The organism is Lentzea sp. NPDC004789, from assembly GCF_053601075.1.
Genome location: NZ_JBSGBE010000036.1, coordinates 1 through 56,151, shown reverse-complemented (window position 1 = coordinate 56,151; position 56,151 = coordinate 1). Strand labels below are relative to the sequence as shown.

At 66.8% G+C, this 56,151-nt stretch carries 52 protein-coding genes and 2 pseudogenes (1 of these 54 only partly in view); 22 read left to right on the top strand and 32 right to left on the bottom strand.

What is annotated here, in order from left to right; genetic code table 11:
- From ACWEIJ_RS44185 to ACWEIJ_RS44165, 5 genes are all read left to right on the top strand, one after another.
- Nucleotides 1–142, top strand: partial view of a hypothetical protein gene (locus tag ACWEIJ_RS44185; RefSeq protein WP_449843279.1) — the 3' portion only. Its footprint begins 68 nt before the window's first position; the window shows 142 of its 210 coding nt (coding positions 69–210); its start codon lies off the left edge, out of view; it ends in the stop codon at nt 140–142.
- A complete protein-coding gene (locus ACWEIJ_RS44180) occupies nt 82–318 on the top strand; it encodes a hypothetical protein (protein WP_449843278.1) in 237 nt (78 codons plus the stop codon). The genes ACWEIJ_RS44185 and ACWEIJ_RS44180 overlap by 61 nt, the downstream gene beginning before the upstream one ends.
- Nucleotides 319–641: 323 nt before the next feature.
- Nucleotides 642–977, top strand: a complete 336-nt coding sequence (locus tag ACWEIJ_RS44175) for a hypothetical protein (RefSeq protein ID WP_449843277.1) — start codon at nt 642–644, stop codon at nt 975–977.
- Nucleotides 974–1,414 carry a MerR family transcriptional regulator gene (locus tag ACWEIJ_RS44170; protein WP_449843276.1) on the top strand — a complete coding sequence of 147 codons (441 nt, stop codon included), beginning with the start codon at nt 974–976 and terminating at the stop codon, nt 1,412–1,414. Before ACWEIJ_RS44175 ends, ACWEIJ_RS44170 begins: the two co-directional genes overlap by 4 nt.
- Before the next feature lie 68 nt (nt 1,415–1,482).
- The gene (locus ACWEIJ_RS44165; RefSeq protein ID WP_449843275.1) at nt 1,483–1,770 is read left to right on the top strand and encodes a YnfA family protein; all 288 of its coding nucleotides are present in this window, start codon (nt 1,483–1,485) and stop codon (nt 1,768–1,770) included.
- Nucleotides 1,771–1,772: 2 nt separating this feature from the next.
- Here the strand turns inward: ACWEIJ_RS44165 and ACWEIJ_RS44160 are convergent, their stop codons facing one another.
- The 6 genes from ACWEIJ_RS44160 to ACWEIJ_RS44135 all read right to left on the bottom strand — a co-directional run bounded on the left by ACWEIJ_RS44160 (nt 1,773) and on the right by ACWEIJ_RS44135 (nt 7,992).
- Nucleotides 1,773–2,828, bottom strand: a complete 1,056-nt coding sequence (locus ACWEIJ_RS44160) for a HoxN/HupN/NixA family nickel/cobalt transporter (RefSeq protein ID WP_449843290.1) — start codon at nt 2,826–2,828, stop codon at nt 1,773–1,775.
- Nucleotides 2,829–3,026: 198 nt separating this feature from the next.
- Nucleotides 3,027–3,668, bottom strand: coding sequence for an ABC transporter ATP-binding protein (locus tag ACWEIJ_RS44155; RefSeq protein ID WP_449843274.1), 642 nt, complete (start codon nt 3,666–3,668; stop codon nt 3,027–3,029).
- Nucleotides 3,650–4,573 (bottom strand): ABC transporter ATP-binding protein, encoded by a 924-nt coding sequence (locus ACWEIJ_RS44150; protein WP_449843273.1) that lies wholly within the window; start codon nt 4,571–4,573, stop codon nt 3,650–3,652. The genes ACWEIJ_RS44155 and ACWEIJ_RS44150 overlap by 19 nt, the downstream gene beginning before the upstream one ends.
- Nucleotides 4,567–5,451, bottom strand: a complete 885-nt coding sequence (locus ACWEIJ_RS44145) for an ABC transporter permease (RefSeq protein WP_449843272.1) — start codon at nt 5,449–5,451, stop codon at nt 4,567–4,569. Before ACWEIJ_RS44145 ends, ACWEIJ_RS44150 begins: the two co-directional genes overlap by 7 nt.
- Nucleotides 5,444–6,436 carry an ABC transporter permease gene (locus ACWEIJ_RS44140; protein ID WP_449843271.1) on the bottom strand — a complete coding sequence of 331 codons (993 nt, stop codon included), beginning with the start codon at nt 6,434–6,436 and terminating at the stop codon, nt 5,444–5,446. The genes ACWEIJ_RS44145 and ACWEIJ_RS44140 overlap by 8 nt, the downstream gene beginning before the upstream one ends.
- The gene (locus ACWEIJ_RS44135) at nt 6,418–7,992 is read right to left on the bottom strand and encodes an ABC transporter substrate-binding protein (protein ID WP_449843270.1); all 1,575 of its coding nucleotides are present in this window, start codon (nt 7,990–7,992) and stop codon (nt 6,418–6,420) included. The genes ACWEIJ_RS44140 and ACWEIJ_RS44135 overlap by 19 nt, the downstream gene beginning before the upstream one ends.
- A gap of 149 nt (nt 7,993–8,141) precedes the next feature.
- Here ACWEIJ_RS44135 and ACWEIJ_RS44130 point away from each other — a divergent pair, with 149 nt between their 5' ends.
- A complete protein-coding gene (locus ACWEIJ_RS44130) occupies nt 8,142–8,342 on the top strand; it encodes a zinc transporter Slc39a7 (RefSeq protein WP_449843269.1) in 201 nt (66 codons plus the stop codon).
- A gap of 172 nt (nt 8,343–8,514) precedes the next feature.
- Here the strand turns inward: ACWEIJ_RS44130 and amcB are convergent, their stop codons facing one another.
- Both amcB and ACWEIJ_RS44120 read right to left on the bottom strand, forming a co-directional pair.
- Entirely contained in the window at nt 8,515–9,597 is a 1,083-nt protein-coding gene (gene amcB / locus ACWEIJ_RS44125) for a cyclophane-forming radical SAM peptide maturase AmcB (protein ID WP_449843268.1), read from the bottom strand.
- A gap of 136 nt (nt 9,598–9,733) precedes the next feature.
- A complete protein-coding gene (locus ACWEIJ_RS44120; protein ID WP_449843267.1) occupies nt 9,734–10,363 on the bottom strand; it encodes a superoxide dismutase in 630 nt (209 codons plus the stop codon).
- A gap of 82 nt (nt 10,364–10,445) precedes the next feature.
- On the opposite strand from ACWEIJ_RS44120, the gene ACWEIJ_RS44115 reads away from it, so the two are divergent.
- Complete coding sequence (locus tag ACWEIJ_RS44115) at nt 10,446–10,634, top strand: hypothetical protein (protein WP_449843266.1); 189 nt, start codon at nt 10,446–10,448, stop codon at nt 10,632–10,634.
- Between the two features lie 63 nt (nt 10,635–10,697).
- Here ACWEIJ_RS44115 and ACWEIJ_RS44110 read toward each other — a convergent pair whose 3' ends face one another.
- Both ACWEIJ_RS44110 and ACWEIJ_RS44105 read right to left on the bottom strand, forming a co-directional pair.
- On the bottom strand, nt 10,698–12,125 hold the full coding sequence (locus ACWEIJ_RS44110) for a sigma-70 family RNA polymerase sigma factor (RefSeq protein WP_449843265.1): 1,428 nt from the start codon (nt 12,123–12,125) through the stop codon (nt 10,698–10,700).
- Between the two features lie 418 nt (nt 12,126–12,543).
- Nucleotides 12,544–12,942, bottom strand: a complete 399-nt coding sequence (locus tag ACWEIJ_RS44105; RefSeq protein WP_449843264.1) for a BlaI/MecI/CopY family transcriptional regulator — start codon at nt 12,940–12,942, stop codon at nt 12,544–12,546.
- A gap of 72 nt (nt 12,943–13,014) precedes the next feature.
- On the opposite strand from ACWEIJ_RS44105, the gene ACWEIJ_RS44100 reads away from it, so the two are divergent.
- Nucleotides 13,015–13,950 (top strand): M48 family metalloprotease, encoded by a 936-nt coding sequence (locus tag ACWEIJ_RS44100; RefSeq protein ID WP_449843263.1) that lies wholly within the window; start codon nt 13,015–13,017, stop codon nt 13,948–13,950.
- Between the two features lie 3 nt (nt 13,951–13,953).
- Here ACWEIJ_RS44100 and ACWEIJ_RS44095 read toward each other — a convergent pair.
- Both ACWEIJ_RS44095 and ACWEIJ_RS44090 read right to left on the bottom strand, forming a co-directional pair.
- A pseudogene (locus ACWEIJ_RS44095) lies at nt 13,954–14,130 on the bottom strand (sensor histidine kinase); the annotation flags it as partial.
- Nucleotides 14,118–14,606, bottom strand: a pseudogene (locus ACWEIJ_RS44090) (response regulator transcription factor); the annotation flags it as partial. The pseudogenes ACWEIJ_RS44090 and ACWEIJ_RS44095, both read right to left, overlap by 13 nt.
- Before the next feature lie 99 nt (nt 14,607–14,705).
- Between ACWEIJ_RS44090 and ACWEIJ_RS44085 the strand changes: the two are divergent.
- Entirely contained in the window at nt 14,706–15,317 is a 612-nt protein-coding gene (locus tag ACWEIJ_RS44085; protein WP_449843262.1) for a DedA family protein, read from the top strand.
- On the opposite strand, the gene ACWEIJ_RS44080 is transcribed toward ACWEIJ_RS44085, so the two are convergent.
- A complete protein-coding gene (locus ACWEIJ_RS44080) occupies nt 15,298–15,972 on the bottom strand; it encodes a response regulator transcription factor (protein WP_449843261.1) in 675 nt (224 codons plus the stop codon). The two genes, ACWEIJ_RS44085 and ACWEIJ_RS44080, sit on opposite strands and share 20 nt — an antisense overlap.
- A gap of 87 nt (nt 15,973–16,059) precedes the next feature.
- On the opposite strand from ACWEIJ_RS44080, the gene ACWEIJ_RS44075 reads away from it, so the two are divergent.
- The gene (locus ACWEIJ_RS44075) at nt 16,060–16,632 is read left to right on the top strand and encodes a phosphatase PAP2 family protein (RefSeq protein ID WP_449843260.1); all 573 of its coding nucleotides are present in this window, start codon (nt 16,060–16,062) and stop codon (nt 16,630–16,632) included.
- On the opposite strand, the gene ACWEIJ_RS44070 is transcribed toward ACWEIJ_RS44075, so the two are convergent.
- From ACWEIJ_RS44070 to efeU, 3 genes are read right to left on the bottom strand one after another with little or no spacing between them, the layout of a single operon-like run.
- On the bottom strand, nt 16,601–17,827 hold the full coding sequence (locus tag ACWEIJ_RS44070) for a histidine kinase dimerization/phospho-acceptor domain-containing protein (RefSeq protein ID WP_449843259.1): 1,227 nt from the start codon (nt 17,825–17,827) through the stop codon (nt 16,601–16,603). The genes ACWEIJ_RS44075 and ACWEIJ_RS44070 overlap by 32 nt on opposite strands.
- A gap of 31 nt (nt 17,828–17,858) precedes the next feature.
- Nucleotides 17,859–18,980, bottom strand: a complete 1,122-nt coding sequence (gene efeO / locus ACWEIJ_RS44065) for an iron uptake system protein EfeO (RefSeq protein ID WP_449843258.1) — start codon at nt 18,978–18,980, stop codon at nt 17,859–17,861.
- Nucleotides 18,981–18,994: 14 nt separating this feature from the next.
- A complete protein-coding gene (gene efeU / locus ACWEIJ_RS44060) occupies nt 18,995–19,816 on the bottom strand; it encodes an iron uptake transporter permease EfeU (RefSeq protein ID WP_449843257.1) in 822 nt (273 codons plus the stop codon).
- Between the two features lie 148 nt (nt 19,817–19,964).
- Here efeU and ACWEIJ_RS44055 point away from each other — a divergent pair, with 148 nt between their 5' ends.
- Nucleotides 19,965–20,513 carry a DUF998 domain-containing protein gene (locus ACWEIJ_RS44055; RefSeq protein ID WP_449843256.1) on the top strand — a complete coding sequence of 183 codons (549 nt, stop codon included), beginning with the start codon at nt 19,965–19,967 and terminating at the stop codon, nt 20,511–20,513.
- Nucleotides 20,514–20,807: 294 nt separating this feature from the next.
- Complete coding sequence (locus ACWEIJ_RS44050) at nt 20,808–20,969, top strand: hypothetical protein (protein WP_449843255.1); 162 nt, start codon at nt 20,808–20,810, stop codon at nt 20,967–20,969.
- A 31-nt stretch (nt 20,970–21,000) separates the two neighbouring features.
- Here ACWEIJ_RS44050 and ACWEIJ_RS44045 read toward each other — a convergent pair whose 3' ends face one another.
- From ACWEIJ_RS44045 to ACWEIJ_RS44010, 8 genes are read right to left on the bottom strand one after another with little or no spacing between them, the layout of a single operon-like run.
- Nucleotides 21,001–21,576 (bottom strand): TetR/AcrR family transcriptional regulator, encoded by a 576-nt coding sequence (locus tag ACWEIJ_RS44045; protein ID WP_449843254.1) that lies wholly within the window; start codon nt 21,574–21,576, stop codon nt 21,001–21,003.
- Between the two features lie 31 nt (nt 21,577–21,607).
- Nucleotides 21,608–23,476, bottom strand: coding sequence for a CBM96 family carbohydrate-binding protein (locus ACWEIJ_RS44040; RefSeq protein WP_449843253.1), 1,869 nt, complete (start codon nt 23,474–23,476; stop codon nt 21,608–21,610).
- Between the two features lie 5 nt (nt 23,477–23,481).
- The gene (locus ACWEIJ_RS44035; RefSeq protein WP_449843252.1) at nt 23,482–23,934 is read right to left on the bottom strand and encodes a hypothetical protein; all 453 of its coding nucleotides are present in this window, start codon (nt 23,932–23,934) and stop codon (nt 23,482–23,484) included.
- The gene (locus ACWEIJ_RS44030) at nt 23,931–25,985 is read right to left on the bottom strand and encodes an endo-1,3-alpha-glucanase family glycosylhydrolase (protein WP_449843251.1); all 2,055 of its coding nucleotides are present in this window, start codon (nt 25,983–25,985) and stop codon (nt 23,931–23,933) included. The genes ACWEIJ_RS44035 and ACWEIJ_RS44030 overlap by 4 nt, the downstream gene beginning before the upstream one ends.
- A complete protein-coding gene (locus tag ACWEIJ_RS44025) occupies nt 25,985–26,971 on the bottom strand; it encodes a hypothetical protein (protein WP_449843250.1) in 987 nt (328 codons plus the stop codon). The genes ACWEIJ_RS44030 and ACWEIJ_RS44025 overlap by 1 nt, the downstream gene beginning before the upstream one ends.
- Entirely contained in the window at nt 26,968–28,245 is a 1,278-nt protein-coding gene (locus ACWEIJ_RS44020; protein ID WP_449843249.1) for an alkaline phosphatase family protein, read from the bottom strand. Before ACWEIJ_RS44020 ends, ACWEIJ_RS44025 begins: the two co-directional genes overlap by 4 nt.
- Entirely contained in the window at nt 28,242–29,774 is a 1,533-nt protein-coding gene (locus ACWEIJ_RS44015; protein WP_449843248.1) for an ArnT family glycosyltransferase, read from the bottom strand. The genes ACWEIJ_RS44020 and ACWEIJ_RS44015 overlap by 4 nt, the downstream gene beginning before the upstream one ends.
- On the bottom strand, nt 29,771–32,068 hold the full coding sequence (locus ACWEIJ_RS44010) for a GtrA family protein (RefSeq protein WP_449843247.1): 2,298 nt from the start codon (nt 32,066–32,068) through the stop codon (nt 29,771–29,773). Before ACWEIJ_RS44010 ends, ACWEIJ_RS44015 begins: the two co-directional genes overlap by 4 nt.
- A gap of 149 nt (nt 32,069–32,217) precedes the next feature.
- Between ACWEIJ_RS44010 and ACWEIJ_RS44005 the strand changes: the two genes are divergently transcribed.
- Nucleotides 32,218–33,651, top strand: a complete 1,434-nt coding sequence (locus tag ACWEIJ_RS44005; RefSeq protein ID WP_449843246.1) for a sensor histidine kinase — start codon at nt 32,218–32,220, stop codon at nt 33,649–33,651.
- Complete coding sequence (locus tag ACWEIJ_RS44000; RefSeq protein WP_449843245.1) at nt 33,651–34,304, top strand: response regulator; 654 nt, start codon at nt 33,651–33,653, stop codon at nt 34,302–34,304. The genes ACWEIJ_RS44005 and ACWEIJ_RS44000 overlap by 1 nt, the downstream gene beginning before the upstream one ends.
- On the opposite strand, the gene ACWEIJ_RS43995 is transcribed toward ACWEIJ_RS44000, so the two are convergent.
- Nucleotides 34,279–34,986, bottom strand: coding sequence for a phosphatase PAP2 family protein (locus ACWEIJ_RS43995; RefSeq protein WP_449843244.1), 708 nt, complete (start codon nt 34,984–34,986; stop codon nt 34,279–34,281). The two genes, ACWEIJ_RS44000 and ACWEIJ_RS43995, sit on opposite strands and share 26 nt — an antisense overlap.
- A gap of 280 nt (nt 34,987–35,266) precedes the next feature.
- Between ACWEIJ_RS43995 and ACWEIJ_RS43990 the strand changes: the two genes are divergently transcribed.
- The 3 genes from ACWEIJ_RS43990 to ACWEIJ_RS43980 all read left to right on the top strand — a co-directional run bounded on the left by ACWEIJ_RS43990 (nt 35,267) and on the right by ACWEIJ_RS43980 (nt 37,937).
- The gene (locus ACWEIJ_RS43990; protein ID WP_449843243.1) at nt 35,267–35,554 is read left to right on the top strand and encodes a hypothetical protein; all 288 of its coding nucleotides are present in this window, start codon (nt 35,267–35,269) and stop codon (nt 35,552–35,554) included.
- Between the two features lie 483 nt (nt 35,555–36,037).
- Nucleotides 36,038–37,255, top strand: a complete 1,218-nt coding sequence (locus tag ACWEIJ_RS43985; protein WP_449843289.1) for an IS110 family transposase — start codon at nt 36,038–36,040, stop codon at nt 37,253–37,255.
- Between the two features lie 55 nt (nt 37,256–37,310).
- Nucleotides 37,311–37,937: a hypothetical protein gene (locus ACWEIJ_RS43980; protein WP_449843242.1), complete on the top strand. Its 627-nt coding sequence runs from the start codon at nt 37,311–37,313 to the stop codon at nt 37,935–37,937.
- Between the two features lie 1,188 nt (nt 37,938–39,125).
- On the opposite strand, the gene ACWEIJ_RS43975 is transcribed toward ACWEIJ_RS43980, so the two are convergent.
- Together ACWEIJ_RS43975 and ACWEIJ_RS43970 are read right to left on the bottom strand one after the other, a co-directional pair.
- Nucleotides 39,126–39,848 (bottom strand): hypothetical protein, encoded by a 723-nt coding sequence (locus tag ACWEIJ_RS43975; protein WP_449843241.1) that lies wholly within the window; start codon nt 39,846–39,848, stop codon nt 39,126–39,128.
- Between the two features lie 178 nt (nt 39,849–40,026).
- A complete protein-coding gene (locus tag ACWEIJ_RS43970; protein ID WP_449843240.1) occupies nt 40,027–41,352 on the bottom strand; it encodes an AlbA family DNA-binding domain-containing protein in 1,326 nt (441 codons plus the stop codon).
- A 183-nt stretch (nt 41,353–41,535) separates the two neighbouring features.
- Here ACWEIJ_RS43970 and ACWEIJ_RS43965 point away from each other — a divergent pair, with 183 nt between their 5' ends.
- From ACWEIJ_RS43965 to ACWEIJ_RS43955, 3 genes are all read left to right on the top strand, one after another.
- Complete coding sequence (locus ACWEIJ_RS43965; protein ID WP_449843239.1) at nt 41,536–47,721, top strand: hypothetical protein; 6,186 nt, start codon at nt 41,536–41,538, stop codon at nt 47,719–47,721.
- Nucleotides 47,722–47,925: 204 nt separating this feature from the next.
- Complete coding sequence (locus ACWEIJ_RS43960) at nt 47,926–48,288, top strand: hypothetical protein (protein WP_449843238.1); 363 nt, start codon at nt 47,926–47,928, stop codon at nt 48,286–48,288.
- A 99-nt stretch (nt 48,289–48,387) separates the two neighbouring features.
- A complete protein-coding gene (locus ACWEIJ_RS43955; RefSeq protein ID WP_449843237.1) occupies nt 48,388–49,680 on the top strand; it encodes a hypothetical protein in 1,293 nt (430 codons plus the stop codon).
- 486 nt (nt 49,681–50,166) lie between these two features.
- On the opposite strand, the gene ACWEIJ_RS43950 is transcribed toward ACWEIJ_RS43955, so the two are convergent.
- A complete protein-coding gene (locus tag ACWEIJ_RS43950; protein WP_449843236.1) occupies nt 50,167–50,628 on the bottom strand; it encodes a hypothetical protein in 462 nt (153 codons plus the stop codon).
- A 223-nt stretch (nt 50,629–50,851) separates the two neighbouring features.
- On the opposite strand from ACWEIJ_RS43950, the gene ACWEIJ_RS43945 reads away from it, so the two are divergent.
- Entirely contained in the window at nt 50,852–51,130 is a 279-nt protein-coding gene (locus ACWEIJ_RS43945; protein ID WP_449843235.1) for a hypothetical protein, read from the top strand.
- 40 nt (nt 51,131–51,170) lie between these two features.
- On the opposite strand, the gene ACWEIJ_RS43940 is transcribed toward ACWEIJ_RS43945, so the two are convergent.
- Nucleotides 51,171–52,949 (bottom strand): IS481 family transposase, encoded by a 1,779-nt coding sequence (locus tag ACWEIJ_RS43940; protein WP_449843234.1) that lies wholly within the window; start codon nt 52,947–52,949, stop codon nt 51,171–51,173.
- A gap of 105 nt (nt 52,950–53,054) precedes the next feature.
- On the opposite strand from ACWEIJ_RS43940, the gene ACWEIJ_RS43935 reads away from it, so the two are divergent.
- A complete protein-coding gene (locus ACWEIJ_RS43935) occupies nt 53,055–53,198 on the top strand; it encodes a hypothetical protein (protein ID WP_449843233.1) in 144 nt (47 codons plus the stop codon).
- 63 nt (nt 53,199–53,261) lie between these two features.
- Here the strand turns inward: ACWEIJ_RS43935 and ACWEIJ_RS43930 are convergent, their stop codons facing one another.
- The 3 genes from ACWEIJ_RS43930 to ACWEIJ_RS43920 form a co-directional block, all read right to left on the bottom strand.
- A complete protein-coding gene (locus tag ACWEIJ_RS43930; protein ID WP_449843232.1) occupies nt 53,262–54,383 on the bottom strand; it encodes an ATP-binding protein in 1,122 nt (373 codons plus the stop codon).
- Nucleotides 54,384–54,454: 71 nt separating this feature from the next.
- Nucleotides 54,455–55,414 carry a hypothetical protein gene (locus ACWEIJ_RS43925; RefSeq protein WP_449843231.1) on the bottom strand — a complete coding sequence of 320 codons (960 nt, stop codon included), beginning with the start codon at nt 55,412–55,414 and terminating at the stop codon, nt 54,455–54,457.
- A 73-nt stretch (nt 55,415–55,487) separates the two neighbouring features.
- Nucleotides 55,488–56,057: a hypothetical protein gene (locus ACWEIJ_RS43920; protein ID WP_449843230.1), complete on the bottom strand. Its 570-nt coding sequence runs from the start codon at nt 56,055–56,057 to the stop codon at nt 55,488–55,490.
- Between the last annotated feature and the right edge of the window lie 94 nt (nt 56,058–56,151).

Below are 56,151 nucleotides of genomic sequence, written 5' to 3'. Positions count from 1 at the left end.
CCTCTGCGTCCCGACCGCCCAGTGGGCTCACCCGATGTGCGGCCCGGCATCGGTGCGGGGACTCGTGGCCGCCAAGCCGGCGTGGCGGAACTTCTCCGGCCTGGACTGGGCGTCGTCGACTTCTCGATCTTCCCGCACCTGAACGCCTTCCCCACGAACACCCCGGCCGACGCAGAACGGTGGGCCGCCGAAATCGGCATCCCGGCCTACGCCATCGACGAACAGACAGCCAACAAGGTCGTCGACGGCTCCGTCGAGGTGATCTCCGAAGGGCGATGGACGAAGTTCGAGCCCTCGCCGCAAGATCCACGGCACTGAAGAGGAACGCAACAATGGGCATGAAGTATGCGAAGAAGCAGGTAGAGACGAATCTCTACCTGCTTCTTCGAAGTACGCCGCCAGGGACTCGAACCCCGGACCCGCTGATTAAGAGTCCTCGGGTGGACCTCGGCAGACGTGTCGCCTGATGTTGGCGAGTGTCGTTTCCGCACGTCGGGTGCCGGATCCCGAAGTGACGGCTGCCGGTCGGTGTCGGCAGGTGTCGTCACAGATCAGGCTCCTCGGGCTCTTCCCGGGCTCGCAGCCGGAACCGCTGCCCACGACTTGCATCCGGTACCCAGGTACAGGCTTACCGTCGAACCATGAGCACAGAAGCTGAGTCGTGGGCCCCGCAAGCCTGCACCTTGCCCACCGAGCAGCGTCCGCTGCGCGTCGCCGAGTTCGACGCGTTGTTCTCGGATGCGGTGACGAGCGTGCGGCGCGGCGACGCCATGTCCGTGTCGATGGACCTGCTGCCGTCCGCCGAGGTGGCGGCTCAGGCTGCGAGCCTCGCGCTGCGGGAGACCGGGTGCTGCTCGTTCTTCACCTTCAGTCTGGTCGCGACCGGCGGAAGCCTGTACCTGGAGATCCGCGTTCCCGAGGAGCATGTGGACGTGCTGGACGCACTCGCGGTGTGGGCGGAGGAGCTTTCGTCATGACCGGGTTGCGTGCGGGTGAGATCGCCACGGCAGCCGGGGTGAACCGGCAGACGTTGCGGTACTACGAACGGGTCGGGTTGCTCGCCGAGCCGGATCGGACGCTGGGAGGGCACCGGATGTACCCGGCGGAGACGGTGACGGTCATCCGCGTCATCAAGGCCGCGCAGCGGCTTGGTTTCACCCTCGAGGAGGTCGCGGACCTGCTCGACCTCGGTGGGCATCGGCACGGCAAGCCGGGGTTGCGGGTCCGCGCGACCGCCAAGCTGTCCGAGGTCGAGGCCAGGATCGCGGACCTGGAAGTCATCCGCGACACGTTGAAGGCCGCCGTGGCCGCGGGTTGTGACGACCTCGTCGCCTGCTCGCGCGTCCCGGCCTGCCCGCTGCCGTTCGCCGGTCTCGCCGAGGGGAAGGTGGCCGATGCGAACACCTGCTGCTGAGCAGACCCGGCGGTTCGCGTTGTTCGTCGGCGCCGCATGTCTGCTGTGCTGCCTGGTCCCGGTGCTGGGTGTCGCAGGGATGGCGGGCTTCTTCTCCGCGCTCGGTTTTCGGGATCTGCTGGTCGGTGTGGGAGCGGCGGTCGTGGTGGGTGTTGGCGCGTGGCTGGTTGTACGGCGTCGGCGATGGCACCACTGCGCCGTCGGCGGGTGTGGTTGTCAGACTTCCCGATCATGACGGTTCTGCGCTGGTGTGGGGCGTGGTGATGGACGGATTCCGCCCTGACCGCTGGGACTACGCCGGAGCGATCATCTGCCTGCTCGGCGTGGTTGTGATCATGTACGCGCCGCGCGGCTGAGGTCAGGTCTGCCGGTGGTGTTCGTCGGGGCCGGTGGCCAGCCGGGCGGACCACTTTTCTTCGATGCGGCCGAACTTCCAGACGGCGATGGCGATGAGCCAGGCGAAGACGAAGAGGGCGACGATGCCGTAGCCGGCGTAGTCCAGCGGGATGGCGGCGATCGCGGCGAGCGGGCCGGTGGTGATCTTGGCCTGGTCGGTGAGCACTCCGATGAGCTCGACGGTGCCGATGACAAGGGCCACGGCGACGGAGAGCGCGGTGATGGTGATGTTGTAGAAGATCTTGCGGACGGGTTTGGCGAAGGCCCAGCCATAGGCGACGTTCATGAACACGCCGTCGATGGTGTCGAGCAGGCACATGCCGGCGGCGAACAGCACTGGTAGCACGAGAATGGCGTAGAACGGCAGGTTGAACGCCGCGGCGCCGCCGGCGAGGACCAGCAGGCCGATCTCGGTCGCGGTGTCGAACCCGAGTCCGAACAGGACGCCGATGGGGTAGATGTGCCAGGGCTTGCGCACGGACTTCGTGAGGCCGCCGAGGATGCGGTTCATGAAGCCGCGTTTGTTGAGCTGGTCTTCGAGTTCCTGCTCGTCGAAGTCGCCGGCGCGCATGCGGCGGAAGATCCGGATGATGCTCAGCAGCACGGCGAGGTTGAGGATGCCGAGGATCCACAGGAACACGCCGGACACCGACGCGCCGATGATACCGGTCACCGAGTGCAGTTCGGAGCTGTCGTCCTCGACCTGTCCGGCCAGTGTCTTGACGCCGATGGAGAGCAGGAAGGCCAGTCCGAACACGATGGTGGAGTGGCCGAGGGAGAACCAGAAGCCGACCGAGAGCGGGCGGCGGCCGCCGTCGGCCATGAGTTTGCGGGTGGTGTTGTCGACGGCGGCGATGTGGTCGGCGTCGAACGCGTGCCGCATGCCGAGCGTGTAGGCGAGGACTCCCACGCCGATGCCGAACACGCCGGTGCCGCCGAGGTCGAAGTGTTGTGGCACGACCAGCGCGTAGAGCACGCCGAACCCCACGACGTGCAGCAGCACGATGAACCCGGCCATCCCGGCCAGTGACGCCCGTTCCTGGGTGTCCAGGGCGTTCCACAGCCGTGACCAGCGGGAATCGGATGGTGCTGTCATGGTGGCGTCACCTCAGGTGGATCGCGGCGGGGGCGGTGCGACGCTACCTGCGACTTTCCTGCTGCTACAAGCTTCTTGCAACAGCAAAGACTGTGCATATGGGACATCGTGGTGTGAAGGTCACGAAGTGAGCCGCACGGTGTCGTCGGCCCAGCGGTCGAGGAGCACCGAGTCGTGTGAGATGGCGAGCACCCCAGCGCCGGTTTCGGCCTGGTAGTCGCGGATGACGCCGACGAGCGCGGCGGCGGTGGAGGCGTCGAGCATGGTGGTCATCTCGTCGCAGATGAGGAACGACGGCCGCAGCGCGAGTGCGCGGGCGAGGCAGGCGCGTTGGAGTTGGCCGTCGCTGACCTCGTGGGCTCGTCTGCCGAGCAGGTCGGGGGTGAGCATGACGAGCTCGGCGAGTTCGTCGACGCGGTTGTGGTCGCGGGTGGTGCGCAGGGGTTCGGCGATGGCGGCGCGCAGGGTCATCCGCGGGTCGACGGACAGGCGGGGTTGCTGGAACAGCACGCCGATGCGGGTGCGCAGTTCTCGTGGTGCGCGGTGGCGGAAGCCGGTCACCGGGATGTCGTCGAGCCATACTGTGCCGCTGAAAGGCTTGAGCAGCATGGAGAGCACCCGCGCCAGGGTGGACTTGCCGCTGCCGCTCGGCCCGGCGAGTCCTACGGTCTGTCCGGAGCGGATGGTCAACGTGACGTCGGTGATCACCGGGTGGTGGTAGCCCGCGGTGATGTTCTCGGCGGTCAGCACGGGAAGTGGCACGCGGCGGCGTGCTCGTCGTCGGTGAGGAACGGGCGTTCGGCGCAGAGCGGGGCGGCTCGTTCGCATCGTGGTGCGAAGGAGCAGCCGGGTGGCAGGTCGGTGAGCAGCGGTGGCTGGCCGGGGATGGGAGTGAAGTCGCGGTCGGGCAAGGCGTTGCGCAGGCCGCGGGCGTAGGGGTGGTGGGGTGTGTCGAGGACCTTGCGGGTGGGGCCGAGCTCGACGATGCGGCCTGCGTACATGACGGCGACGCGGTCGGCGATGCGCTGGGCCGCGGCGAGGTCGTGGGTGATGAGCAGGACGGCGCGGTGGTCGTCGACCATGCGGCGGAACTCCTCGATCAGGCCGTCGACCAGGTGGCGGTCCAGGCCGGTGGTGGGTTCGTCGGCGATGAGCAGCCACGGGTCGCCGGCGAGCGCCAGCGCGTTGGCCACGCGTTGGGCCATGCCGCCGGAGAGCTCGTGCGGGTAGCGGTCGATGTCATCGGGGGTCAGCCCGGCGCGGGGCGCGAGCTGGTCGGCGGTCTGGGGGGAGCGGTGCACGCGCAGCGCTTCGTCGAGCTGGGCGCGGGCGGTGCGGACCGGCGTGAGGTGGCTGGCCGGGCTCTGCGGGATGAGGCCGATCCGGCGGCCGCGGATCGTGGTGGCGAGTTCGTGGTCGGACGCGGTGAGCAGGTCCACCGAGGAGGACTGGGAGCTGAGCGTCGCGCTGCCCGCGGTTTCCGCGTTGCCAGGCAGGAAACCGAGCAGGGCGCTGGCGAGGACGGTCTTGCCACAGCCGCTTTCACCGACCAGCGCGACGCACTCGCCTGGCCTGATCCGCAAGGACACGTCGTTGACCGCGGCGACCGTCGCGCCGGGCAAGGAGAACCGGACGGAGACGCGGTCGAGCACGAGTTCGTTCACCATGTGAGCTCCGTGCGCCGCTTGGGGTTGAGCCGGTCGCGCCACACGCCGCTGATCCCGGAGATGGCGAGGGTGGTGATGATCAGGAGCAGACCGGGTGCGAGGGACATCCACCAGCCGCCGATGAGCAGGGACCGCTGGGCATCGTTGATCATGTTGCCGATGCTGGCCGCGTGCGGGGGCAGGCCGAGTCCGAGAAACGACAACGCGGTCTCGTGCCAGACCGCGTGCGGCACCATCAACGTGGTCGCGAGCAGGACCTGCGGAGCGACGTTCGGCAGCAGGTGCCGCACCAGGATCCGGGTGCGGGACGAGCCGCCGACGATCGCCGCGTCGATGAACGGCCTGGTGCGCAACGACAACACCTCCGAGCGCACGATCCGGGCCGAGGACAGCCAATGCGTCAGTGCGATCGAGATGACCACCGCGCTCAGGCTCGGCCGCAGGATCGCGACGATCACGATGCCCAGCAACAGGTGCGGCACCGACGCGACCGCGTCCACCAGACGCATGAGCAGCCGGTCGACCCAGCCGCCGACGGTGCCCGCGAGCGCGCCGACCGCAGTGCCGAGCACGGACGAGATCACCGCGGCGAGCAGTCCGACGCCCATCGACACCCGCAACGCGTAGACACAGCGCAGCAACACATCCCGGCCGAGTTCATCGGTGCCGAACAGATGCTGTGCCGACGGCGGCCGGTTGGCGGAGGCCAGGTCGACGTACTGCTCGTTGAGATCCACCACCATCGGCACGATCAAGACAGCCAAGGTGAGCACACCGAGCACGACCGCGGACGGGACCAGCCGCCAGCGCGGCGATCGCGGCGGGCTGGCTGCGGTGATCCGCGACCGTTGCACGGGCCGCCAGGAGATCTCAGCCATCCAGCACCACCCTCGGGTCGGCCAGCGCGTACAGCACATCGGCGAGCAGGTTGCCCAGCAACACCACCGCGGTGGCGAGCACGGTCAGCGCGCCGAGCAGGGCGAAGTCGACGTTCAGCGCCGCCTCCACGGTGGCCCGCGCGATGCCTGGCCAGGAGAACACGGTCTCCACCAGCAGCGCGCCGGTGATCAGTTCGGGTAGCCGGGCGCCGAGCAGCGTGAGGAACGGCAGCAGCGACGTGCGCAGCGCGTGCCCGGACACCACCAGCCGATCCGGCAGGCCGCGTGACCGCGCGCCGATCACGTGGTCCTGCGTGAACGACTCGAGGAGGTTCTGCCGGACGAACAGCACGAACCATGGCGCCTGGGAGATCGCGAGCACCGTCACTGGCAGAACAAGGTGTTTGGTGACCTGCCCGAAGCTGAGCGACGCGTCGGCGTCGGTGAGCCCGCCTCCCGGCAACCACTGCAGCTGCAAGGCGAACACGTACAGCGCGGCCAGTCCGAGCCAGAACACCGGCGCGGCTTCGAGTGTGTAGGAGACAGCGGTGATCACCCGGTCGATCCAGCTGCCTTGGAACCAGGCTGCCGCGGTGCCGAGTACCAGTCCCAGCAGCAAAGCCAGCGCGAACCCGATGGCGACGAGCAGCACCGACCAGCCGAGCCGGTCGCCGACGACCTGCGACACGGGCTGCTGCAACGACAGCGAGTCGCCGAAGTCGCCGGTGGCCGCGTGCCTCAGCCAGGCCCAATACTGCTGGACGACCGGCTGGTCGACGCCCCAGTTCTCCCGGATCTGCGCGACGCGTTCCGGTGTGGCGCCGACGATTCGCACGCCGAAGTAGCGCTCGATGGGGTCGAACGGCGACGCCTTCGCCAGCACGAACAACGTGAAGCTGACCAGCAGCAGCACTGGGAGCGCGAAGCCGAGGCGACGCAGCACCAGCTTGCCGACACCGCGGTTCCTCACGACTTGGGTGTCCACTTTTCGAGGTTCCACCACACGGCGTGGATCAGGCCGTGGTCGTGCGGCTCGACCTGCTCCTGCTGTCCGTTCCACTTGTCCCGCAACACATAGGTGTGGTCGAGGAACACCAGAAACGCCCAGCCGGGGTCGGCGGTGTACGCCTTCTGGAAGTCGTTGTAGGCCTGCTTGCGGGCGGCGGGGTCGAGGCTGCGCCGCGCGGTGTCCAGTGCCGCATCTACTCCGTTGTTCTTGTACAGAGTCATGTTCACGTAGCCGCCCGCGCCGGCGTACTTCGAGTGCAGCAGCGTGTACGCGGCGGTGTCCGGGTCGTACGGGTCGCCGCCGCCCCAGATGCTCGCGGTCTCCTTCTGCCGCTGAAGCATGATCTCGAACGTCGTGGCCTCGACCGGCGCGTCCACGCCGAGCTTGGCGATGTCGCTCGCGGTCGCCAGCGCGAGCTCCTTGCGCAGCACATCAGGTGCGGGGTAGAGGATCGGCAGCCTCGCGGGCTGACCGTCCTTGGCGCGCTTGCCGTCCGCGCCCTTGCGCCAGCCGGCGTCGTCGAGCAGCTTCTCGGCCTGCGCGGTGTCGTACTTGAACGACGCGCTCTCGTCGTACCAGTCCTTGAGGTACGGGGAAATCGGCGTGGCGGCGGGCTTTCCGGCACCGGCGAGCACCGCGTCGATCATCGCCTGGCGGTTGATGCCGAGGTTGATCGCCAGCCGTACCTTGGGATCGGACGTGAACGGCAGCTCCGATGGGATGCCGAGGCCGCGGTAGTCGGCGGAGGGGTTGCGCACGACCTTGTAGCCGTTCTTGCCCTCGTAGGATTTCGTCAGCTTCGGCGGCAACACCGTGCCGTCGAACTCACCCGCGGCCATCCGCGTGGCGCGCGCGTTGTCGTCCGGCACGAACACCACGGTCACGGTCTTGATCGCGGGCGCGCCGCCCCAGTAGCTCTCGTTGGCCTTCAACACCATCCGGTCACCCTTGCGCCACTCGGCCACGGTGTACGGGCCGGTGCCGACGGGCGCGGTGTTGAACGGCGCGCTGTTGATGTCCGCGCCCTCCAGGGCTTTGCGCGGCACGATGCCCAGCGTCAGCTGCTGCACGAACGGCGCATACGGGTAGGACAACCGGAACTGCACGGTCTTGTCGTCAGGGGCGGTCACATCCGCCAGTGCGTCGAACCGGGAGGCGACCGTGGAGTTGACCTTCTTGTCCAGCACGGACTTGTAGGTGAACACGACGTCCTGTGCGGACAACGCGGTGCCGTCGGAGAACTTGGCGTCCTTCAGCTTCGCCGTCCACGTCAGACCGTCCGCCGACGCCGTGGGCACCTGCTCCGCCAACGCGGGTGTCAGCTTGAGCTGCGCGTCGCGCGACACCAGGCCGTCGAAGATCTTCGACGCGCCGTCGGGCCCGTAGCCGAGGATCGGGTTGAGGTTCTCCGGCTCGCTGCCGGCACCGATCACGATGGACTGCCCGGCGTTCGCCGTGGTCTGGCCATCGGGCGACGTGCACGCGGCCACCAGTCCTGCCGCGACAAGAACGATCATCAGCTGACGGCGCACGCGCATCACCTCGTGACGTGGTCGGCAGTGTTGCCGCGTGCAGCTAACAGCAAACAACTTGCAATAAGCAACGTTGACTTCTGCGGATGCGATGTTTAAGGGCGCGTGCGAGCATCCGGCGGTCAATCTCTCGCTGTGGGGAGGACCACATGGCGGACCAGCACGAACATGATGGCGCGCACTCGCACGAGCACAGCCACGGCGACGTGACCCACGCGCATGCGCACACGACGCACAACCACGAGCACGTGGAGCACGCGCACACGCATTCGCACGATGGTGAGTCGCACAGCCACGCCCACGTTCACGAGGTGGGGCAAGAAGAACAGCATCAGCACGCGCACGTGTGAGGCTGAAGGGGCGGCTCGCTGAGCCGCCCCTTCGCTCAGTTCCTGATCACCGGTGCATCTTTGAAGTGGGCGCCGGCGATGCGTTCGGTTGAGGCGTTCGTGGCGGTTCGGCGCTGCTGGATCTTGTCCTGCCAGGGCTTGGACTGGGTGGTCGCGAGTTGGTCAAGTGGGTTCATGGCGTCCTTTCGCTCGTGAGTTCGGCAAGGGCGAGCACTGGGGCCTGGATGGAGGTCCGGCAGTGCTCCGTCTCGGTGGCGGTGAAGGTGCCGTGCTCGAAGTAGCGGTTGGCCGCGTGCCCGCCTTGGCAGTAGGCGATGAACTCGCAGGTCGCCTTGCACCGTTCCAGTCCGGTGAGGAAGTCCTGGACGTACTTCAGTCGCGGGGCGCGTTCGAGGATCACCGGTAACGAGTCGTCGTTGACGTTGCCGGCGACGAAGTCCTGGTAGCCCAGCAGCTCAGGGGACAACAGCACGACGTCCCCGTTCCACGCCACCGTCGGGATGAGGTCGTGCTGGGCGTCGCTTTGTGGTTGGTGTGCAAGGAAATCCAGCAACGAGTCGACCTCTCGCACGGCCAGGCCGGGGTGCTCCAGAGTCCAGGCGAACACGTCGCGCCAGAACGCCTGGGCGACCTCACGCGATGGTGGCCGGCCGTCGACGTTGGCCGCTTCCCGAGCTTCGATGTTGAGCCCGGCCCACGGCGTACCGAGGCCGGCGATGAAGTCGAGGATCTCCGTCGCGTTGCCGGTGTGCTCCTCGGTCACGACGGCGAGCACGGTGAACGGGATGTCGTGCGCGCGCAGCGTCGCGATCCCGGCCATCACCCGGTCGAACACCTCTCGCCCGCCGCGGTCCACCCGATGCCGGTTGGCTGCTCGCGGCCCGTCGATGCTGACGCCGACCGCGATGTCGTAGCGCCGGAAGAGCTCGCACCACTCGGGCGTGATCAAGGTGGCGCCGGTCTGCACCTTGTGCTGCACCTTGCCGTCGGCGCGCAACCGTTCGAACGGATCGAGGAGCTCGGCGAACCGCTCGCGGCCGATGGCCAGCGGTTCGCCTTCGTGCCACACGACCTCGATCGGCCGCCAATGCTCCGGAATGGCGTCGGCGATCGCGCGGGCGGTGGCGGGTGGCATCTCCTGGCGTAGCCGGCGTTCGGGGAGATAGCAGTAGGTGCAGGCCAGCGGGCAGAGGCTGGTCGGCTGCAGCAGGATCTTGGTCGGCTCGGCGGTCAGCCAGTGAGCGGCCCGGTCCACCTCCTCAGCCTGGCCGGGATGCGGGGGTGTCAAGGACCGCCCGGACGCACGTGCCCTCGCCCCCTGGGCGGAGGGCGAGGGCACGCGATGGCAGCGTGGTGGCTTGTCGGAGCACCCACCTGCCAGCCTGGGAAACCTACTTCGACGGCGCGATCAGCCCGCCGTTGCCGGCGCGGGCGGCGTCGAAGCGGCGGGTCACGTCGGCCCAGTTGACCAGCGACCACAGCTTCTGCACGTAGTCCGGCCGCACGTTGCGGTACTGCAGGTAGTAGGCGTGCTCCCACGCGTCGAAAACCAGCACCGGGGTGGTGTTCATGCCGACGTTGCCGTGGTGGTCGTAGACCTGCTCCACGATCAGCCGCTGCGACAGCGGCTCCCAGGCCAGCACGCCCCAGCCGGAGCCCTGCACCAGCGAGGTGGCGGCCGTGAGCTGCTTGGAGAACGCCTCGAAGGAGCCGAAGTGCTCGTCGATCGCCGCGGCCAGCTCGCCGTCGGGCCGGTCGCCGCCGTCGGGGGAGAGGTTGTCCCAGAACATCGTGTGCAGCACGTGCCCGGACAGGTTGAACGCGAAGGTCTTCTCCAGGCCGACGATGCCGGAGAAGTCCTCCTTCTCGCGCGTCTCGGCGAGCCGCTCGAGCATGTCGTTGGCGCCCTTGACGTAGGCGGCGTGGTGCTTGCTGTGGTGCAGCTCCAGGATCTCGCCGGTGATCGCGGGCTCCAGCGCCGCGTAGTCGTAGGGCAGATCCGGCAGCACGTACTGGCTCATCGGTCTCTCTCCGGGGACGGCTTCGTGGTGGGTGCCGCCAGCCTTTCGTAACAGCCATAATCTTGCAACAGGGAGGTGGTTGATGGACGAGTACGACTTGACCCCGGCCGGCGCCCACGAGCTCGCCTCGCTGGTCACGCCGCTGAGGCGCCTGGTGCGCCACTGTTTCTCCGGCCCGCCCAGGAACAGGGACGAGGAACGGTTCGCCGGGATCGTCTACGGCTGGCAGGTGCCCGGTGCGGGTGGCCCTGCTTGTCGCCCCTGCGGTTGATCTCTCACCTGATCATGGTGCGTCCTCGTCCGGCTGAACACCGCCCGATGTGGAACAACCGCGCTAGCTGATCGTGATGCTGATCGTCACCTGCACTGGTCCGGCGGTGCCCTTGATCGTCCCGTCGCCCGCCTTCTGGCCGGCCTGCAGGCGGGCCTTGAACGTGATCGTCTGACCCGGCACCAGCGTCTGGCCACCGGGGCACGTGACGGTGCCCTTGCCGGCTGGGCAGCCGACCGAGCCTGAGGGCACCTTGCCCGGCCCGACCGTCTTGATCTTGTCCGGGAGGTTCAGCGTGAGCGTTGGCACTTCGGTGGGCGCGGTGCCCGTGTTGGTGATGCCGATGGTCATCTCGTAGGGCGGGCCGTCGGTCGTCATGGCCATTTTGCTCGGTGCGCTTCCGGACAGCTTCGGTGTCCCGGCAGGCCCGGGAACCGTCGTCGTCGGCCCGGCGGGCCCGTTGGTCCCGGTCTGCTCCGCGCTGGTGGCGGCCGCACCCGAACCGGCGGTGGGCCCAGTGGACGCGACACCTGAGTTCGGCGTGGAGCTCGACGATCCGACCGACTGCTGCCCGCTTGTGATGATCGTGGTGATCACCGGGGCCGCGCCGGGAGGGGCGCTTGCGTTGCTGTTGTGGTTCGTCGACGTCGTGACGCCGGAACCGGCGACGAGCAAGACGGCGGCAGCGGATGCGACCACCCCGATCCGCGACGATGCGCTCAGCGAGATCGTCGCGCCGCTGGTCGCCGCGGCGGCCAGGTAGCCGGCGGTGCCCGTGCCGAGCACGATCGGCGCGACCAGGCCGCGCAAAGCCGCGTTCACGTCGGACAGTTCGCTCGCGAGCTTGCGGCATTCGGCGCAGTCGTCCATGTGCGGGTCGAGCTGGGCCACCTCGCGTCCCTTGAGCCCGCCCGGCGTCCACGCATCGAGCTTCGTCACCGTCGCGCGGCACCGTTCCGCCGGCTCCTGCGCCACGTGCACCTGCAAGAATGCCTTGCGCAGACCCTCGCGCGCACGGAACGCCATCGCGGAGACGCCGTTCGCGGTCAGTCCCAGCAGCGGCGCGATCTCGTCGGGCGACTGGCCCTCGATCGCGGTGTGCCACAGGACCGTCTGCCAGCGCTCGGGCAGCGACGCGAACGCCGACGCCGCGAGCGCCTGGTCCAGGTCCTCGACCGCCTTGTCGCGGAACGGCACGCTCGTCGCCCGCGTGGCGCCGGGAACCTCCTCGACGTTGTCGGCGAGCTTGAGCCGCTTCTCCTTGCGGGTCCGGTCATAGGCCGCGTGCCGCACCGCCGTCAGCAGGTACGGCCGGAACGCAGCGCCAGGGCCGCCACCGGTGCGCAGCGCGGCGAGAACCTTGGCGAACGCGTTCGACACCAGATCGTCCGCGTCCGAGGAGGACGTCGACAACTGCAGCGCGAGGGTGTTCGCGGCACGCGCGTGGCGTTCGTAGAGCTTCCCGTAAGCCTCGACCTTGCCGTCTCGCACGGCGTCTATCAGGTCGGCGTCCGAGGGCGGTCGTCTACGCTGCCCGATCAAAAAATGCCGCCTAACGTCCTGCCCACTGATACGCGCGGACCTTATCGAGTTGTCTCCGCGCGAACAATCCGCGCATCCGAACCTGACACTGATACAGAGGTTTCAGGGCGGGTAAGTCTTGACCAACTCAGGTGCGGTCTGGCGCGTAGCTCACGCTGCCATCGTGACGGACCTCCTGGCGCCGGTGCGCGTGGCGGTACTGATCGAGCGGCACAGCCTGCCCTCCGACCACGCCGTGCCCTCGCCCCGGTCACGCGCCTCATGTGGCTGACCGGCGCAATGCGAAGCTTTCCTGGAGCACGTGCGTATTACGACCACGAACTCGGGCACCGCGAGCCGGAACCCCTTGGTCGCCCAACGAAGCGGATCAATCGTCCAGCGTGCCGAGCAGGTTCCTCAGGAGGTCTTCGTCCTGCTTGCTGAGGCCGCCGACGAACCTGGCGAGCACCGGGCCGTGGTCCTGCTCGCTTTCCAGCAGGCGGCCCATGCGCCAGGCGGTGAGCGCGGGCGGGTCGGCGACCGCGGAGTAGCGGTAGGCGCGGCCGTCGCGTTCGCGGGTGACCACGGCCTTGTCGTGCAGGCGGGTGAGGGTGGTCACGACGGTGCTGTAGGAGAGCGAGGCCGTCGGGTCGAGCCGGTCCTTGACCTCACCCGGAGTGAGGGGTTCTTCGGCGTCCACGAGGGCTTGGAGCACCTGGGAGGCGAGCGTCCCCGGCAGGCGGCGGGCGGGCGGGCGCCCGGCCGGTTCGCTCCTGTCGCTGGTCACGTGGCGGATGGTACAGACGCGCCGGGTGCCCGGCAGGTGTGAGACTGTGGGATCGCCGGGAGGAGGGTAGGGATGCTCGACCATTTCCTGTGGTCTGTTCTCATCGCGCCCGTCCTGGTCGTGACGGGCGGCACGGTGCTGGCCGACCGGATCCGTCCGGATCTTGCGGTGAGAGTCCTGGCGTTCTCCGCTGTCGCCGCGGCCGCGATGAGCACGGTGACCCTGTTGGCGTTCGCGCTCAAGGCGTCGGCGGAGCTGCCTGTGGTGGCGCGGTGGGGCGGCTGGTCCGTTGACGTGGTGGTCGCCGACGCAGTGCAGGCGCCCTGGGTGCTCTGGTTGTCGGTCGTCTGGACTGCTGTCGTCGTATGCGCCGTGACGGTGGCTTCGGTGCGACGGCGGCGTGTGTTGCGCGAGGTGCGGGCTGAGGTGGGCTGGCTCGACGCCGGCGATGGTGATGTCGTGCTGGTGGAGGACGAGCGGGTTGACGCGTTCGCTGTGCCGGGTTGGCGAGGCGGTCCCAACCGGATCGTGGTGAGTACCGGGGTTCTGCGGGTGCTTGACGAACGGCAGCGCGCGGCCGTGATCGCGCACGAGCGTGCGCACCTGGTCGGCGATCATCATGTGTTGATGTGGATCACCAGGCTTTCGGCGATCGCGCATCCGTTGCTGTGGCTGGTCGTGCACAAGGTCGCCTACCTGGTCGAGCGTGCGGCGGACGAGGCTGCGGCGGCGGAGGCAGGCCAGTCGCGCAGAGCCGTGGCGAGGGCGATCGGTGTCGCCGCACTGGCCGCCGCGGGGGCTGAGACTCCGCGGCGCGGGCACGTTCTGGCCGCGCTCGGTGCCCTGCCCGGTGTGGTGCCCCGGCGTGTTTCGGCCCTTCTCGTTCCCCGGCAACGCCGTCGGTGGCCGAGCCTCGCGCTGGTGCTCGTCTGTGCCGCCACGGCGGTCTGGACCGTTGAATGCGTCCTCGACCTGCACGAACTGCTGGTGCTGGCCTCGTCGCGGTGAAGGTCAGGTGAAGTGCTGCCTGGTGGGCAACAGCACCTCCAGCCGCGTGCCGCCGCCGGTGCGGTTGACCGCGCGCACGGTTCCGTTGTGGCTCGCCACGATCGCCAGGCCGAGCCCGGAGCCCGGCAGAGCCCGCGCCGCTTCCGCCCGGTAGAAGCGGTCGAACACGTGCGGGAGATCGAGAACTCCGTGCGCGTCAGCGTGAGCGGCCGCGCACCACGGCGCACGTCACGTGTGGCCGGTCGCATCACGAGGTCGTCGAACCGCAGCTCGTCGCCGGGCACACCGGCCTGCAGGCCGCCCCGCCGCAGCAGTGCCCGGACGCGCGCGAGCAGTTCGACCAGGGAGAACGGCTTGGCCAGGTAGTCGTCGGCACCCGCGTCGAGCCCGGCGACGCGGTCGGTGACGTTGTCGCGTGCGGTGAGCATCAGCACGGGTGTGATGTCGCCGCCCGCCCGCAACGCGCGGCACGCATCCAGGCCGCCGAGCACGGGCATCATCACGTCGAGGATCACACCGTCCGGCCGGTCCCTGCGGATGGCCTCCAGACCTTCCGCGCCGTTCGCGGCCACGCTGACCTCGTAGCCCTCGAACCGGAGGGTGCGAGAGAGGGAGTCCCGGACGGCGGCCTCGTCGTCGACGATGAGCACGTGCACGGCGGCTCCCGAGGTGCGGAGGAACGTTCGCAGTCGAATCTACATCCCTGTAGATTCAGATTGCCGTCCGTTAACCTTCCGCCCGCCAGACTGGGGTTCGTGAACGTCATCGCCGTGAACATCCTCGATCCGCACAGCCTGCTCGCCACGTTCGGCCCGGTGGGCGTGTTCGTGGTGATGTTCGCCGAGACGGGGCTGCTGGTCGGGTTCTTCCTGCCCGGTGACTCGCTGCTCTTCACCGCCGGCCTGGTCTCGGCCACGGCGCTGCACCTGTCGCTCGGCTGGGTCGTCGTCGCCGCGGCCGCGGGTGCGATCCTGGGCGCGCAGACCGGTTACTACCTCGGCAGAGCGGCGGGGCCACGCCTGCTGACGAGGCCTGACAAGCCCAAGCTCGTGCAGGCCACCCAACGCGCCGAGGAAACGCTGACCAAGTACGGCGTCGGCAAGGCGATCGTGCTGGCCAGGTTCATCCCGCTGGTGCGCACCGTGCTCAACCCGCTCGCGGGCGCACTCCGCGTTCCGGTCGGCGTGTTCACGGTGTGGCAGGTGGTGGGCGGTCTGCTGTGGGCGGTCAGCCTGCCGGTCGCTGGACACCTGCTCGGTAGCCGGATTCCGAACATCGACACCTACCTGCTGCCGATCATCGGCGTGATCGTGCTGCTGTCGGCGATCCCGGTGCTGCGTGAACTGCTCAAGGCGCGGAAGGCGTGACGTCGAGGCGGTAACCGTGGCCGCGCAACGTGGTGATCTCCGGAGCGCGGCCGGACAGCTTGCGGCGCAACGCGGCGATGTGCACGTCGAGCGTCTTCGTCGAGCCGTACCAGTGCGCGTCCCACACGTCGGCCATCAACGCCTCGCGGCTCACGGCGTTGCCCGGCTCCTCCGCGAGGCGGGCCAGCAGGTCGAACTCCCTGGCACGCAACGACACCTCGGATCCGTCCACGGTCACGCGCCGGGCTGAGGTGTCGATCCGCAGCCGTCCCACGGTGATCACGTGCTCGCTGGGCGAGGCAGGGCCGCGCCTGAGGTGGGCCTTGATGCGCGCGTGCAGCTCGCCGAGCCGGACGGGTTTGGTGAGGTAGTCGTCCGCGCCGGCCTCCAGGCCCATCACGACGTCCATCTCGTCCACCCGCGCGGTCAGGATCACCACCACCGCCTGCGGCATCGTCGACCGCAGCTCGCGGCACAGCTCCACACCGTCCACATCGGGCAGTCCGAGGTCGAGCAGGACGAGGTCGGCCGGCTCGGCGAGGCGTGCGGACGCGCCGGTGGACGACCACCGCACCTCGTAACCGTGCAGCCGGAGACTGGACTCCAGCGCCTGGCCGATCGTCGCGTCGTCCTCGACCAGCAGCACCTTCTGCATGTTCCCGACGATAGCGACGCGAAGGCAAACCGCCAGTTAACCCGACGAGTACGAGTTGTTGTCCTTGCCCTGCCTAGCTTGGGCGAGGTGACGGAAACGCAATGGCTGGTCGCGGCGGAGGAGTGGGTGCACCGCGAGGTGTGGCTGCAACAACCCCTCGTGGTCTTCAACGAGTTCGGCTTGGTGCTGCTGGGAGTTTTCGTGCTGGCGTTGCTGGTCTGGGCGGTCAGGACACGACGACCCGGCGTGGTCGCGCAGGCATTGTGGGTGCCGATGTCGATGGCGGTCGCGCCCGCGGTCGGTCTCGTCGTGAAGAACATCGCCGCCGAACCACGCCCGTGCCGCGTGGTCACCGACGTGCCGTTGCTGCTGCCGTGCGAGGCGCCGACAGATTTCTCGTTCCCCAGCAACCACACCACGATCGCGGCGGCGTTCGCGGTGTCGCTGTTGCTGCTCAACCGCCGCTGGGGTGCGGTGGCAGCGGTGTTCGCGCTGGCGATGGCCGTCGGCAGGGTCCTGGTCGGCGCCCATTACCCGCACGACGTGCTGGCCGGGCTCCTGCTCGGAGGACTCGTCGGCGCCTGCGGCCTGCTGGTGGCGAAGCCGTGGCTCGCCCTGGTCGGCAAGGTCATGCCGATTCGGTCGGCAGCAGCAGGGTGAACCTGGTCGGAGAGCGGTCGGTGAGAGCCAGCCGCCCGCCCTCCGCTTCCGCGAGGCTGCGGGCCAGGGCGAGGCCGATGCCGTGACCGGTCGCCGACCGCGGCCGGGGAGCGAACGGATCGGTCCCGCCCAGATCACCCTCGTCGGACACGTCGACCGCGAACGCGCCGGCTGTCTCCCTCGCCGTCACCGACACTGTGCCGCGGCCGTGCACGATCGCGTTGTCCACCAGCACGTTCAGGATTTGCCGGACCGCCGCATCGGATGCCACGAGCGGAGGTGCGTGCCGCAGGTCGACGCGCAGGTCCCGGCTTCGGGGCGCCAGCTGTGCTCGCCACGCCGTCTCTGACAGCACCTCGTCGAGCTTGACGGTGGTGCGAGCCGGTCGTGGCGAGTCGCGGGTGAGGGCGAGCAGGTCGTCGATCGTGCGTTCCAGCTGGTCAGTTGCCTGCACACCGATCTCCAGCGCGGGCCGCGGATCGGCGGAAGCTTCCAGGGCTGCCTCCAGCTGGAGCCGGAGTCCGGTCAGCGGCGTGCGGAGCTGGTGGGACGCCCGCGCGGTGAAAGCCCGCTCGCGTTCGAGCGTGTCGCCCAGTCGGCGCGCGGTGGCCGTCAACGCGTCCGCGACACCGTCGATCTCCATGATGCCGCACGGTGTGGCGCGCACGGTGAAGTCTCCGTCGCCGAGATCGCGGGCGAGGTCGGCGAGGTTCTCGACGGGCCGTGTCAGCCGGGCGGCCATCCGCCGGGCCACCCGCCAGGTGACCAGCACGGCCAGCGCCGCGCCCACCGCCATCGCGAGCCACACCAGCAGGGTCAGCGCGACCACCTCGGTCAGCGTGGTCGACGCGCGCACGACCGCCACGACCTGACCGGACTTGAGGATCGGCACCGCGACCACGATCTCGGTGGACGTCGAACCGGCGACGTCCCGCGTCCGCGCCGCCTCGGCGACCACCTCGTCGGAGGCCTCACCGGGCCGGAGCACCGTGATGGTGGCGTCCGGGGAGGTGGGCGGTGCGATCCCGGCCGGGTCGTCGGCGATCGACAACGCGGCCCGGACCGCGATCCGTTCCAGCTCGGCGCGTTCGTCGCCGAGGTTGTACTTGGCGACGCCGACGGCCAACGGCAGACCGAACAGCACAATCGCCAGCACGGCCGCGGAGACCGCCAGCGTCACGATCCGTTGGCGCATCGGCTCAGTCTGCCCGAACTGGTCTCGCCCCTCAGGACGAGACGACCTCGGCGACCTTGCTCACCGGCTCGCTGAGCGCGTCCAGAGCGGTCGACAGAGCCTTGACCTCGTCCGGGGTCAGCTCGTTGTAGGACTTGAACCCGTCCCCCTTGCGGTGCGACTCCAGGAGCTTGTCCAGTGCGGCGAACTTTTCGTCCAGTGTGGACAGCATGGCGGCGTTCTTCGCCTGGATCACCGGGCGCAGCACGGCGATCGCGGCCTTGGAGCCGTCGACGTTGCCGCGGAAGTCCCAGAGGTCGGTGTGCGAGTAGCGGTCCTCCTCGCCGGTGATCTTGCCGGTGGCGACCTCGTCGAGCAGGCTCTTGGCGCCGTTGGCCGAGTCGAGCGGCTTGAGCTCGACGCTCTTGGCCAGCCGCACGACCTCGGCTACGTCCGTGCGCAGCCGGTCCGCGATGGAGGACGTGTCGGCCTGCACGCCCGAAACCCAGAGGTCCTTCTCCAGCCGGTGGAAGCCGGTGAACTCCAGGCCCTCGGCCACGACGTCCTCACGGCCGTCGATCTTCGGGTCGAGCTCGCCGAAGCTGCTCGCGACCGGTTCGATGCGCTCCCAGTAGGTGCGGGCGATGGGGAACAGCGCCTTGGCGTCGTCGAGCTTCCCGGCCTTCACGGCATCGGTGAACTCGGTGGTCTTCGCGAGGAAGCTGTCGGCCTGGGAATTGACGTACCGCTGATAGCTCGCGGTCGCCTCGCGCAGCGCGGCATCGGTGTCCGCGGACTTCTTGCCGTCACCGGTGACGGTGAACTCGTTGCGGATGCCGTCGCCCTTCATGCCGGGCTTGCACGCGGTCTGCAGCTTGCCCGCCTCGCCGACCTCCACGATCAGCCTGCGGGTCAGGCCGGGGCCGATGTTCTCGACCTCGCCGAGGATCCGGTCGCCCTCGGCGTAGAGGTAGAACTCGGTGGCCTTGGTGCCCTTGTTGGTGATCTCGAAGGTGACGTTGCCGGTGTTCGCGGTCGGCCGGGCGACCTTGCAGGCGTCGTCGGAGGCCTCGACGGTGATCGGCCCGTCCGTGCCGGAGGCCTTGTCCTGGGTGGAACCGCAGGCGGTAAGCACGAGCAAGGCGCTCGCCGCGAGAATGCGGGCAGTCTGCACAGGGATTCGCTTTCTCACTTGGCTTCCACACGGACGCGCGGCCGGATCAGGAACAGCGGCAGCACCACGGCCACGTAGGCGAGCCAGGCGAAGGCCTGGACGACGGTGGTGCGCTGCGAGTAGTTGAAGATTCCCTTGAGCAGGGTGCCGAACCACGAGTCCTCCGGGACGGCGTCGCTGAGGTCGAACGCGAGCGTGTTCAGGCCGGGGATGAACGCGGCCTCCTGCAGGTCGTGCAGCCCGTAGGCGAGCACCCCGGCCGCGACGAACACCAGCAGCGCGCCCGTCCACCGGAAGAACTTGCCCAGGTCGAACCGGATCGCGCCCCGGTACAGCAGGAACGCGAGCCCCACCGCGATCGCCAGGCCGGCGAGGAACCCGATCAGCGGCTGGACCGTGCCGGCGCCCGCACTGTCCACGCTGGAGTAGAAGAACACCGCCGTCTCAAGGCCTTCCCGGCCCACTGCGAAGAACGACAGCACGATCACCGCACGCGGTCCGAGGTCGAGCGCCTCGCCCAGCCGTCCGCGCAGGTCGGAGGCGATCGTCCGGGCGGTCGCCCGCATCCAGAAGATCATGCCGGTGACGAACACGACGGCGATGATCGACATGAGGCCGCCGAAGATCTCCTTCTGCTGGAACGTCAGCGTGGCCGCGGTGTAGGTGATGACCGCGCCGACCGCGACTGACAACGCCACCGCGATCCCGACGCCCGTCCAGACGTACCGCAGCGCGTCCCGCCGGTCGGTGCGCACCAGGAACGCGATCAGGATGCTCACCACCAGCGCGGCCTCGAGTCCTTCGCGCAACCCGATCAGCCCGTTGTTGACGAGCACGTGCCACCACCCTTGGTCAGGTAAGCCTTCGCTTAGTTCTACTGGACTGTAGAAGACGACGGGCGGTGTTTGTCAAGCCGGGGTGTTCTCATCGAAACAGCGGGTGGATCTTCATCGTTCTCTCATCCGGCGCAGGCACTTTCGTGCCATGAAGCTCGCCCTCCTGCCGTCCGCCGCCCTGGCCGGGGCCGCGGCGATCGTGCTCGGTCTGGGAGCGGCCGCACCGCTCGACCCGATCGCGAACGTGATCAGCGACTACGGGCTGGCCGGGCCGACCGCCACGTTCTACGCGGTGTCGGTCGCGTTGCTCGTGCTCGGTGGCACGACCGCGTTCGCAGGGCTGCCGGTGGGCGCCGCACTGCGGTTGTGGCAGGCGGGCCTCGCGCTGTGCGTGATATTCCCGACCAACCGCACGAGCACCGACACCACGTTCGCGGGCGAACTGCCCCGCATCGGCGGGGGACTGGCACTGGTGTGCCTGCCGCTGGCCGGCTGGCAGGTCGCCTGTGCTCTCGACGCCACGCAGATCGGCACCTGGACGGCGACAGCGGTGGCGGCGTCCGTCCTCTTCGGACTCGCTCAGTTCTCCTGGACACCGCTGACCTACGTGCGCGGCCTGCTCGAACGCGTCGCGCTGGCGGCGCAGATCGGCCTGTTGCTGGTGATCGCGCACGCACCCCGCCGGAGGCTCGCATGACCTTCCTCGCGATAGCTCTCGCAGTCGTGGCAGCATGTTGCTTCGCCGCCACTGTCCACTTGCAACACCGAACCGTGCGCACGACCAGGGCCTCGCGGGTAGTGCTCGACCCTCGCTGGCTCGCCGGTGGCGCTCTCGCGGCGACCGGCGCCGGCCTGCACGTCTTGGCGCTCACGCTCGCCCCCGTCACGGTGGTGCGGCCCATCGGTGTACTGAGCCTGGTCGTCACGGCGTTCGTGACGGGGCAAGGCCCGGCGGGCGGCCCTGGTAGTCGCGGCGGGCACGGCGGCGTTCGTGCTGCTCTCCGCCACCAACGCGCCTGCCTCCACGGTGACGAACCTGCCGCTGGTGGACTTCGCCGCGGCGTCCTCGGCGGTGCTGTTCGGTCTCGCCTCCACGCTCGTCACGGCGGCTACTGCGCCGGGGTCAGCTGGGCATTCTGCGTGCTGCTGGTGACGAACAGGTTGTGGTCGGACAGCTGAAGTGATCAACCGGTTGGTCGACTCGGGTGCGCTGACTTGTGCGGCGGGCGACCTTTGACCGCGTAGTCGGCCAAGCCGCGTTCGAGCAGGTTCAGCGCATCGTCCATCCCGGCGGTGCCGAAGCCTGCCCGCAGCGCCCCGATCAGCGCGACCGCCGCGACGAACGGTTCGGCGGATCCGGCCGGAGCACAGGTCTGCGCGGCCAGCACGTCGGCCAGCGCCTGCTCGTAGCGCGCCAGCATTGCACGCAGATGGTTCCGCAACGTGTCGCTGTCCGCCACGATGCGGTCGAGCACACCGGCCGGATGATGCTCCGCCCGCATCCGGCGGACAGCGGTCAGCGCTGTTGTGCCGGGGGCCCGGTCGCGGATGGCCGCGACCAGGCTCTCGAGCGCGGTCTCGTGTTCGTCGAAGACGAGATGTGCCTTGGTGGGGAAGTAGTTGTAGACGGTCTTGTTCGACACCTCGGCGGCGGCCGCGATCCGGGCGACGGTGACGTACTCGAACCCGTGCTCGGAGAACAGCCGGACGGCCGCCGCCGCTATTCGCTGCCGCGTGCGTTGCTTCTTGCGTTCGTTCACACCTCGCACAGCGCTCCGTTCCCGTACCTCCCTAGTGGCAGGTCCTTGATCCGGAGTCGGTGAACGGGGTGGTGGGGTCGGCCACGAACGTCCAGTCGTAGCCGGTGGGACGCATGGTCAGCTTCATGACACCGAAGATGTTGCTCTTGTGCGTCTGGCTGTTGGGCTCGATCGTGCCGAAGCCGGTGAAGAACGACCCGCCGGTGCCCACGATGATCTCCTGGATGCCGTTCGCGTTGTCGAGTGCGCCGGACGGGTTCTGCGGCGCGAACCGCTCGTAGCTGTGGGCGTGGCCGGTCAGCAGGAGGTCGACCCCGGCCGCGTACATCGTGTCGACCAACGGCGCGGTGTCCGGGAACGCGAAGCTGTTCGAGCTCCAGCGCGGGCGATGGAACATCGCCGCGGTGCAGAGCTTCGGGTTCGCCGCCAGGTCGGCCGCGAGCCACTGCTGCTGCGGTGAGCCGGCCGCGCAACCGCTGCCGCCGCTGATGCGGGTGCACTCGGAGTTGAGCACGACGACATGCCACTCGCCGATGTTGAAGCTGTACCAGCCGTCGCAGTTCTTCGTGCAGCCCGGTTGCAGTGGTGTGGCGGCGTTGCCGAAGTAGGTGAAGTAACCGCCGGCGCCGCTCGTGCCGTACTCGTGGTTGCCCACGACCGGGCGTGTGATCGTCTTCAGACGTCCCCACGACGGGTCGTAGCTCGCGTTGAAGTTCGCCAGTGACCCGCTGTTGTACTGCTCGTCGCCGAGCATGAACACCGCGGCCGGCGAGATTCCCAGCGCGATGTCGGAGACCGCCTTCATGCGGCACGCGGTCGCGGTTCCGTTGCCCCCGTTGAAGTTGGCGTCATCGGGCGCGCAGGCGGCGTCACCGGCGACGACGACGACCGGCGAGCCCGGCGGTGGCGGAGGCGGCCCCGCCTCGAACACGATCTCCGGCTTGTTCGTGCCCTCGCGGCTGTCGAACGACCGCGACGACGTGCTGGCCGTGGTCAGCGCGAACGAGTACAAGCCGTTGGCGGTGACCTTGGACGTGACGTCGTAGGAGACCCACGTGCCCGCGGTCAGCGCCCCGGAAGAACCGAGCTGGGCGCCGATGGGCGGCGCGTTGTTGTATGTGACACCGGTTTCGGACCAGGTGGTGTCGGCGACCGCGGACAGCAGCACGGGCGTGGAGCCGGACGTCTGGCTGAACACCCGCAGTGTCGCCTTGGCAGGTGGCGCGGTGAGGCCGGTGACGTTGAACCTCAGGTAGGCGTTGGTGACGGGTGATCCGTCGACCCGCAACGTGGTCGACGTGCCGAAGTTCGCGGTCGGCTGATCGGCCTGCACGTAGGTGTCGGCCGGGCCGGCCGGTGGTGGCGGTGGGGGTGGCCCCGCGTCCTCGAGCACGAGCTGGGGTTTGTTGGTTCCTTCGCGGCTGTCGAAGGTCCGCGAGGCGGTGCTGGTCGTGGTCAGTGCGAACGAGTACGACCCGTTGGCGGTGACTCTGGCGGTGACGTCGTAAGAGAGCCAGGTACCGACGGTGACCGCGTTCGAGCCTAGGGCGGCGCCGATGGCAGGTGCGTTGGTGTAGTTGATGCCGCTCTCGGTCCACGTGTTGTCAGCGACGGCTGACAGTGTGACGGCGGTAGAACTTCCGGTGGCGTTTACCCACACACGCACCGTTGCCTTGCTGGGTGCGGTGGTGAGGCCGGAGACGTTGAAGCGCAGGTAGCCGTTCGTCACGGGGGATCCGTCGACCCGAATGCCTGTTGCCGCACCGAAGTTCACCGCGGGCTGGTCCGCCTGGACGTAGGAGTCGGCGACCGGTTGCAGCGTCGTACTCGCGGCAGCCACGGGTGCCGCGAGCACCGCGAGCCCGAGGATCGGCACGGCCAGCAGAGGAAGTCGTTTCATCGCCGTCACTCCTCGTTGTCCAGGATCTCGTCGATGTGGTCCAGTGCGGCGGAACGCAACGCCGCGCCCTCGTCCATCCGTTGCCGCATCGTCGCGAGGTCACCGGCCACACACGCCTGCGCCGCCCGCACGAACTCGGACAGGCCCGCGTCCACCGGGGCCTGGAGCTTCACCTCCGGCACGCGGGAGCCGAACCCGATCTGCCACGTGGCGACCGTGAGGCGGGCACACACGGCGCGGGACGGAGCTGTGAGGTTCCGTGCCGCCTGCAGCGCGTCGTTCAGCTCGATCTGCCGCTTCTCCCTGTTCTTGAACCACCGCTGCACCAGCGGGTTCTCACCAGGGCTGACGTGTTGTTGTGCTGCCGTCGGTGCTGGTGCCTGCGGTAGAGCCGAGGCGGCCGATCCACAGCACATGGCGGCGACGGCGGTGATCGTGACTGCTGTTCGAATGCTCATTTCACCGAACACCTTCCTGTGCCGGAATCTCCTGCCTGGGCACCGGGTTCCGCGGCGAACCGCCAGTCGTACCCGTCCGGGCGCAACGTCATGCCGAGCACTCCGTACACGCCCTCGATCCGGCTCTCACTGCCCTGGGCGAGGGTCCGGATCCTGTAGTGGCTGTCGCCGCCGGTACCGACGACGAACTGGCGAACACCACCCGCCGCGTCGACGGACCCGTCCGGCCGCAGCGGTGCGAACCGTTCGTAGTCGTGGTCGTGGCCCGTCAGCACGACGTCGACGCCCGCTTCGTACATGGCGCGCCAGAAGGCGTCGTAGTTCGGGTTGCTGCCGTGCGTGCCGGACGACCACCGCGGCTGGTGGAAGTACGCCAGGGTGCACTTCGCGGGATGTGCGGCGAGGTCCGCGCGCAGCCACTGCTCCTGGGGTGAACCGCCGCCACAGCCGCCGATCCGCTCACACTCCGAGTTCAATGCGATCAGGTGCCAGCCTGCGAGGTCGTAGCTGTAGTAGCCGGCCTCACGGTCACCCGCCGCCGCGCCGAAATAGTCGAAGTACCCCTTCGCGCCGGAAGTGCCGTACTCGTGGTTGCCGACGACGGGGTACGAGATGTCCTTGAAACGGCCCCATGTCTTGTCATACCCCTGCTGGTAGCGGGCGAGACTGCCGTTCGGGTACTGGTTGTCCCCCAGGGGAAGCACCGCGTCGGGCGTCATCGCGGCGACCAGGTCGGCGGTTGCTCTCTCCTGGCACGGCCGCGGCTGGTCGGCCTCCTCGTCGCTGAACCCCTCGGGGTCCGGCGGGCACGCGATGTCGCCCGCCGCCGCGATCGTGATCGACGCGTCCGACCGCACCGGTTTCGCGCCGAGGTAGTACTGCGTCTGGTGTCCTGGCTGAGTGTCGTTGTGCACGGTGGACGACTGGGACGTGCCGGGGGAGTCCGCCGCGAGCACGCCGGCCATGCACGAGGCGGTCAGCATGCCGCCCAGCGTCACGATCGCGGCCCGTCCGCCGCGGCGCCAGAGCAGCAGCACCATCACCAGTCCGAGCAGTCCTCCGACGATGACGAACGGGCCGGGCAGACCGGCCGCGGACTCGGCGGAGCTCGAGTCGTCGGCGAGGGGACCGAGTTCCGGCACGGGCGCCGAGATCAGATCGTGCAGCACCGCGAGGTACCTGTCGCCGTAGTTGACGCTCGGCTCGACGTGCGAGTTCTCGCTGAACTCGTTCCAACTGATCAGGCCGAGCGCGTCGGGCGACGACTTCACGGCGTTGTCGTACTGGCGGCGCAACGTGTCGCCGTCACTGCGGTCCACCACGCGGGTTCCGCCGATCATCCTGGCGTCGAAACCCGGTGCGAACGGCGCGAACCACAGACCGTGGTGCCTGTGCACGGCATCGCTCATCGCCGCGAGCTTCGCCGCGGCGCTGGTGTCGCGCTGCGGGTCCATCGACGACCAGTAGTAGGCGTTGCCGTCGACGACGTTCGCCACGCGCTCGTAGTCCTCGACGCTCTTCTCCGAGCCGAGCACCAGCAGCTTGTCCCGTACCGGCGCGCTCGCACGGGCGATGTCGTCGGCCGCGAACTTCCAGCTGCCGGACCAGATCACCACCGGTTTGCCGAACGTCGAGAACACCGGGTCCGTGCCGTAGCGGTCGCGGAACAGCCGGAGGTCATCGGCCACGTGGTCGATCGTGAGCGGGTTGCGCTGGAAGTCCAGCGCCTCGTAGATGATCGCGAGCCGGAAGTCCTCCGCCCGAGCAACAGTGGCCAGGGTCTGCAACCGGCGGTCGTTGGCAGGACTGGACTTCCAGCTCACGATGAAGCCCGTGATGCCCGCGCTCCTGGCCTGCCGGATGTGCTCGCGCATGATGCGGGAGTCGTCACTGGTGTAGCGGCCGAGCGCGGGGTAGTCGGACTTCGCGCGATCCCAGGAGGTCTTGTCGAACCAGATGTAGTAGTAGGCGAACACCGGTTGCGCCGGTTGGGCCACGGCGGAGACCGGCGTCAGGAAGAGCAGCACGAGGATGACCGCGAACAGCCGCATCAGCCCTCCTCGGCCCGGCGTGTGCGCATGCGGCGTCTGCCCAGCAGGAAGAGGCCGGCGAACACCAGCAGCGCCAGCACCACGATGACGACCATGTCCACATAGGACAGGATGCGCAGGTCCACGTGCTGGCCGCGGGACAGCGTGATCTGCTGCGACCCGGTGTAGCCCGCCGCCGAGACCGCGACGTTGTAGTTCCCGCGCGCCAGGTTGTCCACGGCCACCGAGCCGTCCTGGCCGACGGCCAGGTTCTCCGTCCGGCCGTCCGGGTAGGTGAGTGCCACCTCGGCGTTCATGGCGTTGCCGAACAACAGGTCCTTGACCTGGAACCGCACCGAACGCAGCAACACGACGAACGTCGCCGTGGTCGTGCGGGCCGGCACGATTCGCTGTTCGCCCGCGTTGACCACGTTCGCGCCGTCGATCTCGACGCTCTGCAGGTAGTACGTGACCTCCTTGCCGACCGCGGCCGTACCTTCCTGAACCGGCCGGACCGCCGTCAGCGGTACCTCCTGCACACCGCGCAACGTGTGCGTCTGACCGGAGTCGCTGCGCAGGGTGAGCGCGCTGACCCGCGCTGGCGAGACCGGGTTGTGCGCCTGGTCGACGAACTCGTACCGCACCCGTCTCGTGGACTGGAACGCGACCTGCAACCGCCGGTTGTGCTTCATCGCCAGATCGGTCAGCACCGGGGCGAAGCCCAGGTCGCGCTCGCCCTGGCCGAACCAGCGGACGAAGTCGATCGACCCGTCGGCGAGGTCGAGCTTCGGTGTGGTGAGCTCCAGGCGGTGCGCGTCGTTGTTGCGGGGCAGCGTGAGCCGCACCGCGCCCTTCACGTCGGGTACGACCTGCTGACCGTCGAGCACGAACCGGGCGGACGGCATCGGCGGCACCGTGATGATCTCCAACGTCCGCTCGGTCGGCGCCGCGTGCGCGGGCACGGGCAGCATCACGAGGACGGTCAGTGCGGCGAGGAGGGTTCTCATCGGTTCCGCCTCCTGAGTGCGACGGGGATGACGACACACGCGGCGGCCGCCAGCAGGGCGAAGGCGTAGGCGAGGTAGATGACGAGCCGGGCTCTGCCGGTGGACACGGCCGGCTGCTGGGCGGTGTCGACCAGTTCCGGCGGGCGGGGTGGTGAGGCGAAGTCGAAGGCGCTGAACAAGTTCGCCGACGCGGCGTCACGGGTTCCCAGCGGAGCGAGTTTCCAATTGTCCTCCACGAACTTCAGCACAGACGTGTAGTCGGCCTGGGTGTGGTCGATGTGGCCGCGCCGCGAATAGGCGCTCATCAGCAGCGCGGGCACGCGGAACCCGTAGCCGTGCTCGTCGACCTTGGGCGGCGCCACGTGGTCGTAGAAGCCGCCCCACCCGTCATAGGTGAGCAGGAACGCCGAGTTCGACCAGTAACGGCTGCGTGCCAGCTCGGAGGTCATGGTGCGAACCAGGCTCTGACCTGCCTGGATGCGGCTCGGCGGATTCTCGCTCGACCCGGACGACACGACGTACGCGACCGCGGGCAGCGTGCCCGCGGCGAGGTCGCGGTAGTACTCGCTCAGGTCGACGATCCTGCTCGCCAGCTCCGGGTTGTCCCTGAATCGCTGGAAGTTCAGCAAGGGCACCTTGGTCGCCTCGCCGGCGCCCTTCGGGTCGTAGTGCTCTATGTAGAACTTCCACGGCAGCCCCTGCGCCTGCAGCCGGTCGAAGATCGTCGGGATGTCGCCGTAACCGCCGGGCGGCACCTGCTCGCCGCCGGTGGGGGTCGGCACGCCGGCCACCCAGTAGAAGTGGTTGAGCCTGCTGCCGGCCAGCGCCGAGCTGAAGAACTTGTCGAACAGGGTGAACCTGTCCGCGATGTTCCAGTAGTACGGCAGGTCGGCGCCGTCGTAGTAGCCCATCGTGTTCGTGCCGTCGCGGCCGTTCTTGCGGAAGGCCTCGACGAAACCGTTCATCTTGCCGCCGTTGTACTGCGCGCGTTGCGTCGCGGGCCGGTGGTCGAGATCGGACGGCGACTGGTCGCCGAGCCGGAACGGTTTCACACAACGGTCGGCGCTCAGGTTGTCGGTGCTGTGCGGCATGCAGACGTCCGCGGGGATGCCGTCGGCGCCGGGATAAGTGCCGAAGTAGCTGTCGAACGAGTGGTTCGACTGCATCATCACGACGAAGTGCTCGATCGGTGTGGTGGTGGTCCGTTGCCCGGCCACCGCCGTACCGGGCTGCCCCAGCAACAGCAGCCCGGCGACCAGCAGACAGCGGATCATGGCCGCACCTCGTAGACGATGATCACCGGCGTGCTGACGCCGCTGAGGTCGAGTGTCTCGGTGTGCAGGGCGACGCCGTGGTACTTCTCGACGTACCCCATCAGCTGCTCGGAGAAGAACGGCGCGCGGCTCGCGGAGTACGCGTCCCAGACGACATAGGACAGTGCGCCCTCACGCAGCTGTCGGTCAGGGTTGTCGATCGGCTCATAGGAAGGGTTGCGCCGCAACGGATTGGTGCTCACAGACAACGCGTAGGCCTTGCGGTTGCCGTAGAACCGGACCAGGTTCGCCATCGTCGGTCCGAGTGTCATCACGTTGCTGCCGAGGGGGAGGTTTGCCCTGATCCACCGGCCGGCCTCGCGTCCGGCGGGCACTCCGCCCGACCCCGCGAGGTATGTCGCCGTGGGTGCCGGGTTGACACCGAGCCAGCTCGGCACGAGCAGGCTCAGCAGCAGGGCCACGATCAGCAGTGCGCGCATGCGGCGCCATGGGAAGGAAATCTGCATGATGGCGCGCGCGGCCAGCAGTGCGAGCGCCGGTGCGAAGAGAAGCAGGTACTGGTACCCCTTCACCGGCCACAGCTCGAAGAATCCCAGTGGCAGGAGGATCCAGCACAGCAGCAGCACCTCGCGCCAGCTGCTCTGGCGCCGCAGGAGCCAGAGCCCGGCGACGGCGAGCAGCAGGACGCCCGGTCCGACGGCGGCCGGAATCTCCACGCCGTAGAACGCGAGACTGTGGTTTGGGCGCCGGAACAGCTGCCACACCAAATAGTTCTGGCCCGTGCCGGTACGTCCGGAGAACAGCAGCGACAGCGGATACGCCGCCACGACGACCAGCATGACGCCGACGCTGATGAGCACCGTGCGCGGTAGCACCCGGACGTCGTGGCGCAGCAGGAAGAACGCGACCACGGCGAACAGCAGGATGACCGCGATCTCCTTGGTCAGCACGGCGAGCCCGAGCGCGGCGGCGGCCGAGTAGAGCCAACGTCCGCCGCGGTCGAGACAGAACCGTGCCACGCAGTAGAACGTGAGCACGGCGAAGAACGTCTGCGGCCCATCGAGCAGCACCTGGCGCGTCACGATCACGTGGTAGGGCATCACGGCGAGGATCGAGGCGGCCAGGAGCCCTGCTTCCCGGCTGTACATCCGGTTGCCGAGCAGGTAGACCAGGACGATCGTGCCGAGCCCGAACGCGACGGAGAGCAGCCGTGCGCCGAGGTCGGACACGCCACCGAGAAAGCCGACCGACAGCAGAGTCTGGAACAGCAGCGGGTGCGCGCGGAAGATCGGGAACAACGACGACAGCGTGTCGTCGCCCGCGATGCTCGCGGCCTGTCCGGCGTAGACGGCCTCGTCACTGTTGAGGCCGACCGCACCGAGCGCCCACACTCGCAGCAAGGTGCCCGCAGCCAGGATCGCGATCATCATGTGGACCGGACGTGGCTGGAAGCGCTTCTTCGGCACGGCAACGGTGGCCGTCGGTTCTTCTTCGACGTCCACCGCCTGCCGTGACGCGAACAGCGTCATACCCAACCTCCGGTCGTGGCTTCGGCGTCGACGAGTTCCGGAATCAGGTCGGCCCACGTGAAGTCCGGAGTGGACAGCCAGCGGGCGCGCAGCCTGCCGATGGCGGACTCGAGGATCGCTCTTTCCTTGCGGCGCAACGTCAGGTGGTCGTCCTCGCCGATGACGATCGACGGTGCGAGCTGCCGGAACGGCGGGAATTGGTAGGCGTCCTCGGTGTTCGCGAGCAGCGTCGCCATCGACTCGGTCTCGGACAGCTCGCCCATCCCGAACTCACCGCGTTCGATGACGAACAGCTCGCTCGCCTTCGTCTCCGGGATGATCTCGCACGGCAGCAACCGGTCGACCGCGAACTTGGGCGGCGGCACCACCCGCTGGGTGAACGCGTTCACACCCATGATCGGCAGGTTGAGCTGGCTCAGCATGAGCGCGAACTCCCTGCCTCCCTTGGAATGCAACCTGCTCTGCAGCCGCAGCCTGCGCCATTCCTTCGGGCTGAGTTCGTGCGACCGCACGGCACGCAACGTGTGGTGACTGATCGTCAGCGGCTTGGGGAAGCACCCGATTCGCCCGTCCGGGTAGAGGATCGTCATGTCGTCGGAGAGGAACTTGGCGTTGTGCTCGCGGACGAGCCGTAGCACCGTGCCCGTCTTGCCGGTGTCGGTCCTGGCCGAGATCAGGACGCCGACCCCGTCCAGTTCGACGCAGGCCGAGTGCAGCAGCATGACCCCGCGGGACACGGCGACGAACCGCAGCAACGCCTCGAGGATGTTGGTGTACACGACGTGCGGCGAGTGGGCGAGCGTCTGGGACACGACCACGGTGATGGGATCGCCAAGCCCGACCCGGAAGTTGGCGCCGAGCCTGCCGAGGTGTTCGCAGTAGCCGATGGCGGGCGGCGTGGTGAGGTGCGTGAACACCGCGCGCGGCAGTGGTCTGCGGTCACCCACCGTGCCGACCCGGATCTGGATCTCCGTGTCGTGGCCGAGCCACTGGGAGCGGAAGTACTCCAGTTCTGGCAGCTGTACCTGCGAGCCGATCGTGACGAGACCGGGGATGGCGTAGCGGAACGGCAGGTAGCGGGTCGGTGGCGGAGCGGGTCGGTGGCCGTTCTTCCGCTGAAGGGGCAGTACGGGCTCGTATGGGATGTTGACGACGACACGTATGGGTTCGCGGGGCTGGTCGACGGTGTCCGGCGCGGGCTCGCCGCGACCGTAGATCGCGGAGTCCGCCACGACGAAACGCACCAGGAACAGCAGTCCCAGCGTGAGCGCGTTGGCCAGGAGAACATCGACCTGGGCGCCGTCGACCAGGAGGGCGAGCAGCGGCAGCCGCAGGAGCAACGCCGCATGGTTGAGCAGGAAGAACCTGACTCCGCGTGACCGTGTGGTTCCTGGCTTGTCCCTGCGGTACAACAGGAGTTCGGTGAGCGCGAAGAGCCAGCAGGTGGATGCCTCGGTCGCCACGACGGCGGCGATCAGGTAGTGCACCTGAAGCACTTGCAGGTGCAGCAGCCACAGCACGGCGGTGTTCACCACGAGTCCGGACAGTCCGATGAGTCCGAACGCGACGGCGCGCATGACCCACGCGCCCGGTGAGGCCGCCGCCGAGCGGGCTGTCTGCTGCAGGAGCAACGAGCCGCGCAGGCGGGCCAGGTGCCCGGCGAAGGAAAGGCCACGGCGGACGGTGCCCGCGCGGGCACCCGTTTCCCGGGCTTCGCGGTGGTACGGCACCTCCGCCATGCGCAACCGAGGGTGGCGGATCAGTAACTCCATGAGCGCGCGGAACCCGTTGGGCCGCAAGCGGTCCAGGTCGACGGCGTCCCGGCGGACCGCGAAGAACCCGCTGGTCGGATCCGTCGGCTGCGCGAGCTTGCGAGGGAACACGGCCTTGGCGATGGCGTTCTTGATGTTGCCGGCCGGTGCGCGGGTGGCGATGACGAGGTCGACGTCCCTCGACCGGCCGACCTCGGCGAGCGAGGTCGCGAGCTGAGGCGGGTGCCGCAGGTCGCCGTCCATCACGACGATCCACCGGCCAAGTGCCGCGCGCATTCCGGCGAGTACGGCGCCGACGGGGCCACCATGACCCTCACCCGGCGCGGGGTGCACCTGACGGACTGGTAACGGGGCGTCTTCGGCATCGGCGCGCACCGCGGTCGTCATGTCGGCGCGACCGGCCAGCACGATTTCCACAGAGGACTTTCCGATGACGTGCCCCAGACGTCTCAGGACCTCGCTCAGGTTCTGAGAAGTGTTTTGGGTCGGAATCACGACGCTGACGTCGAATGCCTGGTTCATAGCTACCCCTTGCGATCCCGGCCAGATGGTGAACGGACGGTGAACGGCCGGGACGTAGCGTGCGGTCCACACAGGCCTTGCCACATCGTCAATTCTGTTTAGGACCAAGTGCTCTGCCTGGGACGTAACACTCTGGGTGAGCGCGCCGATTGGATGAACGCGAAGCGAACGACGACTACGACGTGTGGACCGCCGCCATGCACCACTCCGTATTTCCGCGCGCCCGCTGGGTGGTCACGCCACCACGCGCCGTGTACGCCGAGTCGGCTGTGTTCTCGATCTGCCTGGCACTGTTGTGGTGGCAGGGCGACCGGCTCGACCACCTGTGGCCGACCGCGGCGGGTGACGTGTTCACGTTGCTGGCACTGGCATCCGCCTGTGTCGCGACCGCGGCGGCGATCGTGGCCAGGATGATCCCGCGGTCCGTGGACGAGGCCGACCGGCGGCTGGCCGGACCACTCGCCTTCTACGGCGTGATCATGATTCCCGCGAGTGTCTTCGAGCTGCCGAACAGGTTCGGGTTCACCGTCGCGATCAGCGGATTCGTTGCCAGCAGCCTGTTCCTGGCGTTGATGACCTGGGCGCTGTGCCCGGAGCTCTACGCAGGGATCCGGTGGCCGACGGCGGTGGCTCTCGCCGTGCTGGTCACTCTGGTGGCCGCTGTCGTCGCGCAGGTGGTGCCTTTTCCCGTCAACGAGAAAGGGCCGACGCTCGCCACCATCGCCGTGGTCGTCGGCTGGTTCGTCACCGCCGCGGCGTTCGTCGTGGTGGGTGGAACGCGTCACCAGCCGGTCACGTGGCGAGTCGGTTTCGGACTGACCGTGGTCGCCCTCGCCCACGTCGACAAGCTCGCGCTGAGACCGGAGCTCGGCGCACCCGACCTCGACTTCGCCGCGCTTCGGCTGCTCGGTCTGCTACTGGTTCTCGCCGCTCTCACCCGCCCCGCGCTACGAGCCATGTCCGAGACACGAGACCACGCCGAACGGCTCGCCGCCGCCGAACGCACGGCACGCGAACTGGCCAGCGACGCCGCCGAGCGCGACCACGAGATCCGCAACCTCGTCACCGGTCTGTCCGGGGTCAGCCACGTCCTCGGGGAACGCACTCCGCTCGGTTCGGCCGTGCACGCGGAGCTCGAACGGGTGCGGTACCTGCTAGGCCACGCGGCGTCGCAGGACGGCGTTGTTCACCTCGAGCCGTTGCTCACGCGGCTCGTCGCGTTGCACCGGGCGCGTGGGACCACCATCGAGCTGCGGGTGGCTGAGGGTGCGCGCACGGTGATGCCCGCGGCCGAGCTCGCGCAGGTCGTGACGAACCTGTTGGTCAACTGCGAGCGGCACGCCGCGGGTTCGCTCGTGCGGATCCTCGCAGGCTCCGGCCCCGACGGCGTGTGGATCGAGGTGTCCGACGACGGTCCCGGCTACACGCCGAACGGCCGCCGGGGAATCGGGCTTCGGGTGTGCACGCGTCTCCTGTCGGAGCACGGCGGAACGCTGGGGATCGGCTCGGATGAGAGCGGGCGGGGTTGTGTGGCGCTCCTCCGCCTGCCCGGTGCCTCCGGCAGGGCCGCCGAGGCGGTCTGATGACGGCCCGGACTGTGCTGGTCGTGGACGACCACGCCCTGATCCGGACCACTTTGGTGATGGCGTTGCGTTCCCAGGGGTTCGACGCGTTCCACGTGCCAGTCGCGCGTACCGCCGCCATCCTCGCCGAGGTCCGTGGATGCCAGCCCGGCCTCGCGTTGCTCGACCTGGACCTGGGTGAGGGCGTCGAGAGTGGTGCAGAGCTCGTCAGGCCGTTGCGGTCCATGGGCTGGTCCGTGCTGATCGTGACCGGTAGCCGCGACCGCTACGCACTCGCGAGGGCCGTCGCACAGGGCGCCCTCGGCTGGGTGAGCAAGACGGACTCATTCGAACACCTGCTGGCCGTCACCGTGGACGCGGCGGCGGGCCGCGAGGTGCTCAGCCCGGCCGCCCGTTCGGAGCTCGTCATGCTGTACCGGCAGCTGCACGCCAGGCATGAAGAGCTGGAGAGACGCCTCGGCAGACTGAGTACGCGGGAACGTCAGGTGCTCGACCGGCTCGCCGCGGGTGTCCAGGCGGCGGCCGTCGCCAAGGAGTTCGGCATCTCGCTCGCCACGGTGCGCGCGCAGATCAGGTCCGTGCTCACCAAGCTCGATGTCGGGACGCAGCTCGCCGCCGTGGCGCTGGTCAACGAGGCGAAGATGCCGGACTAGCCGCTTTCAGCGGGCTGCGGGGCGGGCGCCAGAAGTTGAACGCCGCGGTCATGGCCACGACCCAGGCGGCACCGAGCGCGTAGCCCGCCAGGACGTCCGAGATGTAGTGGACGGACAGCGCCACCCTGGACGTGCCGATTCCTATCACCATGACGATCGAGAAGGTCGCTGTGGTCCAGCGCTGCACGCGGTTCAGGCTGCTCCAGAAAAGTATGAGCAGCAATGAGTACGAGACGACGGCCGACTGGGCGTGGCCACTGGGAAAACTGAGGCCCGACGCGTGGGCCAGCGGGTTGGCGACCACCGGACGGGCGCGGTGCACGACGGTTTTGACGATCTCGTTGAGCACGGCTCCGCCGGCTTCGGTGACGGCGGCGAACGCGGCCAGCCGAGGACGGCGCCGGTACAGCAACCAGCCGGTGACTACCGTGAACACGGCGAAGTAGACGGGTGCCGACCCGACTGTGCTCAGCACCTTCATCACGGTGGTGAAGGAGTTGTGCGCCAGGGCGAACCGGTGCAGATCATCTCTGGCTCCCTCGTCGATCTCCCGCAGCGGTGGCCATTTGTCCTGGACGAAGAACAGCAGCAGGCCGAAGGGAATCGCGACCAGGGCGAGGGCACCCAGCGCCAGCACCGACCGGACTCCGAACCAGGAGCCGGAGGGCGTCGGATTGGTCAAAGGGGAGTTCACCACGGGTGACCCGCCTGGTCGGACAGGTTGATGTCAGCGCTCACCTCGCTGGTCTCCCTCCCGTTGTTTCCGGTGTGGACGGGGCGGCTGTAGTCCGGGATATCCCGGTTGCCCCACCCGGAACCCTTCTCGTGCACGACCAGACTGGCGACACTTGCGCCGATCGCAAGTCCGATCGCCTGTCCCTGGTCATTGCGGCGTGCCGGGTTCGGTGCTCGATGACCTTGCCGGCCGTGCGCGACCGTGGGGCGCGGCCTATCGTCGTCTGATGAGTTTCGAGATCCACAGCGACATCGCGGAACATCCGGTGTTCGCCAAGCTCAGCCTCGCGGCCTTCGGCTTCTGGGCCAGGGCGGGATCGTGGACCTCGCCGCACCACAGCCCGGGGTTCGTGCCGGTGGGCGCTATTGCCGATCTCGGCGATGACGAGGATGTCACCCCGTTCGTCGCGGAGCTTGTGAAGGCCGGCGTGTGGACGGAGGCGGCTGCGGGCTATCGGATGGAGTTCGGTCCAAGTACCGACTGGCCATTGCCCCTGTGGCGGTATACCCCGTAGTAAACGGGCTGCTCTGCGTCCTCGCGCATGTGGACGACGCTGAACTTCACCCGCGATGCACTCCTGGTGCTACGCCCACCGGTGCCTGTTCCACCGGGCGCTCTCTCGATCTGGACGGTGTTGCCGTTGACGCCATGTTGGTCACCACGTCGGAGCGGCCCTCCTGGTTGAACCGGTACCACCGCACTATTGCCATACTGTTGCAATAGTTGCCTTCTCGTGCGAAGCGGTCCGCGGCTCCTGCTGGCCGAGCCCATGCCGCAGACGAGGTACGCCAAGATCGCGGCAGCAGCTGCCGGTGAGTAAGCACTGGGTTGAAGCGGGTTCGCGAATCCTTCCCGAGACGCGTGCGCTTGCCGGTGGCTGGGGATGAGCGACCGCTGAGGGATGTCGTGCCCGCCTGGCGCTGGTGTGAGCACATCACCAAAACCTGTCGGCGTTCTCCCGCTGATCGCTGTCGTTCGAGGCGTGGAGGTACGTGAGGTGTTGTTCGTCGGTGATGACTGGGCTGAAGGTCATCACGACATCGAGATCATGGACACGAACGGCAAGAAGCTGTGTGGCACACGATTGCCTGAGGGCGTCGAGGGCATCCAGCAGCTGCACGCGTTGATCGCAGATCACGCCAGCGGCGGCCCGGATCAAGTGCTGGTCGGCATCGAGACCGATCGCGGGCCGTGGGTGACGGCACTGGTGGCTGCGGGCTACCGGGTGTTCGCGGTCAATCCGCGCCAGGCCGCTCGGTTCCGGGAACGCTTCGCGCTGTCCGGAGCCAAGAGCGATGCCACGGACGCGCACGCGCTGGCGGACATGGTGCGAACGGACTCCCACCAGCTCCGCGAGGTGGCGGGCGACAGCGACCTGTCCGAGGCGATCAAGCTGCTCGCCCGCACGCACCAGACGTTGATCTGGGAGCGGCAACGGCAGGTCGCACGCTTGAGGGCGCAGCTGCGTGACTTCTTCCCGGCCGCGCTGGCCGCGTTCGGCGAAGACCTGGCCGCGGCCGAGGTGCTGGATCTCCTCAAGCGAGTACCGGACCCCGATGCCGCGGCGAAGCTGTCGCGGGTGGAGATCCTGGCAGTGCTGAAGCGGGTGGGCAGGAAGCGGCTCGTCCATGAGCGAGCCGAACGGATCCACACCGGTCTGAGTTCCGAACAGCTCCGGTTACCTGCCGTTCTGCAGCGGGCCTACGCGATCACCGTCCGAGCTTTGGCGGGCGTGATCGCCGCGCTGGTCGAGCAGATCGACCTCGTCGAGGCCGAGTTGGTGAAACGTCTCGGCCGGCATCCGGACGCGGAAATCTACCTCTCGCAGCCCGGCATGGGTGAGATCGTGAGCAGCAGGGTGCTCGGTGAGTTCGGCGACGACCCCACCCGCTATGCAGGAGCGAAAGCGCGGAAGAACTACGCCGGCACCAGCCCGGTCACGATCGAGTCTGGCCGTAGGGGCACGGTCAACGCCCGCCACGTTCGTAACACGCGGTTGATCGACGCGCTGATGCGCCAGGCCATGTGCGCCCTGCGGAGCTCACCAGGCGCACGGGCCTATTACGACCGCCAGCGCGCTCGCGGGGTGCCGCACAACGCTGCCCTGCGACACGTCGCCAATCGCCTCGTCGGGATCCTCCACGGCTGCCTCGCCTCCCGCACCACCTACGACGAGGCCACCGCCTGGGCCCACCGCGCCGAGCGGGCCGCCTAACTTCCAGGGATGTCTCGGGCCCGTTTCGGGCTCGCAATCAGGGACCCTGCAGGACGTGTCTCGTGCGGTCACGGTGATCATCGCGGCGGTCGTGAGCCTGACGTTCCTCTTCGGATTCGGCAACGTTCTGAGTCTCGCTCTGCGGCTTGGAGTGCCGGTGTGGGTGGCCCCGCTCATCGCGCCAGCCGTCGACTTGTCGATCCTCGGTCTGCTTCTGGCGACGAGGTACCTCGCATTGCACGGTGCGTCGGTGAAGGATCTCCGGCCGCTGCGCAGGTTCACTCTGTTTGTCAGCGCGGTCTCGCTGGCGCTGAACATTGCCGAGCCGATCCTGTCCGGTAACTATGGCAAAGCGGCGTTCGACGCGGTAGGTCCGATGCTGTTGATCGGCTGGGCTGAAGTCGGACCACAAGTCCTTCAAGCGCTGGCCCGGATCGAGGTACCTGACGCACCCGTTGTCGAGCGGCGACTGACTGGTGGCCAGCGCGAGCCAGGTACCGGGCCTACAGATGGCGATCTCTCTCGAGCGCGTCGAGCTGACGCGCGGCACTGGGCGCAGCATCGGCGGCCCATATCGGCGGATGCCCTTCGACGCGAACTGGAGATCGGAGCTGACCGAGCTCGCGAACTGGTGGAAGTCGTTCGGGACGAGGTTGCGGCGAAGGTGTGTACAGCGGTGTAGACGGCGGCCTAGGCGCCCGTTCTGGAGACGAGCACCAGGTTGTTGAGCTTCGGCTTCTCCGGCGGAGGCTGGCAGCGTGGTGATGTGTTTGGGTAGCCGTGTCCGCGGTGGCGGGCTGGTCGTGCCAGCTGTGAATCGGAGGGCGGTCCTGTCCACACTCACGCGGCTGGTCGCGACCATGAACGGCCCATGACAGTCCGGCTGGGTTCGTAGCCGCCCCGCGATCGTGCCCTGGCTTGAGGTGGAACGCGATGTTTAGCGGAACGCGGCCGCGCTCTGGCATCCTGTTCTCATGAACTGATGAGTGGTCTGACGCGTCCCCCAACGCGTTGTGTACTGACCGCAAGGCAACACCTGCCCCAGAGGCAGCACCGCCCAAAGGGAAGCGGGGCCGGTCGGGAACCGGTTGGAGCGTGGCAAGCCAGCCACAGTTCCCCCCAGTGACTTGAAGCAGCCGACAACGCCTCATTCACTGGAGATATCGCACATGACTTTGACCTTGATGATCCTCGTCCTTGCCATGCCTGCCGCTACCGCACTGCTTGCCTGGGTGTGCTGGCTCCGCTTCAACCTGCTGATCGCACGTCTGCACGGAGTCCCGGGCCTCAAAGCCACACCGGCGATTGCAAAGGCATTCCGTTCACGAGATTGGCTGCGCTCACTGCGCGCAAGACCGCCCCAGGATCCATCCGAGGACGGCGGTGACGTCGGTGAGTGAGTCCATCGGCGAGTCGCGAGGAGACCGGATCTCTGCCGCTCTCGCGGCCAGAAGAGCGAAAGGGCTTCGCCTAGGTCGCCGCAGGCAATGTCCCGACGCGGTGTTGCACCTGGTAGTGAGCCTCAAGGTTCGTGGCGCAGGTCCGACCGAAATCGCGCGGATACTCAACAGCCGGGGCGAGCTCACCCCGGCAGGCTCTGACCACTGGTACCCATCGCACGTGTGTCGGCTGCTGCAGACGCAGGACGCACGCCGCTTGATCGAGGGAACCGGCGAGCTGTCGGCCTGACGAACCGGCCAGCTCGATGTCGGCGAGTGTGCTCGCCCTCGGTGTGCTGAGGGCGAGCCCTCGGCGCCGAAGCGTGACGGCGTTCGCGCTCCCTGAGGGCAGTCAGTTTGGTTCGATGACCCCTCAATCCGCTGCACGCCGACATCAAGGGCTCGATCAAAGCATCGTGGCTCACCTGCAGTCAGGGGCATGCGCGCAGGTTGGTCGCTGCGGCCCGGATGATCGTGGCTACAACGGCAAGCACTGCGTCGCAGTCGTCACGGACTTCCTCCATCTTCCGGCGCCACCGTGCTTTGCTGTTTGGGGCCGATGGATCTTCGTAATCCAGGTTGTGGACGATCGCGTTTCGTGCAGCGAAGAACTTGTCCAGAGTTTCGATCTGCGCAACTGGGAGCTGTGCGTTCGAGATGCCCAGGGTGTCGCGCACTCGAGTCTTGACGTCGCCGCTGCCCTGCATGCTGGCCTTGGTGCGGACATCGATGTACGCCTTGATCATCTGCTTGCGCGGGTCGCTCGCAAGGATCGCCTGGGCTAGTGGATCGGAAGGACCGGTGGCGAGCTCCTGCTTGATGAAGTCGTGGAACTTGCGGCCAGCAGTGGCGTTGCCCGCGATGAGGCTTTCCAGTGTGTCCGGGAGGAGACGTTTGCAGCAGGCATCAAGACCGCTGGAAGTAAAGACCAGTGCCGCGCGGAGGAGGTCTTCCTCGTCACTGGCGAGTCGGCCGCGTGTGTCTTGGCCTGTCGTGGCCTGCTTGGTGGCGCGAACGGTTGCAAGGGCGTCAAACAGCCCGGTGACGCTGCTATGGCATCCGACGAGGTATCGCCACGCTCCGGTAACCGCTGAGCCTGTGGGTTTTCGGGGCAGAGGTGTGAGAGCGATCGCTGTGTATCCGGCGCCAGCCATAGCCTTCTCCCTGTGGTCGTCGCCCGGTCCCAACAGGATGAGCGGCTATTTGGTGACACCAAGTACGACAGTGCTCGGCGGCGTCTCTCCGACCGCCGCGTGCAGGTACAACAGAACCAGCACGACCCCATCTTCATAGCAACCTTTGACTACTTGATCCGGGGTTCCAGGATCAGCCTCAGTCGGGAATGGTCGAACCGCTCGCCCCGAACTGATGGTTGAGATCATCAGCGAGCTGGCGAGCCACACCGCGCAGAGCAGAGGCATCGTCCTCCGCGGAAAACCCGGCCTCCACCGCCACCGGATTGCGTACTGCCCGTGATCCAGGAACCCGCTGGTAAAGCGAGCTCATCCCGCCGATGAGCTGGTTGTCGATCGCCTCGAGCGGTTCGCTGGCGGCCGCCTCACCGGTCAACAAAGCTGCGCGGGCGAGGATCGTGCCGACGGCGCCAAGCCCTCGGGCATGGGTCGCAGCCAGCGTGACTGCCTCCACGATCACAGCATCAACGATCTTGAGGTTCACCTGTATGGCAGTCGGAGATGTGCCAACAACTTCCGCACCCCGCATGAACGCTCCCAACGCGACCGCCAAAGCGACGGAGCCGTCGTGATGAAGTTCCACCAAAGCCCAGTTGACTCGTTCCTGGGCGTCGGTCGAGTAATGATTCGACCGGATGACCCAGCGTCGCAGACCATGCTTCGCGTTGTTCACCGCATCACCCGACAACAGCTCGTTGAGCACCGGCACCCTGCCTTGCTCCCGTCCGAACACCTCAGAGGCCAACCGCAGACCGGTCCGCAGAGTGGTGGGCACCTGTTCGCGTTGCGGGCGCAGGCTCAGGAGTGGCAACGGCGCGACAGGCCGCGTTGCTACAGCAAGCCAGATGCCCTTCTCGAAGTCGATCTCGGGCACCAAGCCATCGATCAACGCGCTCAGCGCCGCCCGATCGTCGGCCCGTCGGGAGAAGCGATCACGGTAGGCGCGTTCGAGCTGGCCCTCCGACATCCACAGCGTGTCCGATCCGTTGCGGTGCGGGATGCCCATCTCGCTCTTCTCACCGAGCACGTGTGGTGCGTCGGGACTCGGAGGCACGGATACAACGATCAGGCCAGGACCGTCGTCCTCACCGTTGAGCGCCTCGATCAGCAGGCTGTCCACCAGTGGGCGCAGGTACTTGTTGGCGAACGATCGCATGGCTTGTCTGTCCTTCTCGCCATTCGGCACGCCCACGAGCTTGACCGGCAGCTCGTTCTCCTCGGAGACCCCATAGACGATCAATCCGCCGCGGGTGTTGGCCATCGCCGCTACGTCTTTGGCAAACTCTCGCTTCTTCTTCTCCTTGACGTCGGGAGGCAGATCCTTTCTCCACGCCAGGTCTCCCTTCCAGTCCAGGTCTTCGTTTTCACGAACGCCTTGTGCGATGGCCTGCTCCACCATGGCGTAGGTCAAGGGCTGCGGGGAAAGGCCAAGTTCGGCATGGATCCGTGACCACATCGTCGCCATCGGCCGACCCTAGCCAACCCGCCTGCCGACGAAGCGAGGCTCGCCGGGACGTCGTCGCGTCGGAGGTACGCCTGTACGCGATGGCTGCACTGCTGGAGTCAACGCCTGGCGCGTCGGACACGCGGCGGGGAAGTTGCGCATCCAAAATGATGTGCACTCAGATTGTGGGTGACAGCTGAAGGGATGGCGATGACGCGGTTGCCAAGTGAAGGTGAGAGGTCGGCCCTGGTTGGGTTCGCCGGCCAGTTCCAGTTGGCAGCCAGGATCGTCATCGCGAAGCTCGGCACGCTTGAGTGGATCCACGTGGCGGATCCGGCTGCGGGGATCGCCGACGACTTCCAGTTCAAGTCTGGTGAGCGGCGACACGCTCTGCAGGTCAAGTGGTCCCAGCTCCCCGGCATGTTCACCTGGAGCGACCTGACAGCAGGTGAGAAGGACGAGCCTGGGTTGTGGGCGAAACTCGCTGGAGCTTGGAGTCGCTTGCGAGGGGCGTCCACCGAGCCGCTGACTATCTACCTGTGCACCAACAACCATGCGTCCACGACCGCGGCTAAAGGGACGACACCGCTCGCCACGTCGGCTGCAGACAAACCGCGTAGCCTCGCGGCGTTCTTGGCTAGGGCGTTCATTCCCGTACGCGAGATGGTTGTCAGCGGCGCTCGGGCATGGTCCGACCTTGCTGCGCTGCCCGAGGTTGTGCAGTGGGAGCCAGTCTGGACCCGGCTTCGTCAACTCAGTGGGCTGTCTGATCATGACTTCGTCTTGTTCGTCCGAGACCTAGAGTTGATGTTCGGGCTCCAGCCGTCCAGTCCGTTGCTGCGTCCTGACGAAGCGCCGGACGACCGCGAAGTTGACCACCTAGCCCAAACCCTGCAGAACATCGTTACCGACCCCTCGCGGAAGGGGCGGCTAAGTCGTGATGAGCTGCTGAGCAAGCTCGATTGGGTAGATCGCTTGCGGTATCGCCATCCTCACCGCTTCCCGGTGCCCATGGCCTACGTGAGCAACGAGGCGGCTCGTGAGGCGCTGGAGTCGGCGGCGAGCAACCTGATTGGCGGATACCTGGCGCTTGTAGGACCTGCTGGCTCGGGCAAGTCGACGTTGCTCACGACGATCAACTTTCCTGGGCACCTCGTGCACTACTACGCGTTTGTCCCGGACGCTCCGGACCCATTGAGTGGCCGCGGCGAGGCAGACAGCTTCTTCCACGACCTGTCGTTGGCTCTGGAGGACACCGGCCTCCGCCGCAGTGGCGTAGGCACCGACTTGCGCAGCCGTCAGCGGGTCCTGCTCGACATGCTCGATCAGGCCGGCGTCAGGTGGGAGGAAGACAACGAAGCTACGGTCATCGTGATCGACGGGCTCGACCATATTCCGCGTGAGCAGAGGCCGACCCGCTCGTTGCTGGAGGAGCTACCTGCGCCCGCTGCGTTGCCCCACGGAGTGTTTGTTGTTCTTGGTACCCAAACCTTGAGTGTGGTGCCGAGCCCGATTCAGGCAACGCTCGCTAGCGAGGGCCGGACCATTGAGCTACCTCCGCTGACGAAGCAGGAAGTGGAGCAGCTCGCGGAGGCTGCGGGCTTGACCGAGTGGCTATACCCAGGTCACATCAAGAAACTTGCGGAAGCCAGCGAAGGGCACCCGCTGGCGTTGACCTACGTGCTGGAGGAACTGAAGGCGCTGGAGGAACGTGAGCTGGATGCTCGCGTCCGGCAGGAACTTGCGAGCCGGTTGCTCACGGATGCGTCGACCTACGGTCGCGACATCGAACAGCGGTACAGGGGATACCTACGTGCTGTAGGCGACGAGGCCGCCTTGGCAGACTTGCTTGGAGTGGTCGCTCGTCTTCGCGTCCCTGTGAACGTCCGTTGGCTTGCCACATGGGCTGATCCTCATGCCCTGGACGAGTTCGTGCAACGGACCGCGCCGTTCTTCCATCGCCACGGTCCTGAATGGCAATTCATCCACAACAGCTTCCGCAGGTTTCTCGCCGACGCCACCGCCCGAGTGGGTGGAGAAGTCAACGCTGGCAGGGACGCCATGCTGCATCGGAAGCTAGCCAACCTCTGCCTTGGATCCACTGATGAGTGGTTGGTGTATCGCGACGAGGAGATCGCGCACCAGTTCCTTGCAGGTGAGCATGCTCGTGTCCTCGAACTTGCAACACCAGAGAGGCTGCGCCACTCGCTGCTAGACCTTCGTCCAACCGCGACAGTCCGCGACCATGCGCTGCTGGCGCTGCGCTCCGCGACCGAGGCAGGCGACGTACCCTCGTATTTGCGGATGCTGTTGTTCCGCAACGAACTATGGGCGCGTGACCTTGTTCTAGAGCCCGACAATCTCGCACTCGCTGTGCATCGGCTCGATCCTGCGCTAGCAGTGGAACACGTTGCCAGAGGCGGCAAACTGAGAGTCAAGGCAGGTACGGCACTCAAGCTCGCAGCTACCTACGCTGCTGGCGATGAGATAGACGCCGTACAGCGGATTCTGCGAGCTTGCGGCGGACTGGCCGGGCTAGTCGCACGTGACGTCCCAGACGGGGAAATCGTTGCGGACTGGGCGGAAGTGGTCTGGCATCTGTCGGGAACTGAGGAGGTGCTGACACAGCTCGACCGCCATCTACCGCTTCCTCAGGGCGAACTTCCGACGATCCCGTCGGCAGGCGACCCGGGCTGGGAACGAGTGCGAGAGCTACGCCGCGAACTGGAGTCGATGCAGAGCGCCCGTTACTGCAGGCGGATGGCGCATGCGCGGTGTTTCGATCTGTCGCTGGACCTGCGAGACGATGAGACGCTCGACGCGCTCACGGCGGTAATCGACGCGGAATCGCCAACATCTTGGCGAGCTAGCGCACGGTACTTGCGTGCACAGGCCGCAGCCCAGGACCACTCTTTCGCTGAGATGCGCCGCTGGGTAAGTGAGCTGATCGAGCTAGATGCTCCAGTCGATGCGCAAGAGCTAGAAGAGGACGAAGACGTCGCATCGCAGGACCTGAACCGTCACGCCGTTCCTCTTGACATCCGGATTGCCGCAGCCGAACTTCTGGTGAGCGCTGGCATGGTTGATGCTCCAGAGATCGACGCACTGGTGCCGCCAGGAACCGTTGCATCCTGGCCTGATATAGCGATGTCGAACGACGACGGCCTTCAGCAGTTCGGCGTCTTGATCGCGCTCCGGCGGCTACGTGAGGCGCGTCCAGATCCGACCCAAGAGGATCCCGACGCGTTTCATAGCCGCAGAACGCGGGCAGATGACGCGGGCACCACACGATTCCGGCAGGCGTTGGCGGTTCTGGCCAAGTTGGAAGGTCAACTGCGCTTGTCCGCGGCGGGTCTCTGTGAGCCGCCCAAGGTCACGGCTAACGCGGATTCGATCGTCCGCCTGGTGGAGGTTCCGTTCCATGTCAGCCGTGACTGGAGTGGCTGGTACGTCGTCGGATCTGCGGCGCTTGGCATGTACCAGCGTCTTGTCCGGCTTGCGGTTGGCGCTGGCGGTGACGAGTTGGGGATGTTGCTGGGAAGATTCGAGGCCGCATGGTCTAGCTCCGAGCGTGCTCGGTACTGGAGTCCTGAACGGCGGCAAACAGTGTTGTCGTCCGTGATCGCAGCTTCGCCGGCCATGACTGGCTGGGCCATTGAGCAACTCGACCTTCTGGAAGAAGACCTCGACGAACGTGCTGGTGACCCGCACGAGCGAGTAAAACTATGGCTCGCTCAAGCGAAGGCATGGCGTCGGGCAGGCGACTTGGATCGTGCGCGGCAGTCACTCAAAAAGGCGGTCCGTGCATCGGCTGCAATCGGCGCGAGCGACAAGGACCTACAGCTCGCAGAGTGGGTTGACTGGTTGGCCGCGGCATACCGCGCAGGGCAGATTCCTGCGGACACACTGGCAGACCAAGTTGCCCGATACTCATCGCGTGTCCAACAGGCTGCAGGTGTGGCGAGCGGGCAAGCACAGGAGGCTGCTGAGAAGCTGACGAGCCTGGCTTTTGCCTACGATGCGGAGCTCGCATGTGCGGCAGGAGAGTGGCTGTGCGACAAGGAAGTATTGCCTGGCAGTGATCTTGTACAGACACTCGTTTTAGCAGCATGTGTACACCCAGAGATTCCGGTAGGTGTGGGTGCGGCCGCCGCTGCACACTTGCTCTACCCGCTCGTACTCGAACCCACCTCGAAGATCGAGGATGCGGTGGTCGCCCGCCACGAACGGGACACGGACGGGCCGACCGAGTTGCTGATCCGAGCTCGAACCCTCTGGTCAGTACGTGAGCCTTCTGGGTCGCTAGAGACGCCTGAAGCGTCGTTCCAGGAACTACCGGAAGCAAGTGGGCCACAGACGATCGAAGCGGTTCTGAGCGCGATGCGGAGGGCTGCCACTATTGAAGACTGTCCCCCTGGAGGCTGGGACGAGGTGGTGCGACACGCGGCACCTCCCACGGTTGTTGGCGCGAAGGCTCGCGCGCTGTTGGAACAAGCGACTCGTCTGAGGCTTACTGGGCAAGCGCTCGGCGACCTGGCTGCACTCGCTGCTCGATCTGGTGAAGCAGAACGGGCAGCAGCAGCGCTTTCAGATGCTCTCAGCCGCCTGCCTGGGTACGGCTGGATGAGGTACTACGACGGCGGCAGCCGGCTCAAAATCTTCGATGCTGCGCTGGCTGATCGTCATCCGATTCTTGTCCGGCTGGCCAGAGAGGACCTCTCCACCTGCCTTGCGACTGGCGCCCTGGCCGGAAACCTGGAGCCGCAAGGGCTGAAGAGAATCATCGAGCTGGTTGGTGGGCCAGACGCGGTCGCAGGATCCTGGCCGGACGTCGAGAACTATCTCGACCAGATCGCTCCCGCTGCATCGCCCACAGCGGCTGAAACCTTTGAGTCATCGGCAGTGCAAGCCGGACCTCTGATGGCCTTCACTAGATGGTGCACGAGGTACCTGGGGCACCCGACTCGAATGCTCGACTTCGGCTCCAGACGGACCCTGCAGGTCATCCTGGATCACGATCCAGCCATCGGACAAGCTGTACTGGCAGAGGCAATCTCTGTTGGTGGTTGGACAGCAGAAGCAGCACTATCCACTTTGGTCAATGCACCTGAGGCAACGTCAGATTTGCGGTTGGCTCCGAAACTTGTCGCGGAGCTTGAAGCGACTGCTGTGGGACCGGACGCGATCTTGCGGGATCTGGCTAGACGGTTTGCTTCCAGGTACGACATGCAACTACCTCGTCCTGTACCGCGGCCTCTAGCAGCCGGGTACGGGCTCATTACCCCTCCGTTGCAAGACGTCTCACCTCCAGAGCTGGACCGCCATGGTGTGCCGCATCTAGATCTAAACGATCCACAACAGATGGTGGCGCCCTACTACGAAATGCTCGAGCTGCTAGCCGCGGCGGCAGGCTTGGGTGAGTCGGCAGTGATGCATCGTGCAGCCGCGCTTGCTAATGCCGTAGAAGGTAGGTGGACCATCGGCGGCCACCGGGCACAGGCTAACCTCTTGACCACGCGTGGTGAGCGGCATGGATACCGGCCTTGGGCTTACATGGTCGGTCGTCGTGCCATGGGACTGGTGCTCGCCGAACTCCTTGATGCGAGTGAACTGGGGGATCCCCCTCCGTATCCGGCCTACAGCCTCGGACTGATCGATGTCGCGCTGCACTCGATAGCGCCCGAGCCTGTGTTGGAGTCCACTCCGCGACCGTGGCGACCAGAGGGAACATCGACGCACAGCGTCGGAGGCTGGTGCGACGAGACTTTGGCTGCGGCAGAGGTCTACAGGAACGCTTACGCGCAAGAGCAGCCCTTTGTCCTAGCAGAAGAAGCGGAGTGGCGAAGCCTCGAATGGAGCACGCCTGGCGAGACCCGCCGACTCGAGACCATGCTTGCACCGCCGCTGACAGCGGGCTTGGTCCTTGACCGGAGGCGAGCGTGGGAGGCGGCATGGTCGTTGGCGAACAAGTACCCGCGGCTGGATCTACCTCGATCGCACGGTGAGCTCGTTGTGCACGGCCATGAACAATGGACTGACCCGGAGTGGTACACCTGGTTGGCATTGCATCCCGCCGTAGGGGGCGAACTCGGATGGAGGCCAGACCCGCTCGAACTCTTCGCGTGGGTCGGGGAGGACGGCGCGTGGCGAGCTCGCAGCGTTCTTCGTGTCCACGGAGCTTTGAGCCACCAACCTCCTGCGACTGTTGCATGTGGGGAAATTTGGCAGGTCGTGCTGAGCGAGATCGGACTGGAAGAACTCGCAACCGCCTACCCGAGCTTGCGTCGTCGGCTGAAGGTGAAACGCGAGCTCTCTGGAAGTTCACGTAGCGGTCGCCCTGCTCAGTCAGCGGAAGAGGTAGTTGAGTTGCCGGACGTGGCTACTAGCTGATCTTCGATGAGAGGGGCGAGTCGGTCAAAGTCGAAGCGTCGAAAGGGGCGCTACAGGTAGGTCTACTTAGGACTGGCTGAACAACGTTCGCATCTCGAAGGTTCGTACCAACGCGAGCTGTGCCGGCGGCGCCGCCTTGTCGTTAGGAACCCGCACGGCCAGCATCGGGCCCTGACTCGGGAATCATCTGAAGGGACTGTGGCTATGCGCGGCGACGAAGCACTTGTCGTAGACGCGTTCTGTGGCTGGCTGGAGGCCGCTGGCTGGTCGGTTGAGGTTGAGCGTGACCGGTGGGACGTCGTGGCATCAAAGGACGGCAATCGGCTGTGCTGCGAGGCCAAAGGCCGAACAGCCGACGCAGGTCTTGACCTTCATACGGCGTACGGCCAGATCCTTTGCCGCCAATCCGAGGAGGATGACCTCACCACCAGCTATGCCCTGGTGATCCGGGACGAACCGAAGTCGATACGAGCGGCCCTGCGTGCGCCATCGAGGGTCCGAGCGCTCCTGCGTTTGACAATCTATGCGGTAGGCGATGGTGGCGTGGTTCGAGTGCTCACCTCGTGACAGCTACAGCCCGCGGACTGTCGTGAGCGAGCGGCACGTTGGTCAGGGCTAGGTACGCGCGCGAGAGCAAACCAGTTGCCATCGGTGGATGCTTGATCTGTGAACCGTGCATGGATCGATGTCGAGCAAGGTCGTCGCCAACTGGATTGGCTAGTTGGATTCGGCGACCTGGACGAGGCTGACTTCCTCACAGCAGCAGGCCGACAGGTGGGTGTCCGCGCGGCTAACGAGCTGGAACAGTTCTTCGGGCCAGGCTGGCTACACAAAGCCACACAAACGATCGCGCCAGCACAAAAGCCGGACCTGACGCGGTACTGGCCGTCGTTGCGGAAGGCACCAGCGTTTGTTGCCGCATTGGCGTTGTGGGCGAGCCTGCAACTGCTGACAGTCGACCGCGTGGCGGGGGTCGGCAAGCTGCGGGCAAACCTCCGCGACAACCCCGTCCGTGACGAGTTCCTCCACGGCATCGGCCAGGCACGGCTTGCTGTACAAGCTCGACTGGCTGGCGCGCGCGTGGTTCTCGAACCGCGTAAACCCCAGGGCGGACCTGGAGATCTTCTGGCTGTCCGTGCAGGTAGCGAAGTGTTCATAGAGTTCCGCAGAATCGGTCTGGATAGCGCGTCAACCAAGCACCACGTTCGAACGGAGCAGATGACCTGCTACCTGATCCACCTTGAGCAGAAGCACTCTGTCCGCTGGTCCGGGGTGCTGCTGCTGAACCTTGGTGATGACTGGCAGAGGATCGTCGAGGATGCCGCGGTCAGGGCCGCGCGCGACGACCGGTCGATCGAGTTGACGATCGACGGCGACACGCTCAGGGTCGAACCGGACGCTGCGTCGGTCCACACAACATTGGCATCCCCTGCGCTCGAAGTGGACCAGCAGGAGCGGCTAGTCCGTGCCCTGATGAAGAAGGCAGTCCAAACACAATCGGCGGGAGCTGCGTGGATCTGGCTTGAGGACGACGGCGCGCTGTGGCCGATGACGGCCTTCGCGCGCTATCCGCTCACGCAGAAGATCAGAGTCCTTGCCGACACTCTTGGACCACTATTCACAGAGCATCCCCACGTCCTCGGCGTCGTTGTCACATCGACCGAACACCGGATGGACGGTCCAGTCGACCCGGATAGCGAAGCAACCGAGCAGGGTGCCGGGTACCTGAGAACACTGCCTGACGGCACGGTCCGCGAGTCGGTCGTGATCCCCAGGAACCTCGTCGTGCCTGAGCAGTACGCGCTGGTTCGTCAGCTGTGCGCGGACGAGCCGTCGTGGTTGGACGGCGCTCTTCCACGGCTCGGCGTCCCAGGCGGTGTGAACAGCCTCCTATCTTCTCAGAAGTCGACCGGTGTTGAAACTCGGCGCTCACCTGGGGGCCTGTACCTGCCCGGATGAGCGCCACCCGACTACTGTGAACCCCACAGTTCGACGTCGATTTTGCGGTGACCTCAAGGCTTGGGGGGCACCGCAACGTCTAGCGTCAGTGGTGACCACGGGTCGTGCCGGCTGCCACGCCAACGACTCAACTGCGTCTGACTACTTCGCATCACCATGGCCACAAGGGGTGACTGGTGAAGGCCGCGCCGGCTATGAGCGCCACAGCAGTAAGGGTTGAGGATCTCGCGATTACGCGGCGTCGTCGGTTCTTCGGATGGACGTTGAGCGAGCGAGCCTCGGACCAAGCGATGAGTTGTTCAATCCCAGGCGAGACGTCACTGATGAACTGGGAAAAGCGCTCGCCCAATCGAAGGCGGCGTTGTTGTCGCGCTGGCATCCGGGGTCCCTTCATGCGCGGCCTCAAAGTGGCCCGAGCTGTGCTGCGACTCCAGTGTGAAGGGCCGCGTCTCACCAGCCCCGTTTGTCACATCAGCCCCCTCCGGATCAGACCGCAGCCTCCTTGACGAGCGCGTTGCCAAGCCATTCGTTGTCCACGAAGGCGTGGATGCCCGCGAAGTTGTGCGGTGTCATCGCCTCGGCGACGGCTTCCGTCGCGTGCCTCACGTTGTCCAGCTCCTCGCGCAGCGCCGCCGCCATCCTGTCGGTGGTCGTGTGGGCGAGGCCGTGTAGCAGCAACGACATACGCGAGAGTTGGCTGACGAGGGCGATCAACGAGGTCGCAATGGGACCCGGCTCGTCGAGCCGCCCCGACACAAGGGGCCGGGAATACGCCGCGACGGCGTCTTCGAGACGCTTCTGCTTCTCGCCGAGTTGCGCTGCAAGGGGCATCAGCGCCAAAGCGCGGAAATACCGGGCTGGCAGAGACTGAAAAGTGGGTAGCAGAGCCAGAATCTCCTCGCAGGTCTCCGTCGCTGTAATTGCCAGCTCAGCGTCAATAGCGTCCATTCCGTCACCCTAACGTCCGCTCAGCGCCGATCATGTGTTGGGCGTAGCCCCGATCCGGCGATCCCGCGCCGCTCCGCCGCTTAGCCCAGTCCTTCGCTCGATGTCAGCACGGAGGTCGACATCCCCTGTTTTTCACCTGTTTGGGCGTGCGACAGCACCGGCTGGTGGATTCGTCGGCGTGCCGACGGATCGATGCCACTGCTGTGCGGTGATCGTGTGCGATGTGAACCTTGAACCGCGTGGCACGGCCCACAGTTACGAAGTGCTTGGCCGGCTGATGGTCGCCCTGTTCGAATCCGGCGCGCCGGGTGCACTTGAGGGAGCGCAGAACTTCAGGTTCTGGGAAACGCTGGACGGTGGGTTCTCCCTGACCTGGGACCGCGGTCCCCATGCTGACGAAGTTGCCAACGAGCTGCTTGAGATCGCAGCAGACGACGACCGGACGCACGTGCTACGCCCCGGCGACGTAGTGCTGATGTGTGTGGTCTCAGGAGATGGTTGACGGTTTGGCCTCAGCACATCCTTGACGAGGATCTTGTGGGTTAGCGGCGCTTGGACCAGGCCTTGGTCCGGGTGATCGGCGTGTTCGTCTTGCGGGGGTGGATGGCGAGTTCTTGTTCGCCGTCGAGGATCCGGAAGTGGGTGTCCTTGGCGATGATGGTGACGATCTTTCCGGCATGGTTGGCGCCGACCCGCAGGCGTTGCCGGGCGACCATGATCACGCCGTCGCGGGGAACGCGGCGTTCGGCTCGTGGAGCCCGTCCCGATGGCGCCGGTGGGAGCGCGCCGCTGGCGTGCCGGGCGCCGGTGAGGGCCAGGCGCTTGTCCAGGGTGATCGTGTAGGGCCAGGACTTGACGAGCGTGTTGTCGGCGACGGCGTGCATGAGGTGCCCGTCCAGGCGCAGCGTGATGCGACGGCCGACCAGCCCGGGATCGACGGAGAAGTCCTCGTTGTTGAACCTGATCACGCCGTCGCGGACAACGGAGCGGTCGACCTCGACCGCGGTCGTTTCAGGCAGCCGGGATCGGCCGCGGCCGGCGCGAGGGAGCGCGGGCGCGGCGGGCGCTGGCCCGGCGGGGCGGGCACCGCGCAGCAGCAGATGGCGTAGGTGCTCGTCGTGCAGGCGGGAGCTGACGGTCTTGAGGTGGTGGCCGTCGAGGATCACGTGGATGCTGCGGTCGTCAGCCCAGACCCCAACCGTGCGGCCGGAATAGGCCGGGCCGATCCAGAGCTGCTGGCAGCCAGCGATGGTGAAGTGGCCGCAGGGCGGGACGCGTACCTCCCACTCGACTGCGGCCGTGGAGCCGGTCGGCGGCGGTGCGGTGTCCACGAAGACCGGCGTGGTGTCCGGTGCAGCCTCCAGCTCGAGTACAGACGCTGGGGGCACCGTCAGTGGCTTCGGAGCGCTGGGCCGGAACAGGCTGGCCGGAGTAGCCATGTCCAACGCCTGGTGCGGGCGGGCGTGGTTGTAGCTGTGCACCCAGGCGTCGATCGCGTTCTGCGCCGCGTCCAGGGTGTCGAACGCGGTCACCTCGTCGAGCAGCTCCTCCCGCAGCGTCTTATGGAATCGCTCGATCTTGCCGGTGGTGGTCGGTGATCGGCGTTTGGTCAGCCGCTGGCTGATGCCGTTCTCGCGGCAGACCCGTTCGAACAACACCTCTGCCGGGAACGGGCGAGTGAACCGGCCGGTGAACTGCTTTCCGTTGTCAGTCAACACTTCCGAGGGGACGCCGTAGCGGCGCATCGCGGCGGTGAACGCCTCGACCACGGCCCGACCGGTCGGGATCACGACGACCGCGGCGATGACGATGAACCGGGAGTGATCGTCGATGCCTGTGACCAACTTGCACTCGCGACCATCGGCCAGGAACACGCCGCCGACAAGGTCCATCTGCCACAGCTGCATTGGCGCTTCGCGTTGCCATCGCTTGTACTTCCGCTTGTGTTGCTGATCCTGGCCGTTGATCAGGCCGTTGCGGCTGAGCACTCGATGCACCGTTGCCCGAGACGGGATCTTGTCGACGTTGCGGCGACCGAGTTCATGGCGGACCCGGCGGGCACCCCAGCGGGGATGTTGCCGCCGCAGTTCGCAGATCAGCGCCTCAACCTCGGCCGCCACGCGGGTCGGTGTCCTCTTCGGACGTCGCGACGCCTCCTGTAAGCCGGCGATGCCGTCCTGCGCGTAGCGGTTCCTCCAGGTGTGGATCGTCTGCCGCGACACGCCATACCGGATCGCGACCTCGCTCACCGGAGACCCATCACCGACCTCCAGTACCGCCCGGTAGCGCTGCTCGGCCTTCCACGCGCCGGTCTCGTCCATGCAGCCCTCCATGATCGGAAGGCGCAACAAGATCAACAAACCAGCGCGACGTCAAGCATGTACTGACGACAAACCGTCCAGGAAGTCCTGAGACCACACACATCAGTGCTCGTCCACAATGGCGTAGCCGACCTGAGCCGCTACACCACCGTCGACATCCAGAACGTGCGCATCCTGATCCGCCCGCACGACACCATCGGCCGTGATGCCGCACTCTCCGAGGCGTTCGCGGCGGTACGCGCCACCTGAGCCGCGGGCGCGTACTCGAACCGGGGCTAGGTCGGTACCAGTTGTATCGACCTCGCCTCCGCGCTATCCCAGTCCGCTTAGCACGAGCCTGATGGTGCTAAGCACGGCACGTTCGGCGGCGTCGATGACCTCTCGGACTGGCCGGTACGTGCCGAGGTCGGTGGCTCGACCTGTCCAGTAGCCATCGAGTTCGTCCTGCGGGATGAGCTCCAGCGCTAGCTGACGTAGATACTGGTCGGGCGACCCGTTATCCCGCTCGGTCCAGGGCAGGAAGACACCAGCATCGCGTCGCTCCATCGCTCTCATGTGCAGCCTCGCTGTGAAGGCGGCACACGCCCTGTACTGCCCATACAGGTGTTCTGGAATGTGCGGCCTGATCATGCTCACGCGCAGCTGAAGGCCGTCCATGTCGTCGGCGTGCTGCCACATCGTGAGGTTCCCGAGCGACGCGCGAAGGCTAGGTCGTGTGATGGCGTTGGCATACTCCGAGTCCACTAGGAGGTCGTACAAGTACTCGACGCCTCCCATCAGGCGTCGCTGCTCAACCAGGCAGCTCCAGACTTCGTTCACTGCCCGGACGCGTTCCTCATGGACGATGCTGTTTGTGAACAGGCGCCTGACGTCGCCCGAGTTTGCCCTGATGCTGGCGGCGCCCCGGCGGATGAGGATGTCCCCCGAGCGGAACTGTGGCTGCTTGTCTGTGGTCTGGCCGTCCATCGCCGCTAGCACAGGTTGGGCGAAGCGCCGTCGGAAGTGGACTATCCCGTAGCGCTTCTCCTCGTTGCTGCCGGGCTCGACCAGCATGTGCTCGGCCGCTACGACGATGAAGTCGCCGTCGATGTACTTCTCAATCGCTCTGCGGATGGCCGTGGTGTCGATCTTCTCCGTTGTGGCTAGACCGACGTGCTCGTAGTCCTTGGCCACCCCGACTATGAGCGTGCCGCCTGCCGGCAGATTGCAGAAGGCAAGCGCGTCCTTGGCGAGGCTGATCCTGGCGGAGTTGGTGGAGAGGTCGTTCAGGGTGGCCTTGAAGTCCCACTCGTCGCCTTCCCCACGCACGTGCACAAGCTGCTCGAATGCCTGGCGCGAGATCAGATCCTGGTACTCAGCGACGTCGTGAGATCGCTGGCCAGACGCACTCGTCACAGCTCGGTCCCTTCTGTATCCGGTGAGGTAGACGCTCACCCTGTTGGTCGCCTACGTCGTTGGGGCGGCCGCTGCAGAGTGCCTTGCGTTGGCGGATGGGGAGGGTTGTGTCAGTCGTCCACTTCGGACGTTTCCGGCATCAGGGTGGTTCGCCAGCCGTTGCCTGCGGTGTACCTGCAGGCGACTGGACCGAGGATGAGCCAAAGCACGTCGATCTGCTCGGGTAGCTGAAGTCGTCGTGTTGGGCGGAAGGAGATGCCCTGCTCGCCTGCCGATCTGCACTCAGGTTCGGTGTCGTAGTCGAACACCAACACGGCATGCCGCTGCGCGCTGGGTTCGGTACTCAAAGAGTCGAGGAGGTTCTTACTGTGTTCTTCGCTGGCTAGCCAGAGCTCGACGCGGTCGACGAGTATGTCAGCGCGACCGGTCCGGACGTAGCCGGAAGCGAGCACGATGTCGATGCCGGGTTTCTCCTCGCCGATTGGTGGGTGTGCCAGGCACAGCGCGTTCTGGGTTCGGACGGCTATCGCTTGTTCTGCCACGGCAACTGTTGATCCGTCGAGCCTGCTGAGTCCCTGCGCCAGCCCAATGTCATGCTCCTCGAGCGCGCGCAGGTGCGTCTCAAGGTCACGCGGCAGCTTCCCAAGTCGAGGCGTTGGCGGGTGTTTCGGTCCAGGATGGCTCCGGCGCCACTCGGCTTCTCGTTCGCTCCGAGTGACGATGCGCCAGCCTGGAAGATGCTGGGACAGGGCGGCGGCGTCCTCAGGATCGTCTGGAGGGAACTTCGGCAACGGGTCCAGCGTGGTCGAGTTGTTCGGTAGGTCGATGAAGACGGTCCATCGCTTCGTCAACACCGTGGAGTCCGACGAACATTGCGTTCTTGCAGCTACGGCGACTAGCTCTCGATATGCCGAGCTGGTGATCTCCTTTACTTCCACCAAGGCTGTGCGACCTTCGTGCACGGCGTGGAAGTCGGCAGTGGGGCGATCCTGCGTCTCAGAGATCCGGTCAAGGCGAACGCCGAGCTCCTGCTCGAGGAGCGCGCGAGCTCGATCCTCACTGGCCTTCATTTGCGATCCCTGCGTCCGATGGCGCATCTCCTAGTCGATGCACTGCGTTGCCCAAGCCACGCCCAGGCTTGAGTCAGAGATTAGAACGGCGCCGTTCGTCGAACAGGCGCCAGCCCTCGGCAAGCATTTGAACTGCGAGATTCGCCATGAGCGCGATCTGTTGCTCTGTCGCGCTCACCTTCACTCCGACGAGGTCATCGGTCGCTCCTGGAGACAGCTCATTGCGCAGGAAACCTAGGGCTGCCCATCTGCGGGCATGCGTCAGGCCACTGCAGATCATCCACGCCCACTTCGCGCGCATGCCAGTCAGATGTCGGGCCTCGTCTCCTGCGGTAGCGACGATCTCACCCCAGCTGACCTGTCGCGCAGCAACCTGGCTGATCCGTTCCTGGGACATTCCTCGGTCGCGCGCCAGTGCCTGTAACGCGGCTTTGCGGTTGTCGCGCTGGTGAGCGGCCGCCATCAACTCCATGGCTTGAGACTCGTCCCATGCGTCGGCCCATTCCAACCTCAGTAACCGAAAGACTCTTTCATCTCGGTTGACGGGAGCGAGGAGCCAGACCGCGATCGCTGCGTTCTCCAACGCCGCCCGCAGGAGGGTGAACCCGCCGCGAGCGGGAAGCGTGTGCTGCTCCTGGATCACTAAAGGTTGTCCCGTAACGGTGTGTCGCCGCGATCGATGATCTTGGTGTGGATCAGGTGATCAGTGCGGACCGGCCGGAGTGGGTGCCGGTGTT

Excerpts from the sequence above, each read along its gene's own strand:
- ACWEIJ_RS44000 (WP_449843245.1), top strand. The coding sequence starts at position 33,651 with ATGACGGCCCGGACTGTGCTGGTCGTGGACGACCACGCCCTGATCCGG.
- ACWEIJ_RS44010 (WP_449843247.1), bottom strand. The coding sequence starts at position 32,068 with ATGAACCAGGCATTCGACGTCAGCGTCGTGATTCCGACCCAAAACACT.
- ACWEIJ_RS44040 (WP_449843253.1), bottom strand. The coding sequence starts at position 23,476 with ATGAAACGACTTCCTCTGCTGGCCGTGCCGATCCTCGGGCTCGCGGTG.
- ACWEIJ_RS44100 (WP_449843263.1), top strand. The coding sequence starts at position 13,015 with ATGCTCGACCATTTCCTGTGGTCTGTTCTCATCGCGCCCGTCCTGGTC.
- ACWEIJ_RS44150 (WP_449843273.1), bottom strand. The coding sequence starts at position 4,573 with ATGGTGAACGAACTCGTGCTCGACCGCGTCTCCGTCCGGTTCTCCTTG.
- ACWEIJ_RS43925 (WP_449843231.1), bottom strand. The coding sequence starts at position 55,414 with ATGAAGGCCAGTGAGGATCGAGCTCGCGCGCTCCTCGAGCAGGAGCTC.
- ACWEIJ_RS44025 (WP_449843250.1), bottom strand. The coding sequence starts at position 26,971 with ATGAGAACCCTCCTCGCCGCACTGACCGTCCTCGTGATGCTGCCCGTG.
- ACWEIJ_RS43990 (WP_449843243.1), top strand. The coding sequence starts at position 35,267 with ATGAGTTTCGAGATCCACAGCGACATCGCGGAACATCCGGTGTTCGCC.
- ACWEIJ_RS44070 (WP_449843259.1), bottom strand. The coding sequence starts at position 17,827 with ATGCGCCAACGGATCGTGACGCTGGCGGTCTCCGCGGCCGTGCTGGCG.
- ACWEIJ_RS44130 (WP_449843269.1), top strand. The coding sequence starts at position 8,142 with ATGGCGGACCAGCACGAACATGATGGCGCGCACTCGCACGAGCACAGC.
- ACWEIJ_RS44160 (WP_449843290.1), bottom strand. The coding sequence starts at position 2,828 with ATGGCCGGGTTCATCGTGCTGCTGCACGTCGTGGGGTTCGGCGTGCTC.
- ACWEIJ_RS44175 (WP_449843277.1), top strand. The coding sequence starts at position 642 with ATGAGCACAGAAGCTGAGTCGTGGGCCCCGCAAGCCTGCACCTTGCCC.
- ACWEIJ_RS44145 (WP_449843272.1), bottom strand. The coding sequence starts at position 5,451 with ATGGCTGAGATCTCCTGGCGGCCCGTGCAACGGTCGCGGATCACCGCA.
- ACWEIJ_RS43960 (WP_449843238.1), top strand. The coding sequence starts at position 47,926 with ATGCGCGGCGACGAAGCACTTGTCGTAGACGCGTTCTGTGGCTGGCTG.
- ACWEIJ_RS43965 (WP_449843239.1), top strand. The coding sequence starts at position 41,536 with ATGGCGATGACGCGGTTGCCAAGTGAAGGTGAGAGGTCGGCCCTGGTT.
- ACWEIJ_RS44080 (WP_449843261.1), bottom strand. The coding sequence starts at position 15,972 with ATGCAGAAGGTGCTGCTGGTCGAGGACGACGCGACGATCGGCCAGGCG.
- ACWEIJ_RS43950 (WP_449843236.1), bottom strand. The coding sequence starts at position 50,628 with ATGGACGCTATTGACGCTGAGCTGGCAATTACAGCGACGGAGACCTGC.
- ACWEIJ_RS44055 (WP_449843256.1), top strand. The coding sequence starts at position 19,965 with ATGAAGCTCGCCCTCCTGCCGTCCGCCGCCCTGGCCGGGGCCGCGGCG.
- ACWEIJ_RS44030 (WP_449843251.1), bottom strand. The coding sequence starts at position 25,985 with ATGCGGCTGTTCGCGGTCATCCTCGTGCTGCTCTTCCTGACGCCGGTC.
- ACWEIJ_RS44170 (WP_449843276.1), top strand. The coding sequence starts at position 974 with ATGACCGGGTTGCGTGCGGGTGAGATCGCCACGGCAGCCGGGGTGAAC.
- ACWEIJ_RS44035 (WP_449843252.1), bottom strand. The coding sequence starts at position 23,934 with ATGAGCATTCGAACAGCAGTCACGATCACCGCCGTCGCCGCCATGTGC.
- ACWEIJ_RS44015 (WP_449843248.1), bottom strand. The coding sequence starts at position 29,774 with ATGACGCTGTTCGCGTCACGGCAGGCGGTGGACGTCGAAGAAGAACCG.
- ACWEIJ_RS43970 (WP_449843240.1), bottom strand. The coding sequence starts at position 41,352 with ATGGCGACGATGTGGTCACGGATCCATGCCGAACTTGGCCTTTCCCCG.
- ACWEIJ_RS43940 (WP_449843234.1), bottom strand. The coding sequence starts at position 52,949 with ATGGACGAGACCGGCGCGTGGAAGGCCGAGCAGCGCTACCGGGCGGTA.
- ACWEIJ_RS44115 (WP_449843266.1), top strand. The coding sequence starts at position 10,446 with ATGGACGAGTACGACTTGACCCCGGCCGGCGCCCACGAGCTCGCCTCG.
- ACWEIJ_RS44120 (WP_449843267.1), bottom strand. The coding sequence starts at position 10,363 with ATGAGCCAGTACGTGCTGCCGGATCTGCCCTACGACTACGCGGCGCTG.
- ACWEIJ_RS44020 (WP_449843249.1), bottom strand. The coding sequence starts at position 28,245 with ATGATCCGCTGTCTGCTGGTCGCCGGGCTGCTGTTGCTGGGGCAGCCC.
- ACWEIJ_RS43975 (WP_449843241.1), bottom strand. The coding sequence starts at position 39,848 with ATGGCTGGCGCCGGATACACAGCGATCGCTCTCACACCTCTGCCCCGA.